This window comes from Neobacillus sp. SuZ13, assembly GCF_030123365.1.
Lineage (GTDB): Bacteria > Bacillota > Bacilli > Bacillales > Cytobacillaceae > Neobacillus.
Genome location: NZ_CP126107.1, coordinates 5,370,515 through 5,428,185 on the forward strand (window position 1 = coordinate 5,370,515; position 57,671 = coordinate 5,428,185).

The following is a 57,671-nucleotide window of genomic DNA, read 5'->3' on the forward strand; positions in this document are numbered from 1 at the left end:
TAAACATATCCATATCTTCACGATTCTCACACTTGGAAACTGCGATTCCATAGATGCGAATAAAAGAATTCAAGTATTCAAAGTCCTGTTTTACATAATGAATCAATTGCTCCTTTTTTAATTCCCCATTGGCTATTCCTTGGACAAAAGGATGCTCAAAAATCGCCCCGAAAATAGGATTGGCTTCTCTTCTTAATTCTGCTGAAAAACTCATTTATTTCTCCCCCTTATTGGTTTTATGGGAAGACACTACAAGGAGCGGCTAACTATTCAAACACGAAAAAGCCGCCCCAAAAATGGAGCGGCAGAATAATTGTATTTATCCATACACAGACTCCACTTTCCTACGCTAGTATGAACTAGATCAGGTTCAAAGGGTCCAAGATAATCTCGTCTCAGCCAAAAATGGCTCCCCTAGTGGTCTTCCTATAAATTTAATCTTCACTCTACACCCGCTGGTTAATGTTGTCAATTAGTTTCCATCTTAAGGATAAAAATAAACCAAACGTCCTACAGTGCAAGGAGAAACTCACCAATTTCCTATTATATTTGTTTAACAACACCCTCATGTTCTAAGCGACGGACCAATTTGTAGAATCCCAATAAGGTAAATAGGAGAAAGGGATTGATGATCACCGAGTGATACAACTTCCACCAACCGTAATGGAAATATCCCCAAGGCTCCGGTAATAACGTGATGATCTCATAGAGAACGATTCCAACATTCCATGCTAAAAAAAATGAAACTTGTTTCCAAAATGTGCTTTTTAAAGGATAGATATTTAAAAAAATAATATTAACGGATGGGACTAAACATAAATAAACAGGCAGAGATCCCCAATCTATACCTTTGTTGAAGTACCAGTACCCGTGATATTTCAAACTGATAAATAAATCAAACATCAGTTGGAATAACGATGTAAATAACCAAATCTGCAGCATCTCACTTCTGGTTAACCGTTTTTTTACTTTTAATGCAATGAGGTTAAAGAGGATGACTGCTATAATAATTCCGACCATTTTGTTGACTCCTTTGGTATGAATACATCTAAAATTTCCATTTTTAGTAAAAAACATACGTATTTAGACTAAAATTTCCAATTAATTTCCAATCAATGTCATTAGTTTCGTAAAACAGGTAATAAGAGTCCGAAAATATGTCATAAGTGTTGAAACATATGTTATAAGACTTAAAAAACATGTCATAAGTTCCGTAAAATATGTTACTAGTGACTGCATACGGCCTCGAATATAAAAAAATACCCTCAATTACCATTTAAAAACAGAAAGAACTTTCCCCTCTACCCCCAAAATCTTTACATGACAACCTAAGTTTTTGGAGATGGTCATTTTTTGTCGAAAATTCCTTCCGCTAATTGCAGGACATTATCTAAAATATCAATCTATTAATATAAAACAACACTACACCTATAGGAGGAATCTATGTGAATCGAATTTTCAGGTGGATTATTAGGTCCTTATTTGCTCCTGTCACTGGAAATGCTGGAGCGGTGGCAAGCACACTTGGTTTTTTCTTAGGGTTTTTGCCTTTAGATACTTTACGAATCCCACTATTGGTGGTTCTCTCACTTTTGTTACGTCTAAATATCATCGCCTTATTCCTGGGAACGTTGATTCCTATTTTCATTCCGAAAATGAATCATTTACCCATCCTTGATTTAAGTCGATTAGAAAATACCTGGCTAATTTCGACCATAAAATCGAAAATACAACTTTCACAATCTATTGCACCTGCAGTCCTAGGAGGATTGATTGGTCTTGTTTGCTACTTTTTCTTCCATTGGTTTTACAATTTAGGGTTGAAAAAAAGAGAGAGAAATCAAGACCATGTTTTTCTTGATCCAGCCAAAAGACGCTGGTCCATTATCAAACGAATGAGTGCAGGCTTTGCCGTTTTAATTATTTTAGTGTCGACTATTTTTATCGAAAGCCTTAATACGAACCCAGAGTTTCCAGAACTGCAACTAGATAACAGCGCAGCAAAGAGCGGAATTGAGCCAATTAATACAAGTTTCAGTGAGGCTCAGCTCGCCACTCAGGTTCAAAAAACGACACCTTCCCTTGCTACTCAAAAACAGATCGGGCAGCTGCATCAAAAACAAGAAGTTTATGGTTTTTACGTCGATTGGGACAAAAACAGCCGCACATCTTTTAAAAAGAATATTGATTCGATTACTACTTTAGTACCGGGGTGGCTGCAGCTTACGCATGGGCTTACCCTTAAAACCAGCACGGACAAGTCGATTGTTGACCAGGCCAAAGCACATAATATAAAGATTCTCCCATTAGTCCATAATTTTAATAATAATAAATGGGATGGCGAAGTTCTTCACCGCTTATTTACAACTCCCGGTGCGCAAGATCTTTTTATAAAAAAGATGTTGGACTATGTGAGAACTAACAACTTTGATGGAATCAATATCGACTTTGAGGAAATCAATCCAAATGACAAAGACAATTTCACAAAATTTATGGATAAAGTTTATGAGGCCTTTCATCAAAATGGTCTCATGGTTACACTGGATGTTCCGCCTAACAACAATAGTTTTAACTATGCTGCACTAGCAACAAATGTAGATCGGATGATTGTCATGATATATGACCAACACCATGCCATGAGTAAACCTGGGCCTGTGGCACCAACTGACTGGGTTGAAGAGAACTTAAAACAGCTCAATATTCCTTCCGAAAAATTGATTGTAAGTTTGGGAATCTACGGGTACGACTGGGAGGAAAACTCCAATCAGCCCGCCAAAACAATGACGTTTGACGATATCATGAATTTAGGAATAGGCAACAACCTCCAAATCCATTGGAACAAACAAACAGGAAACCCTTATTTACGATACAAATTAAATGGTAAAAACCATACGGTTTGGTTTTTAGATGGGGCTACCTTTTATAATCAAATGCAGACAGCGATTGATCACGGTTCAAAAGGAATAGCGGTTTGGCGCCTCGGTTCTGAAGATCCTTCCATCTGGAATTACCTGAATAAACCAAAGGAAATTAATGATCCGTCCAATGCCCTTAAAACCTTGGTCAGCCCTCAGCCTGTTCACTTTACAGGAGCTGGTGAGATTTTAAAAATTGCTGCTCAATCAAAAAATGGGAACAGAACGATTCACCTGGATGGACAAGGGATGATTCAAAATGAAACGTATGTTAAATTGCCAAGCCCTATTGTGGTAGAGCGGTATGGTAAACCGTCATCAAAGAAAATTGTCCTTTCCTTTGATGACGGTCCGGATCCAACTTATACACCACAAATATTAGATATCTTGGAAAAGAACCATATAAAAGCAACCTTTTTTATCCTCGGTGAGAACGCGACGCAGCATCCACGACTGGTGAAAAAGATGTTTGAAGATGGTCATGAAATTGGCAACCATACCTTTACCCATCCGAATATTGCAACGATCACACCAGATCAAACAAAGATCGAGCTCAATGCAAATCAGCGTTTGTATCAAGAAATTACAGGACATTCGATGACCCTTTTCCGTCCGCCGTATGCAGCAGATGGGGAACCAAACACAAAGAGTGAACTGGAGCCAATTTGGCGAGCTCAGAAAATGGGTTATACGACAGTCGGTGAATTAATTGACTCGGATGATTGGCAAGGACTTTCTAGCAATGAGATTCTCAAGCGGGTATTGAATCAGCTGCCTGAAGGTAATGTAATTTTAATGCACGATGCTGGCGGTGACCGAACTAACACGGTAAAAGCCTTGCCGATGATAATCAAAGAGCTCAAACAGCGCGGCTACACATTTACCACCATTGGTGATCTTATTGGAAAAAGTGATAGTCAGATTATGCCGGAAGCTAATCAGGACAACCCTTATTTGGTCTATGACAAGGCTGTTTTCAAGGTCCTCCAAGGCTGGCACCTAGGATTAAGCTTTCTTTTCTACTCTGCTATCGTGATCGGAATCCTGCGACTAGTTGTCTTTGTTTTCCTTTCGAGGAAGCAAGTCAAAAGGTATAAAGAGACTGAAATTGACCCTAACTTTACCCCTTATGTCAGTGTCGTGATAGCTGCCTATAACGAGGAAAAAGTTATTTGCAAAACCGTCGATTCAATTTTAGCGAGCGATTACCCAGCGTTTGAAATACTGATTGTTGACGATGGATCAAAGGATGATACCGCGGTTGTCGTGCAAGATACTTATTCAGACCATCCACTCGTCAGATTAATTAAAAAGACCAATGGAGGAAAATCTTCCGCTGTGAATCTTGGGTTTAAAGAAGCGAATGGGGAAATCGTGGTGGCACTTGATGCGGATACACTCATCGCTGACAATGCGATTTCATTGCTAGTGAACCATTTTAAAAATGAAAATGTCGCAGCTGTTTCAGGTAATGTAAAAGTCGGCAATAAGGGGAACCTCCTGACAAACTGGCAGCATATCGAATATGTTACCGGCTTTAACCTTGAGAGAAGAGCCTTCGCTGCCCTCAATTGCATTACCGTTGTCCCTGGTGCGATCGGCGCTTGGAGAAAGACAGCGGTAGAGGAAGCCGGATACTTTCAAGAAGATACCCTCGCAGAGGATACGGATATCACGCTTACTCTGTTACGCCAGGGGAAAACGATTGAATTTGAAGAAAAGGCGTATGCCTATACAGAAGTGCCGGAAGATCTTAAAAGTCTGGCAAAACAGCGTTACCGATGGGTTTATGGAACCTTACAATGCTTATGGAAACATCGCGGGGCTTTATTCAATAAAAAACATAACTCATTAGGTTTTGTCGCCCTTCCAAACATGTGGCTGTTCCAATATATTTATCAAACCATTTCGCCTATTGCAGATTTATTGTTCATTATTGCCCTTTTTAACCCGCATCCTGAAAAAGCGGCGATTGGATTTATCCTATTTTACTTGCTGGATTTCTGTACTTCTCTCTATGCGTTTCGATTGGAAAAAGAAAGTCCAAAGCCGCTCGGTTCATTGTTCCTACAACGAATCTTGTACAAACAGCTGATGACCTATGTGGTGATAAAATCGATCTTCTCAGCCATCAAGGGTGTAACCGTTGGCTGGGGTAAATTAAAGCGCAAAGGCAATGTAACGCAGGATACTTCTATTGTGAAGATGAATGAAAATATGTAAAGACCGGTCTTTCCCATTTGGGGGAAGGCCTTTTTTTTATAGGAAAGCGGCGCGTCTTGACTAGGGACAACCGACTGTTAAAAAAACAAACGGATCACCATCTGTTGGTGACCCGTGTGGGAGAATTACATTTTATTTACGTTGTTTTCTTTTTTATCCTTACGACTCGCTGCCCTTTCTTTTGCGGCTTGAGAAACTGCTTGTCCACGGTTGGTTTTTGTTGCGGTTGCGGTTTTTTTTGTAGTTGCAGTAGTTGCCTTAGAATTGGGCTTCGCAGCTGTAGTCGTAGGTGTTGTTGGTTTTATGCTTGCTGCTGGTTTCGTTGATGTAGCTGGCTTTGTGCTTGTCACCGGTTTTGTTGCTGTTGCAGGCTTTGTGCTTGTTGCCGGTTTTGTGGATGCTGAAGTCTTTGTGTTTGTACTTGTTGTATTCGTTCTAGGCTTTGTTACTGTGCTTGTTGTTGTAGTTCTCGGTTTAGTGGTTGTAGTCGTTGTTGTCGGTGCTTTTGCACTTTTCACTGATACGGTTGTTGCAACGGGTGTTGGTGTTTCACTGGTTGTAGTTTTATAGCTGAGTTTTTTCGTATTTGATTGAACGGCTGTTGCAGCCAGATTGCTATTTTTTAAAGATACTTGGGTAACGGCATTACCATGGTCTTTTACATTCGTTGTTGGTTTCGGAATGTTTTTTTCTACTTGTTTTATAACATCCGCTTTTTCCCTGTCCGCTGATATAGGTAAAGCAATCTCCTTGGCTAATCGTTTAAGAGGTTGCTCAGCCAACAAAGCGTTGGCGACAGAAAACGTAACAGCTCCCGCTACTACCATGGCAAGGGCACCCTTGGATATTTTTTTCATGTTATTCCCCTCGTGTACTTTTTTGTGAATTCATATCAATATTATTCGAACAAGCCCAAATGTCTTATGGGGGTAGCCAGAATTTTACGATTCTATTAAAATGGCTTTTACTTTTTAAAAAATAACCAAATTGAAAAAAGTGAAAGATTCTATTTGACAAAACAATAGGTTTTATATAATAATAGTTACTGAATTAGAATTAATCTAATTTAATAAATTATATAAAATAGATATCCATACTTAGGAGGAAACTGATTATGTCATTAATAGGAAAAGAAGTAAAACCATTCACAGCAAAAGCGTACCACAACGGAGATTTCATCACTGTAAGCGAAGAAAACTTTAAAGGTAAATGGAGTGTCGTTTGCTTTTACCCAGCAGATTTTACATTCGTATGCCCTACCGAACTAGAAGACTTGCAAAATGAATATGCAACGTTGAAAGATCTAGGTGTAGAAGTATATTCCGTTTCAACAGATACGCATTTTACACATAAAGCATGGCACGATAACTCAGAAACGATTAGCAAAATCGAATATATTATGATTGGCGATCCATCACAAAAGATCTCTCGCAACTTTGATGTACTAGACGAAGAAGAAGGTCTTGCACAACGCGGTACTTTTATCATCGATCCTGAAGGTGTAGTACAAGCTGTTGAAATTAATGCAGACGGAATCGGCCGTGATGCAAGCACTCTTGTTAATAAAATTAAGGCAGCACAGTATGTTCGCAGCAATCCAGGTGAAGTTTGCCCGGCTAAATGGCAAGAAGGTTCAGCAACACTTAAACCAAGCCTTGACCTTGTAGGAAAAATTTAAGGAGTACGATGTTCATGTTACTAGATGCAGATATTAAAGCACAGTTATCCCAATATCTTAATATGATGGAGGGTGACATCCTCGTCAAAGTTAGCGCTGGATCCGATGAAGTATCTCGGGACATGTTGCTTTTAGTAGAAGAATTGGCTGCGATGTCTTCTTACATTAAGGTTGAAAAAACAGAACTAGAGAGAACACCTAGCTTTAGTGTAAATCGTATCGGCGAAGATACAGGCATAACTTTTGCTGGTATTCCTCTAGGACACGAATTTACTTCGTTAGTGTTGGCTCTATTGCAAGTAAGCGGAAGAGCCCCGAAGGTTGATCAAAACGTCATTGATCAAATCAAAGCGATTAAAGGTGACTATTACTTTGAATCCTATATCAGTTTAACTTGCCACAATTGCCCTGACGTGGTTCAAGCATTGAACATTATGAGCATTTTAAATCCTGGCATTTCTCACACCATGATTGACGGCGCAGCCTACAAAGAAGAAGTGGAAAGCAAAAACATCATGGCGGTACCAACTGTTTTCCTTAATGGGGAATCATTCGGCAGCGGCCGTATGACACTTGAAGAAATCCTTGCCAAGATGGGCAACGGAACAGATGCAGCAGAGCTTTCCGATAAGGAACCATTTGATGTCCTTGTGATCGGGGGCGGCCCTGCTGGTGCCAGTGCGGCTATTTATGCAGCACGTAAAGGCATCCGCACAGGTATTGTGGCGGAAAGATTTGGCGGCCAGGTTATGGACACCATGGGTATTGAGAACTTTATCGGTACGAAATATACAGAAGGTCCTAAATTAGCGGCAAGTCTTGAAGAACATGTCAAAGAGTACAATGTTGATGTGATGAATTTACAGCGTGCAAAGCGTCTAGAGAAGAAGGATTTTATTGCCGTCGAACTCGAAAACGGGGCTATTTTAAGAAGTAAAACAGTCATTCTATCAACAGGTGCCCGCTGGCGTAATATTGGTGTTCCTGGCGAAACCGAGTTCAAGAACAAAGGTGTCGCCTACTGTCCGCATTGTGATGGTCCATTGTTTGCAGGAAAAGACGTCGCTGTTATTGGCGGTGGCAATTCTGGTATTGAAGCTGCCATTGACCTCGCAGGCATTGTCAATCATGTAACTGTTCTTGAGTTTGCGCCAGAGCTGAAAGCTGATTCTGTCCTGCAAGACCGTCTTTACAGCCTGCCTAATGTAACGGTTATAAAGAATGCTCAAACAAAAGAAATTACCGGTACTGACAAAGTAAACGGAATTTCTTATATTGACCGTGAAACAGGCTTAGTGCATCACGTTGAACTGCAAGGTGTGTTTGTACAGATTGGTCTTGTACCGAATACAGATTGGCTAGGCGAAACCGTTGAACGGACTCGCTTTGGTGAGATCATTGTTGATAAGCATGGAGCAACCACCATTCCTGGCGTGTTTGCGGCGGGCGATTGTACGGATAGTGCCTATAAACAAATCATCATTTCGATGGGATCAGGTGCTACTGCAGCTTTAGGTGCATTTGATTACCTTATCCGTAATTAATTTCTAAACGAAGGGAATTGGCTGAATCCAATTCCCTTTCCTTTTGAAAAATCTATCAAACTATCTTGTCGTATTCGGCAGTATATTTCTCGCTTTTTTAATAAAGACAAATGATAATAACCCGATAATTGCCATATATAACTCAATCACCCATAGGTTTTTAAAATGTCCTGTTTGGAAGAATGCGAGTGGGAAGTCAATTGTTGCATGAATGAGAATTGCATAAATTACATAGGAAAATTTCTTTTTGACGACTGCTATTAATACCAATAAACTAAAAGCAATTTGCAGGAATACAGCAAAAAATCGCTCCAAACTGCCTAATAAATAAAAGGAAACCCCTTGATTTACTATCGTTTCTTTCAAACCTGCCAACTGATCAGCTGGAATACTCCCTGCTAAGGTTGACTCAAAAGTCCCCGAATTAATCATAAAAGCGAAGATCATGTTTTGCACAACCGTCATTAGCACCAACAAAACCGCTTCAGTACCGCCCCAGCCAATTCCAAACGAGATTCCCCCTTTGTAATCATGGAACTTTTTCAGAAGCCAAATAAATAATAGAAACCGTCCCAGTTCTTCAAATAAGCCTGCTGCCATGCCGCCGTATAATCCAAATAACCATGGATAGTCCGCATAATTTGGAAAGTTTGTGATGACAACTACATGCAATACTTTTTCTAAAATCTGTGTTGCGACAACAAACCCAATCGCACCAATGATCACCGGCTTTACAGCAATCCCCGTTTTCTTTCTATAAACCACAATCAATCCGACAAATAAACTAATTGAAACCACAATAGGGATAAACATCGAAATAATCGTTGCCGTACTTACCATTTATATCTCCCCTTTTTTTATATCTGTTAACTTAATTATTATCATTCTTAATAATGATAATAATTTGGATGTCATTTACTGTCAATACTTTTTGAAAAATTCCGAAGTGAAAAAACAAAATCAAAAACTTTTAAAGGAAAAGGCGGCTTAAGTACTTGTGATGACCAAAACTCCTGAAGATAGAAGTAGAAATAGTCATCATGTAGCCCATGATGACCAAACTCCCGCAAGTTTGAAGAAGGAATGGTCATCATCATGGCAATGATGACCAATCCCCCGCAAAATTGAAGAAGCAATGGTCATCATCATGCCCATGATGACCAATCCCCTGCAAGATAAAAGTAGAAACGGTCATCATCAAGCCAATGATGACCAAACTCCCGCAAGATTGAAGCAAAAATGGTTATCATCATACACATAATGACAAAAACCCCGCAAAAATGATGCGGGGCGTGACAGTGTACGTTAGATTATAAGAACAAACCTACAATAGTTCCAGTTAAGACTGAACCCATTGTTGCAACTAACAAAACCTTTAAACCAACCTTAGCTAATTCACTTGCCTTTTCATTATTGATAGCCTGTACCGTTCCTAAGATAATTCCAATTGAAGAGAAGTTAGCAAACGATACCAAGAATGCTGAGACGATACCTACAGTCTTATGAGACATATGAGGGATCATTTTCATAAAGTCTAACATAGCTACAAATTCGTTAGCTGCTACCTTCGTACCCATGACTGAGCCAGCTCTAACAATCTCACTTGAAGGAATACCCATTATCCAAGCGATTGGAGCGAATACATATCCAAGTACGCCAGTGAAAGAAATACCGAAGATTGAAGTGAAAATCCAGTTAACAGCCGCGATCAATCCTACATAAGTAATCAGCATAGCGCCTACGATTAAGGCCGTCTTTCCACCAAGCAATGTCCAGTTACCGATTGCTTCAAAAAGAGACTTCTCAGGAATCATTCCCTTAATATCGATTTCTTCATCTTCCTCTTTCCTTACAGGACAGACAATCGTTGATAGGATAAGTCCAGAGAATACGTTAATTGGTAATGCAACCAATACATACTCCGCAGGAATCATTTGCATATAAGCACCCAGGATTGAACAACTTACCGCAACAAGTGAAGAAGTAACAACAACAAACAAGCGGTTTCCAGAAAGACTAGGTATGAATGACTTAACAGAAAGGATTGCGGAAGTATCACCAAATACCATAGAATTCACCGCAACAAATGATTCAACCTTTGGAAGACCAGTTATTTTACTTACTGCACCACCAATGTATTTAATCGCCAATGGCAATATTCTTGAATAAGTTAAGATACCTAGTAAAGCGGTTACGAATACAATCATCATTAGAACATTGACAAAGAATAAATTCTTTCCTGCAAGATCACCGAAAACAAATGAGATCCCGTCATTCCCGAAAGATAGAACTTTGTTAAAGCCATCTACGATCTTGTGCAGAACTTTTTGACCAATTGAAGTATTAAGCATAAACCAGGCAATTAACAACTGAACGACTGCCATGATACCAATTGCACGATAGTTGATGTTTTTCTTATCGTTTGACATGAACCATGCAATACCTAATAGAATAAGGATTCCAACAATTCCAATTATTATTGACATATTATTTTACCTCCAAAGCATTGATTACTTGAATTACTTGACTGTTATTCTCTTTTTTAGATGAAAGCTTCAATCTGAAAAAACTTATAATAAAATAGACGATAGCTAGAATTAATACATAGGTCCAGATTTGATTAACAATCGGTGTATTCCAAACACCTAAAAAATAAAGGAGCGCTGGTATGGTCAACGTTACCCATGACTGAACAAATGCTACCAATCCAATATAATGGTCAATTTTCTTATTAAGTGCACTTGATAAAAAAAACAGAAACCATAAGAATGCCCACATGGCCCATGTTAGTGCATTGACAACATTTTGAAAGTGAATAATCGATGTTAAGGTATAAACCACCCCAATAATAGCAACCCATAGACTAAACCAACCAAGTCCGCTTCCTTCAAGCCCCTTCCATGAGGTGAATCCAACATATAAATAAGTTAACCCAAATAAGAAAATAGATGCATAATTATAAAGCTCCCAATGGTCTTGGCCCGAAACGATGATTAAATAAAATGGGATAATTATTTGAAGGCTTCCTACAAAAATATTAAAGATACCAACACTCTTGGCGTCTGCTTTTCCTAATAGCATAAAACTGTTTAGAAATAAAACTGCACCTGAAAGAAATAAACCAACATTACTCATATTAATTGCTGTGAAAAATATTTTTCACAACATTCCCCTCCTTAACCTATTCACTGCATTTTCATCTCTAGTTTCTAACACGACTTATTCTCCGTGAGCGCTTTCACTGACAAAAATTACTTTACTAATATAACATATATTTTGAACAAATGTTAAACAACAATTGAACAAAATGTAAATTTATTATTTTCCAGTTTTCTTAAAAATGCCCAATAATTTATATTTAATGTTAATTTTGCAGAATTATTTTTTAAAATTGAAATTTTGTAAAAAATTATATGGAAAAATGTAAAAAATTTTATGACGATTCACTTAGTTTAAAATAGAAGAAGGTTCGGTCACCTAATATATTTTTGAAGTGTTGATTTCAAAGTAATTGATAAAATGTAAATGAAGATGGTAAATAAAGGTGTTATAATGATGTGGTCCGAAGGATAATCCTAAAAATAATTTGAATTTTCGTGGGTGATCAAATGAAAATTTCAATAGAAGAAATAAATAAAGAACTAGCAGAAGAAATCCTCATTAGGTGTCATGAGGTAGATGATGAAATACACGAAATCGTAAACAAGTTGAAAACCGAAGATCTGATTGTACTAGGATACCAAAATGATAGGGTTCACCGTATCAATCTTAGTGATATTTATTATTTCGAGGCCGTTGACGGTAAGGTTTTTAGTTACTGCAAGGATGATGTGTTTGAGGTAAAACAAAAGCTCTATGAGTTAGAGGAATTATGCAAAGAAAAGAACTGTTTTCGTCCGTCCAAGTCCACGATTTTAAACATAGCTAAAATTTCATCTATTTATCCTACCATAAGCGGCCGATTCGAAGCGGTGCTTGAAAACGGGGAACGTGCTGTTGTATCAAGGCAGTATGTGCCTGTCCTTAAAAATAAGCTTGGATTGTAAAGAGAGGGATAAATATGAAGATGTCCGAATTTATACAAAAGATTATGAAGGATTTCTTGATGATCTTCGCATCCATCATCATTATTATTACTATTTTGCGACAAATCTATTATCCCCATATGTCCTTTGATTTAAAGTCGATTTACATCATTATGGGTTTTTCATTTATAAGTACATTCATGGGATTTATTTTGTATTCTCCTCATGAACTAAGTGAGAAGAAACTGCGTATAAGAATGGCCATTCATTTTTTCACTTTGGAAATCGTATTGATTGCCCTGGGCAGCGCTTTTGGTTTTGTGAAAAGTGGATCAGATGGAATCATACTTGCACTGCAAATAGCCATAATCTATACCCTAGTCCGTTGGCTGTCGTGGAAAAAAGATAAAAAAGAAGCAGAAAATATCAATGAAAAACTAAAGGCATTAAAGAGTAGTCAGTAAAATCATAAGGCTGCAGTCGTCTACGACTGATTATTTGGCGGTAAGCTTTCTAGCTTACCGCTCTTTTTTGCATCTTATTTGCCTGTGGATACATCTTACTGTTTTTCTATATACTTCCTTTCAGCGATTTTTTATGATGAGTTCATAAAGAATGACTTTGAAGGAGATGGAGTAACCACATGGGAACTTTATTATTATTGATCGTTTTGATGTTGGAGATTGGTTTTGCAATCTACTGTATCGTAACTAAACAAAACCATAAAAAATTAAAAAATTGGATCAGGATCGCTATATTTATCGCATTTGTCCTGCTCACACTTTCATCGGTGATTGTTTGGAGCTTCCGCTGGATCATGCTTGCCATCCTGCTTTTCATACTAGCCGTAAAGGCAACGGTTTCTCTTATCCGCAACAAAACGAATAACCCAAAGTACAAAACTACTAAAATTGTGTGGAAATCCATTATGGTGATATTGGCATTGGTATTGGCCCTTGCACCTGCAGTAGTTTTCCCACAGCATAAATCACCAAAAGTAACAGGTAAATATGAAGTGGAAACTGCTTCGTACACTTATATTGATAAAAACAGGATAGAGGAATTTACCGACAACGGCGATAACAGATTTGTTAATGTGGAATTTTGGTATCCTAAAAATGTAAAGGAAACATGCCCTCTTTTGGTGTTCTCACATGGGGCATACGGTATTAAAGCAAGCAATAGCTCTACCTACACTGAGCTAGCAAGCCACGGCTATGTAGTCGTTTCTATCGACCATCCCTATCACTCCTTTTATACAGCTTCAGAGGATGGAACGCGAACTTTTATCAATTCAGATTATAACCATGAAATCGAAAATCTCAATAAAGAAGGCTTTTATACGAAGGAAGAAGAATATGGCCTCATTCAAAAATGGATGAGACTGCGAACAGACGACATGAATTTTGTCATTGATACAATCCTTAAAAAAGCCAAAAATGACAATAGCCCAGTTTATCAACAGATTAATACAAAGAAAATTGGTGTATTCGGGCACTCCATGGGCGGCGCAGCAAGTGTTTGGCTAGGCAGAGAACGTAAAGATATAGATGCCGTTGTAAATATTGATGCCCCGTTCTTTAGTGATCTTGTTTATAAAAACGAGATAGCTGATTATGTGGCTAGAGAGGAAGCCTTTACCACTCCACTCCTTAACATATATTCTGACGATGTTTGGGGGCTGCTCGACAGCAACTCTACTTATGTTGCGAACAAACATAATAATGAAAACTTCAAAGATGCCTATACTGTTCATTTCAAAGGGGCAAAACATTTAAGCTTGACCGATTTACCGCTTTTTTCTCCTCTACTTGCAAATATACTGCAAGGCGGAAAAGCCGACATTGATAACTATTACTCTATTGAAACGGAAAATAAACTCATTCTGCAGTTTTTTGACGATGAATTAAAGGGCATTGGTCATTTTACGCCCGAAGAGACATATTAATGACTAAAGGCTGAACTATATACATATAAAATGTATATAATTCAGCCTTTTCTATTTTACCTAGATATTTTTATTAATAAAATAATTTAAGTGGTTGTTAATTTGGCATAGATGATAAAGAACAGGGTTAATTCCCCTATTACCACAAGATATGGTACTACTACTATTAAATTAATAATAAAAAAGACTGCTAAAATCCCCAAAAATAACCCTAAATGATAAATTTTCAATCTGTGGTGTTTATGTCTATATTGGTGGAAAACAAAAGTAGTTGATATGAAATAGAGCAAAACAGAGCAAAAAACGAAATACAGAATAAATGAATAATGGACTTCTTGTAAAAACAATAGTCTAATCGACGCTGCTATCATGCTCAAAGACATTAAAATAAACAGGTGACCGTAAATAATGGTTTGGCCGATTGTTTGTATCGATTTGTCAACTTTCTTCTCCACATTATCGAAATACTGCCACCACATCGCGATTAGCAGGAAAAATGATATGGCCGAAAAGCCTATTGAATTCCAATTTCCTTGTTTAGGTTGAATAACCGCAAGGGTGCTGACAAGTGCTTCACCAAAGAGAATAATGGTAAAAAGACCAAATCGCTCTAATAAGTGCGCCGTATTTGTAGGTACCTTTACTAAATACTTCCGTCCAGATATTGGAACCATCATATCAATAATGATACCCGCATATAACACAGCATAACGAAGCCAAGAATCAAAAAAGAGGGAAAGTAGTGATATAATGATTCCAATCCAAAAATACCTTCCCAAATATCGGGCTGCTATTTTTCGAAATCCCTCTTCTATACGCTGGACAATAAGATATTGGGTCGCTGTCACTGCCCTTAAGCCAATATATCCAATTAAAAAAGAAAGATAATATTGATCAAAATCAACTGATAAGCTTGATGTCATTATTAGGACAAAGAACATCTGTATGATCAAAAATAATCGCTGATGAAATAAATCTTGTCCAAACCGGTTTACAAACAAGGTTTGCCCTACCCAAGCCCACCAGATAGGAATAAAAATTAACACAAACTTAAATAAAAACTCTGTATGGATATATCCATCTTCAACATGAAGTAAAACATGGGTTGCAGCCGCAACAGCCGCCACAAATAACAAATCATAAAAAAGCTCTAACCACGTAACCTTCTTTTCTTCCATGTTGTACTCCTTCCTGTCCCATAATAGATTTAAACTTCTCAAAAAAATTATGTTCTTCATATCCTATTGGTATTGTAACGAATAAAGACGATCATATTTATAAATTCAATGAGATTTAATTATTTCCTCTTAAAAATTAAAAGAGGTCATTCCATTATAAAAATAGCCCCTAACTTTTATAAGTTCGGAGCTAATTATAACAGCATGAAATTAAATTCAGCGTATTCCCACAAATCGTTTATGCTCCTTAATCACCAACTGAATAAATTTTTCCCGCTCCCATTCACTGCTTTTAAGAATCTTAACATTTTCAGGCTTTTTCAAAAAACGCTTTACTTTGTTGTTGTGCCAAATGATGTAATTATATCGAACATCTTTTTCCAAATCGGCAAACCATTCTTCTTCCTTTAACTCATCAATATTTTTTTCAAGCTTTGACTTCGGAGTAGGAATCACTGCTTCTATTAGACCGCCAATCAAATCACCAATTAAATCAACTATCAACATTCCCACTACTCCTTGTCATGAAGATGAATTCGTATAGCAATTAAATAATAGTACTCTAAAGATTGAAAGTAAATATTTAACCGGAACAGCATGCATCCTTGGAGGTTTTTCGATCTTTTTGTAGAATCAATTAAACTCCGAGTTTTATTGAAAGGGGGAATTGTGGATTGGTTACAACCACTGATGACATTGAGAGGTCGGAGCAAACTCCCTTGTCTAAAAAGTTAATCTTATTAATGTCGATCGCCTGTGGGATGGCGGTGGCAAATCTTTACTACAATCAGCCGCTCCTTGCCGACATGGGTCGGACATTCCATGCAACCGCTCATCAAGTCAGCAACATCGCAATGTTCACCCAAATTGGCTATGCTGTCGGGATGTTTATATTCGTACCTATGGGCGACATGCAGGAGCGACGGAAGTTGATTGTAATTTTATTGATCGCTGTAACGCTTTCCCTCATTGGGGTTGCCACGGCCCAAGATCTCCTCTGGATTAACATCGCAAGTTTGGCTGTAGGAGTGACAACGGTAGCCCCACAAATCATCCTTCCCCTCGCAGCCCAGCTAGCCGCTCCCATGGAACGAGGCAAAGTGATTGGCTCTATCATGAGCGGGTTATTCATTGGGATTCTATTAGCAAGAACCATCGCAGGGTTCATTGGCGGAATCCTCGGCTGGCGTACCATGTACTGGCTTGCTGCCGTAATGATGCTGGCATTAGCGGTCATTTTGCGGACATTTCTTCCGAAAAGCTACCCTGAGTTCCGTTTATCCTATCCGGAGCTCTATAAGTCAATCGGGAAATTAATTATGACCCAGCCGATTTTAAGAGAAGCCTCATTAATCGGTGCGATGCTGTTTGGCTGTTTTAGTTTATTTTGGACGTCCCTCTCGTTTTTTCTCGAAGGAGAACCGTATCATTATGGCAGTGAAGTAGCAGGGTTATTTGGATTAGTGGGAATCGTAGGTGTAATGGGCGCACCCATCGTCGGCCGTTTGGCAGACCGATTCAACGCCAAGGCAATGGTGGGTCTGTTAATTGGGATTAGCCTATTATCTTATTTATTCTTCGGTTTTTTTGGAACATCCTTATGGGCCTTGATCGTTGGTGTAGTTCTCTTAGACTTAGGTGTTCAAGGAGCCCAAGTCTCCAACCAAACAAGAATCTATAGTTTAATTCCGGAGGCACGGAGTCGGTTAAATACCGTGTACATGGTTAGTTATTTTCTCGGCGGTTCCCTCGGTTCAAGCCTTGGCGGTTATGCTTGGAACTGGTGGAAATGGCAGGGAGTTTGTTTAACAGGGGGCGTAATGATCCTCATTGCACTCATCATCTGGGCCACCCATCGGACAAAAGAATAAATCGGAAAAGCTTAAATGAACTGTCGTTTACATTTCTACGGTTCATTTAAGCTTTTTTCAACAGGCTTCCATATTGCTTTTTTAAAAGAGTAACAGTTTTTAAAGAGTCTACTGCTGGATCATAGGTAATTTTCCCTGTAAAATAGTTCTAATTTCAATAGGTCATTCTATGAAAAAGGTACTATTTTAGTGTACTTTACTAAAGATTAATACTCTATTAATTGCGACTTTACAATTCTCCTATACTTTTAAATTGAAATACATAATCTTATAGGAGATGAATTGAGAATGAAAAAGAGTTTGATTGCTGGATTAGCTTGTCTATCTCTTGCGGTAACTTCAGGAGCACCTTATGCTGTTTTAGCCCACCCTATTGAAACATCAGCTACTGACAATGGACAAACAACCTTACGTCCTCTTACCTCTGATGTAGCCGTAATCGCACATCGCGGTGCCTCTGCCTACGGCCCAGAACATACACTGACAGCCTATAAGCAGGCTATGACAATGAAGGCTGATTATGTGGAATTCGATTTACAAATGACCAAGGATGGCCAATTGATCGCTTTGCATGATGAAACGCTCGCACGAACAACGAATGCAAAGGAACTTTATCCGGACCGTGCACCTTGGCGGGTAAAGGATTTTACTCTCGAAGAAATCAGCCGTCTCGATGCAGGTTCATGGTTTAACAAAGCTTATCCAGATAAGGCAAAAACAGAATACATTGGACAGCATGTACCGACGCTCGAGGAAGCCATCGAATTTGTTAAAAAACATGGAAATGGCAAAGTCGGCCTTTACATGGAAACAAAAGCACCAAGCGTATATCCAGGAATGGAAGAGAAAGTAATTGAAATCTTGAAAAAAACCAATGTCTTGGATGACAAAAAACTATTTCTTGAATCATTTAGCGAGGAAAGCCTTCGTAAGTTGAAGACTCTTGCACCTAATGTAAAGCTGATTCAGCTTTATTCAGGAGGTATGCTTGCAGGTAAGGATGTATATCAGGAATTCAAGCGAATCTCTGACTATGCTTCTGGTGTAGGTCCTAGTAAGGAGCTTGTTGTTCCGAAGCTTATGGAAGCCGCTCATCAAAACCAGTTTCTCGTTCATCCTTGGACCGTAAATTCTCAGGATGATATGGTATCCTTGCTCTCTCTTGGTGTAGACGGAGAGTTCACAAACAATCCTGACCTGTTGGATGATTTATTGGACAAGCCGTTTATTTCACATGGAGTGGCCAGCGGAGATGTAACCGATTCTTCAGCGATTTTATGGGCACGTACAAACGGAAAAGCTAATGTTAAATTTGAATTATCTACTGACAGCAGTTTTAAAGACAATACGATCGTCAAAACAGGCCATGCTGATGTAGAGGATGATTATACAGTAAATGTAGAGGTCACCGGATTAAAGGCTGATACGAAATATTATTACCGGGCACATGCGGTTTCCAGCATGTATTCTGTGAACGGTTCATTTAAAACCGCACCAGAGGAAAACAGCTTAAAACCAATGACAGTGGTATGGGGCGGAGATACTGGCGGCCAAGGAGAAATTCCGCCATTTAAATCTTTCAAAGCGATGTCATCTTTAGATCCGGACTTCTTCCTGTTCAGCGGGGACACCATTTATGCTGATAATAAGACACCGGCTGTACCTAACCCTCCTTCTCAAACCGTTCAGGATTTCTGGGCAAAATATAAGGAGAACCGCACGGATGCGGGATTACGCGGCCTTTTACAGAAAACAGGAACGTTTGCTATATGGGATGATCATGAAGTGACCAATGACTTTTCAGGTCCTTCCCAGCCGTTGACGTCAAATGGGTTGCGTGCGTTTAAGGATTATTGGCCAATTTCCAGTGAACGCAGTTCAGCGGACAAACTTTATCACAAGTATTCTTGGGGTAATGCCATGGATATGATCATTCTTAACAACCGTGGCTACCGCTCTCCAAACACCATGGCAGATGGGCCTGATAAAACAATGCTCGGCGAAGAACAAGTAAAATGGCTGGAACAGCAGCTTCTCGAATCAGATGCCAAAGTGAAATTTGTAGCGACTTCAGTGCCAATCTCCGTTCCAACCGGAAAGGCAACTGCCAGGGATGGATGGGCAAATGGAAATCAAGTTAACCCTAATGATGTAACAGGATATGAGAACGAGTTCAAAAAAATCTCTGATTTTATTATCGAAAAAGGAATCAAAAACGTTTATTTTGTTACAACCGATGTCCATTTTGCCGAGGTCATCAAATATGATGCAAATCAGGACGGCAAAACAGATTATCACGAATTAATCAGCGGTCCAATCGGAGCAGTGAAAATCCAGCCTGGCACATTGGATCCTACCTTCGGCCCTGAACGCTTGTATGCGGAAGGTAACTTCTTCAACTTCGGTGTGTTCCATGTAGATCCGGCCAAAAATCAAGCAGGCGTGGAAATACGCGATGAAAACGGTAAGATCCATTTCAGCCAAACTTTCCAGCTTGAAGATTAATAAAACTAATGGTTAACCAGGAGACTGATCTCCCTGGTTGTATCATACTCATGAAAGGATCGGGCCACGCCCGGTCCTTTTTGTCGCTTTGTATGATTACTCAGGCATTCTTAATCGGTCTTTACTTTTTAAATAAACCAACCTTTTTTGTAAAAACTCATTCCTATCACGATGATAGTCATTATTTCACAAATGACGGGTTTGACTATGGGAATTAGTAGAACTAGCCCGTACATGATTCTATTAAATAATAGTCCGTTAATTTGAATTTTATAAATTATTAAAAAATTCACTTGTAATCTTCCACCAAAATTGTTACTATAACGTACATGATAAATTATTATTTAAAAATACTATTGGTGTGACAATATTACTATTTGAATATTGCTCAACAATGATCAAACAGGAGGTTCTTACATGGGCAGAAAATTCATGAAATCATTACTAATCATACTCCCATTAATTTCGCAGTTAGTGGTCCTTCCTTTCGTCAATCGAATCGACCCGATTATTTTAGGAATACCTTTTCTTCAATTTTGGCTGTTTTTATGGATCATCCTAACACCGTTATGCACATTAGGAATCTATCAACTCGATAAATCGGAAGGGAGTCTTGACTAATGCAACAGGGAAATTTAACAGCTTTGTTAATCACAGCATTCATTGTCTTAACCGTTGTTTTAATTGGATTTATAGCAGGGCGCAATAAAACAGCGCGAAGCTCAGTAGAGGAATGGTCCGTTGGCGGAAGACGCTTTGGCGGATTGCTAGTTTGGTTTCTAGTAGGTGCAGATTTATATACAGCTTATACCTTTTTAGGACTTACAAGTACCGCCTATGCAGGAGGAAGTCTTGCCTTCTTTGCGATTCCTTATTGTATCATTGCTTATTTTGTTTCTTACTTTTACCTTCCTAAACTATGGAAAGTAGCGAATAAATTCAAGCTGACCACATTAGCGGATTATGCGCGAGAACGTTTTGACAGTAAACTTCTTTCTTCTATTATTGCTATTACCGGCGTATTAATGCTGATCCCATATATTGATTTACAGCTAGCCGGCATTCAAGATACCCTTCAAGTAGCTGGAACAGGTTTTATCAATGTCAAGGTAGTCGTGATTACATCATTCCTGCTAGTTGCCCTGTTTACGTTTTTTAGCGGAATCAAAGGCCCGACCTATACAGCCATCATAAAAGATGTTCTGGTCTGGGCAATTATGTTATTCCTTGTCGTGTCTCTGCCAATTATTCATTTTGGCGGCTGGAGCCCGATGATTGATACCTTTGTCAAGGAATCACCACAACTACTGACGATTCCGACAACTGGCCCGAAAGGCATTCCATGGTTCATGACCGCATCACTTGTTTCAGCCTTGGCACTATTTATGTGGGCCCACGGGGCAACAGGCGTATTCACAGCGAAAAGTGCCGATGCTGTTCGAAAAAATGCGATATTCCTGCCTTTATATAATATCGTCCTAATCCTGGTTATTTTCCTTGGCTTTGTCGCATTCCATGTATTACCGGAAGGAAGCAATCCACGGTTTGCCTTTTTAAATCTGATTCAAGTTTCATACGGCGGGATTGGACAAGGCTTAGCGTATTCAACGATCGCCTTAGCATCGTTAATTCCATGTTCGATAATGGCGATCGGTGCGTCCAACTTATTTGCAAACAACATCTATCGTGATTTAATTAATCCGAATGTAAAGGGAGCCAAATTAACGCTCGTTACTCGTTCGATGGTATTCGTTGTTATTGGATTGGCTTTATTATTTGGCTTGTTATTCCCTACCGCACTCGTATCTTTGCAGCTTTTAGGGGTGTCAGGAATGGTTCAAATTTTCCCAGCCATTGTTGTCAGCTTATTCTGGAAAAATCAAACGAAACAGGCCACAACGATTGGATTGCTCGTCGGTTTGACAACAACCTTTACCGTCTACGCAACAAACAGCGCACATGGAATTTATGAAGGATTTTGGGGATTATCAGCAAACTTATTAACCATTATTCTATTAAATCCATTCTTTGCCGCAAAGGCGAAACATCAAACGAATTCTGTAAAAGAGTTTCTCTTTAATCGATCAAAGTATGTCCAAATAAACCAGAGAAAAGGGGCATAACTTAATAATTGCTTTTAATGTAGTTACACCGTTTGGACCAATACTAGTCCAAACGGTGTTTTTTTGCATGGTTGAAATATACTAACAATTATTTTGTATACTCATCCAGGAGTTTATTTATTGATTGGTTTATTTCCTCTATATTCACATCTTTCACTTGGGCATTATTTATTTCATATTTCTTTTTTAACTTCAAAATTCTACTGACACTTTCATTTATTCTTTGTTCAGTAATTTCCCCTTTTTGGACAGCAATTTTTAAAGAAGAAATGGCTTCCACTATATCGTTATAACCATGTCCAACTAGAATAATATCGCTGCCAGCCTTGACCGATTCAACTGCAGCCCTGCCAATTGTATAATGGTCGATAATCGCCTTCATTGTCATATCATCCGTTATTACAACACCGCTATAGTCCAACTGTTGCCTCAAGATCCCTGTTATTATATTTTTGGACATGGAAGATGGAAAAGTTGCATCCAGTTTGGGCAATAAGATATGGGCAACCATAACAACATCAGCACCGCTATTGATTGCCTGCTCAAACGGGATTAATTCGAGCTCTTTTAGTTGCTGAAGGCTTTTATTCACAATCGGCAGTTCCAGATGGGAGTCAACAGACGTATCTCCATGACCTGGAAAATGCTTAATCGTTGGGATAATGTTTTGCGACTGTATACCTTTAAAGGTTTGAATACCAAGCTTACTAACAATTTCTGAATTATTCCCGTATGATCGATCCCCTATAACCGGGTTATTTGGATTGCTGTTGATGTCCAGTACAGGAGCAAAATCAAGATTGAAACCAAATTCTTTTAACTCCTTCCCTAACATCGTCCCCACATGATAGGAAAACTGAGAATTATTAATTGCCCCAATTTCTTTATTGGTTGGAAAATTAATCAAACCACCCGGGAGCCTGGTAACACGCCCACCTTCTTGATCCACTCCTAATAGAAGCGGCACCTTCTGGTCATTTTCAGACTTGATTTGATTCAAAAGCTGCACGGCTTGTGTTGGGTTTATTAAATTGTCCTTGTAAAAAATAATCCCGCCGACCTTGTATTTCGTTAGTAAATTTTTTGTATTTGTATCCATATTGGTGCCAGTTATACCTGCGATGATCATTTGCCCAATTTTCTCATCTAAACTCATGTCAGCTATGGTCTTTTGCTGGTCAGGTGGGACAGGTTGCTCGGCTTGATTTTTTACTTGTGTATAGACTGAAATATGGTCCACTTTTGGATTCGGCTCCTGCTCGGTTGGTTTTGGTAAGATCCACTTTAACTCTGTTAAAGGGTTAACCTGATAAACAAGAATGATCTGGTCTTGTGTTTCATCTTTATAGTAGCGAATCTGATTAGGTTCGCCGCCTGCCTTCTTGATGTCATTTTGGCGGATTTTTTGTAACTCAGGATTATATGACCTGATATCAGAGACAATTTCACCCAAATATCCTATGACGACATGTCGATTCTTATATTCTTCGTATCTACCACTTGCAGTTTCTGTTGTTTGGTTCGGTTCTCCCCATTTATTATATACTTCCTGCTTCTTAGCCTTACCCGAATCGAAAGGGATACCGACCACTTTTCCTTCCTTTGCCAAGGAAAAAAGTTCATTAATATAGTCATGCAGTTTCTGATTTTTGCTTTCACCTAATTTTGCTGGAGTATTGGGTGAAGGTTCAACGGATTGTTGAGAGTTCTCCGTTGTGGATTGTTTCCCTTTCCTGTCCTTATCAAAAACATAAATAACAACAACTAGAATAATAAGGAAAGATAGGATTGACAAAATAAGTGGTCTCATGATGGATTTTTTACGTTTTGACATAAAAGGATCCCTTTCTTTGGCGAACTTGCCATTTATTTATTGCTAGTCTTTCACCATGGCTTGTTTATCCATTATACCTAAATGGAGCGTTAAAGACTTGCTGTAACATACAATTATGATTCACCTACGTATATTACAGCTTTTTAATGAATCCAGAAACAACGTTTTTACGGAATAGAATTCCAAGGAATGAAGGAGATTGAATCGTGTAATTTAAAGAAATATAAATAATAGGAATCTAATGGGCTATTGCTCCGAATGGGGCTATTATTAAACTATTATTTTCTGATTTTTCGTTTAGTTTAGAAATATTATTGCAATATAAATGCCACGGATGTAAACGATTTAACACCTCCCTGTTCTTTGTTTCAGAAAATTCTATGTTACTATTTAGAAAACTTAGCAACCAAAGAACATGGAGGGTAAAAGAATGCTTAAAAGAATTCTATCAATTTTAGCAGTTGCTGTACTCTCAGTAACTGTAAGTGCTAATGTACAAGCTGCAACGATTACTGTACAAAAAGGGGATACCCTTTGGGATCTATCACGCGCAAATAATACTTCTTTAGAAAATATCCAAAAGTTAAATCATCTAACTACGGACCTTATTTACCCTGGCGATGTACTAACCATTGCACCGGAAAAACATTATACTGTTAAAAAAGGTGACACATTATGGGACATCGCCATGGATTATCAAGTAACTGTTCCTCAACTTAAAGAATGGAACCAATTAACTACCGATCTCATCCATCCTGGATTAAATCTATTAATCTATGAAGGTTTAAATACTACTACTACTAAGGTTGTAACAGAAAGACCAATCAAGCAGGTGACACAAGCATCTGCAAAGCCTGCAGCGCAGGCACCAAAGGAAAGTGAACCTGAGGTAGAAGCTGCATCAACTAGTAATACAAGTTCAAGTGAAATTACTGTGAAAGCTACAGCCTATACAGCTTCGTGTGAGGGATGTTCAGGTACTACGGCTACTGGAATAGACCTTAAATCAAATCCAAATGCAAAAGTCATCGCAGTTGACCCAAATGTTATACCGCTTGGCAGTAAAGTTTATGTAGAAGGCTATGGTGAAGCAACTGCCGGAGATACGGGCGGAGCCATTAAAGGAAATCGAATTGATGTCTTTATTCCTTCAGAGCAAGATGCAATTAATTTTGGGGTAAAACAATTAAAAGTAAAAATATTAAACTAACATGGCCAAAACCCGGCTATCCTGAGGATCTCAATTTATGTACAAAAAACTGCAATCCCTTTAAGTACCAAGGGCTGCAGTTTTTTGTACATTAACTTTATTAAATTATTCGATTGCCCACCTATTTATGATATGGTTCCCCGTAACAACTTAAGAGGCGGTTTTTAATAATATTTCCTCTTGTAATGACATAAATGTCCGGTATTGATCATCTAGGATTTCCTCTATCTACTATCAAACATCCTTTTACGACTATTTTTTCTCTACATTTTCCTTCTACTCTTAAGTTATGCTCCGCTTGTTTGATAGTCAGAGTTACTAGATCCCCCACATAAACAGGGGCGATAAAGGTAAATTCATACTGACTCAAAAACTCATGAGGTTTGAGAATTTCATTTGAAAGCACACTTAACACTCTGGCCACAGTTAACATCCCATGGGCAATTTTATTCATGAATCCTTGTTGTTTCGCCGCTTCTTTATCTAAATGAATGGGATTACTATCACCTGAAATAACCGCATATTGTTCAACGTCCTTTTCCGTAATTTGATAGGTAATCGCATTCATGACAAACCACCCAAGGTCAAATCAGATATTCCTTCAAAGCAGAGTTTTCCATCCCTATTAAATAAAAATAGAGTTTGTTTCATAAAAGTAAGGTTGTGACGTTGGTATTGATCTGTAACTTCTACTACCGCTTTGTAGATCTCTTCAATATACATTCTTTGATGCTGGATACATTTCTGTTTTCGATGAATAATAGGCTGTTTGAGTTCCCAAGGGGTTTCAAGCCATTTATAAGCGATCATAGGCATTGTTGGAGGAAGAGGAATCGTTTCGAAACCGTAGTCTTTTGCCCTCTCCGAACTCTGATAGATAGGATTTCGATCACCTATCAATTGAACAAATTGTTGCACATCATCTTTATTAAAAATAATCTCATGTTCCTTCGTTTTCATGTTACCACCTCGAATAGGACCGCTACTCCAATTCCTCCACCACTTCCAATGGCAGCCAATACATATTTGATACCCTTTCGTCTTTGAACTTCATAGAAAAGCCTCGTGATTATGATACTTCCTGAAGCTCCATAAGGATGTCCTATCGTTAAAGCTCCACCGCAAACGTTCAACTTGTCATAAGCAATGGAAAGTTCTTTTATACAGGCGACAATCTTGGAAGAGAAAGCTTCGTTTATTTCAATTAGGTTTATGTCCGCAATGGTTAATTCGTTTCTTTTTAATAAATCTTGAATCGCTGGAATAGGGGCAGCCCCTGGATAATTAGGATGTACACCTGTGACTTCACTATCCAAAAATCGTAATATGGGTTGGAATCCATTATTTAATGCTATGTTTTCTTCCATGACAAGTACAGCCGATGCCCCGTCATGTATCCCACAACTGTTGGCTGCGGTAACGGTACCGATCTTTTTAAATATAGGCTTCGCCCTATTTAAAAGTACTTCCATCTTTCTTTTCCTAAAAAGTTCTTCATCTTGGTGAAAATCACCAATTTGAATGATCTCTTGATTAAAATATCCTTTATCATAAGCTTCCCAGCTACGTTTATAACTTAATAGAGCATATTCATCCTGCATTTCCTTTGAAATGGCGTATTTTTCTGCCACATATTCTGCTGCAACGCCCATATCTGGGTCGCCAATTTTTTCAGGAGAAAATCTCGCTCTAGATGGAAACGGAGAGGTACTCGTGCTTTCTACACCACCAGCAATGTAACAACGGCCAGCACCGCCTTGGACAAAGTAACATGCCATCCGAATTGCTTCCAACCCTGCACTGCATTGACGGTCAATGGTGATTCCCGTTAATGAAAGAGGAAGTCCTGCTTCTAAAGCAGCAACTCGAGCTACGTTTCCACCTGGTCCAACTACATTTCCCAAAATGATGTCATCTATCCTATCTTCCAATCCTTTCGCTAAATGTTGGAGGAGAGGAGCAGCAAGCTTATGTGGCTGAATGTCTCGTAACATTCCACCCATTTTTCCAATTGGTGTTCGTTTCGCTTTGACAATTACTGCCCTTTTAATCACTGCTCACCTTACTTTCCATTTGTTTTATAAGCTCAGCACGAGCTATCTTACCACTCGTTGTATATGGCATTTCAGATAGAAAAAACCATTTACGAGGAATTTTAAAGGAAGATAAATGCATCTTACAAACTTTTTTTAAATCTGATGGGCTAGCCTTTCCTTTTACTACTGCAGCCACAATTTGACCCCAGTATGAATCTGATAGGCCTATTACAGCAACTTCCTCGACATCTTGATGCAAGGCAATTACTTTTTCAATTTCTTCAGGAAAAATATTAATTCCCCCATATAAAATCATATTTTGTTCACGGCCGATAATATATAAAAAGCCATCCTCGTCAAAATAGCCCATATCATGGACCGTGGCCCACCCCTCTTCATCATGAATTGAATGAATGGTACTTCCCTCATAATCAAAGTACCCATTTATCACAAATTTGCTTCTTACATATATTTTTCCGGTCTCATTTAGCTTTGCTAATTTCTGATCTGGACGCCGTATTTGTACCTCAACTCCATAACAAGGCTTTCCGACAGATGTTGCTTTCTGAATACCTTCTCTATCAGAAAGTACCGTAATGAAGCTTAATTCACTAGCTCCATAAAACTCGTACATGGTCCTATTAGGAAACATATGACGGATTTCTAGTTTTGATCTTTCAGACCATTTTGCACCAGATGAAAGAATTTTTATAGTCTTATCGATTTGGATCCCTTCTTTCAGGAATGCTTCTACCATAGTCGGAACAACATAAATGGTTGTAATGGGTAAGGACTGTATCCATGTAAGTGCTTCAATAGAAGAAAACTTTTCTAAAAGAAAAACGGTACCACCTAAATTCAAGGTGCTAATAGCTCCATACAGAAAATGAGAATGAATTAAGGCACCAGGAATAAGAACTTGATCGGATTCATCTAATCCGAAATCAAAACGATTGCAATCAAAACTTGCCACCCATGAATCTTGAGAGCGAACAAAAGCTTTTGGGTTACCGGTCGTACCAGAAGTAAATCCAATGTAAAAAGGCAGATTTTCTTCCGTTTTTCTTACAGTTGTAGGATCAAATTGAGAGATTTCCTGTAAACAATCATCCAAAATCGTTACATTAGGAATGATTTGATTGATTTGAGAGTAAATTTCTCTAGTTGTAACAATGATAGAAGGGTGGGAAAGGATGACCCTTTTTTCCAATTCGGATATATTCCATTTCAAATCATATGGAACAGCAATCCAACCAGCCATAGATGCTCCCGCAAAGAGTTGAAGGAAAGGGATACCGTTTGGCAAAAGGATTCCTATTGTTTTATTTTCTGAATAAAGAGAGTGAAGCCAATTCGCAGTTTGATTAATCAATTTATACCAATATTGATAACTAATTTGCTGTTGATTTGTATGGATCGCTATTTGATTGGGGGATAATTTTGCGAAAGTCTTATATGAATCTGTAATATTTCCCATGATATATCACCTTTAAAAAAAAGACACATCAAGGTGTCTCTTAAGATTTAGATATTTTAGTTAAGTTATTGGAATAACTTGTTGCTAATGAGCGTGAAAAAAAAGGGTGCTTTCTTAGTCTGTAAACTAAAATAGAGGCTAAAATAGCTTTTAACACATCCCCTGGTATATAAACTAAACTTAATTTTGCAGCTTCTAAAACAGGAATGTCCATCATAAATGCTTGAGCAGGAATTCCAATTAAATAGATTAATAGAATTCCAACTGTCAAATTAATCATTAATACATATTTTAATTTTAAATTTTGAAAACGTGATAGTAAATACCCAATACAAAAAGCCGTAATAGGCCATGAAATTAAATAACCAACACTTGGTCCGACAAAAACACTTGGTCCACCACGTCCCCCAGATAGAAGAGGCATTCCAGCAGCGACAAGTAATAAAAAGATGATTTGGCTCATCGCCCCTAATCTTGCTCCCAATACTCCTCCTGTAAGAAGCACACCTAAAGTTTGTAATGTAATAGGAACCGGAGTAAAAGAAAGCATAATAGGCGGAACTACGCCTAGAGCGCCCATAACGGCAGCAAACACTGCAACGAAGGTCATTTCTTTAAGTTTCATTTTTAATTCTCCTAAATGATGAATTTGTAATATTTACAACCATCATAATAATGAATCTCATATTAATTGTCAACCATATTTTCAATATGGTTGACAATTAAATTTCATTATTCAAAGTATCAGTATTATCAAGACCTTTCGAATGTACAGCTTGCTTTAAGCAAGAATATAAAAAAGGCTCGGAAACATTCCAAGCCATATGTCGATTAGATGATTAATCTCATACTCTTATCACAAATTTCACCATAAATAATGTTAATTTATAAAAAACCATCACTATTCATGGTACGGTTCTCCGTAACGATCTAAATAATTAAGAAGTTCGCCACTTTTTTGAAATCTCTTCAATGTGATGAGGTGCTGTTCTGCAGCATCCTCCTATTAGTCGTGCCCCTGCAAGGTACCATTCTTCAGATTTAAAGTCGAGCCCATTACATAATTCTTGACCATGCCATGTTTTAGTTTCTGGATTATAGGTTTCACCAGAGTTCGGATAAACAATAATCGGTTTTTTGGTGTTTGTTCGCAACTCATTGATAGCTTCCGTCACGATTGTCACTGGTGCACAATTGAGACCAATGGCAACAATTTGTTCGTTGTCACCAAACACTCTCGCACACTCTGCCAGCGGCGTACTGTCACTTATCGCTTTCTCATTTTTCAAAGAAAAGGATAGCCAGGCATATGTATCTGGAAATTCCTTCAACAATGAAGCTAATACCTTCGCTTCCTGCAGGGAAGGAATCGTTTCAAATGCTAATAGATCAGCACCTGCTTCAATCAACGCTGACATTCTTGTGCGATGAAAGTCTATTAATATTTCATCTGTAACACCGTAGTTTCCCACATACTCTGAACCATCGGCTAGGTAAGCCCCATAAGGGCCAACGGATGCGGCAACCAATGGCTTAGGTCTATTGGTTTGTGAATTTTCCTGCCAAAAATCATCTCTTGCTTTTCTCGCAAGTAGCACCGTTTTCTTAATTAGTTCTAAAGCTTCTTTCTCCTGGATACCACGCTTGGAAAAACCATCAATGGTTGCTTGATAGCTTGACGTTATGGCACAGTCCGCTCCAGCACGAAAATACTCGGAATGAACCTGATATATCAATTCTGGATTTTCTAGTAATACACGTGCAGACCAGAGGGAATCGTCCAAATTACACCCATGCGATTCAAGCTCTGTGGCTAACGCTCCGTCCAGTAGCATAATGGAATGTTCGGATAAAATAGCCTTAATAGGGTTGATTTTGTTGGACATAACCTACTCCTCTTTTCTTTAATCTTTGGGTTAAATAATAACTTGCATAGCAAAACAATATAAATGGAATGCCACTATATAAGGCAATTCGTTGTGTAGGGTCAAATGCGATTCCAATACATGAAACAAGACAAAGGATAAAGGAAGCGATTGGTACCAAAGGATAGAATGGTGTACGATAAACCAAGTCCTTTACGGAATTTCCTTCTTTAATATATTGTCTGCGAAATAAAAACTGTGAAGCACTAATACTCATCCAAACTACCACCACAGCTAGGCCCGAAATGGATACAAGTACGATATACACTGTATCTGGTGCAATAATACTTGAGAACAAAGCTAAACCACCGCCAAACATGCTAAAAATGACTGCATATATTGGAACACCTTGTTTTGTTAATTTTGCAAAAATGGGTGATATCGTATTCTTATCTGCTAGTGACCAAAGCATTCTTGAAGAGGCATAAAGACCTGAGTTTGCAGCAGATAGAATGGCTGTTAATATGACAAAATTCATAATATCCGCTGCATATGGTACGCCAATTTGTTCAAGAACGGCAACAAAGGGGCTCTCTAATACTCCTGCATCTGAAGTAGGCAATAATGCAGATAATACAACAATCGTTCCTACAAAAAAGATAATCAATCTCCACAATGTAGTACGAATGGCCTTTGGTATCGTTTTTTCCGGATTTGCTGTTTCCCCCGCTGCAATTCCTATTAATTCCGTTCCTGAAAAGGCAAAGTTAACCGCAAGCATTGTCATGACAATCGCAAAAGCACCATTAGGAAATAAACCTGCACTTGTAAAATTAGAGAAGAACGGTGCCGATGGGAAATGAGTCATCGGAAGACTACCTACCATTGCCGCTGCTCCTACAACAATAAACAGAACAATCGCTATTACCTTTATAGACGCAAACCAGAATTCAGATTCAGCGAAAAACTTAACCGTCAGTATATTTAAGACAAAAACCAAAATAGCAAACAGCAAACTCCAAACCCAGACATTAATGGATGGAAACCATCGCTGCATTAATAATCCTGCAGCCGTAAATTCAGAACCTAAAGCAACAGTCCAAGTTAGCCAGTACAACCAAGCAACTGTATACCCAGTCCCTGGTCCAATATATTTAGTCGCATAACTGTGAAAGGCACCAGTTTCAGGCATATGTACGGAAAGCTCTCCTAAACATAGCATGACGAGATAAACAACTAGTGCACCAATCAGATAGGACAGAATAGTCCCAAACGGGCCAGCTTGTTGAATCGTGTAACCCGAACTTAAGAATAATCCGGTTCCAATCACTCCGCCGAGCGATAGCATAACTAAATGCCGTGTCTGCATTTTTCTTTGAAATTTTTGCTTGCTTTTCTTCTCCATCATAGTCCCCTTTTTCCTACATCCAGAAAAAACAAAAAACGCACTCAGATAAATGAGTGCGTTACTGACAAATAATAACGTAGCTCTTATCTATCTAGGCTTCACACCCGATGGAATTAGCACAGTGTCTTATTAGACCTGCTGCTGAGGTTTCATTGGGCCAGTCCCTCCACCTCTCTGGATAAGAAATATTTTTTTAAACTTTATCAATCTATTAAATAATTGTCAATATATTTCTGAGTTTTTTAAAATATTAAAACCTTATAAGCAAAAAATATTATAATTATGCTTATCTAATATAAATTCAAGTAAAAATTTCGCCGTTACTTATGGTAAGGTTCCCCGTGACATATCTAAATGAGTTTTTCAAATTAATAGAATAAACACCTATAACAGATAGTATCATCTAAATAATTGTTTTTGGCATTTTTAATGATGCTCTGTTTTATTTGCAAAAAACCCCCATGGTTATAACTCAATCGTTTTTTCAAAAATAAATACAGATACAGCCATATCCTCTTCAATCTTTGCATCCGAAAATAAATGAAGCAGTTTTGAACCTACGATCTCCTCCATTCCCTCAGGTATTTTCTGCTTATATATATCCCGAATCATTTCGGTTCGGGCACTATGAATTACTTTTTTACCCTCTTGAGATTGTGCAATAAATTTTTCTGTTGGAGTTAGAATACCATACATGGTTGTGATAGCCATATTATCTACAAAGTGAGTAAAAATTCGCTCTGGTCCCTTCCCAAAAATCTCTTTCCGCATTTTCCGTACAATATCATTAAACGCTGTTTCCTTTTTCCCCATGTCTCTCCTCCTAACAACTCGATACTATACAACAAAGTCTACAAAAAATTCAACCAGTCCTAAATTTGTCTTGTTTTTCTGTTTGAGAGGAGTATAATCAATGCCGTTGGACAAAATTTAGACAAATTTTATTGATGGAGCCCTAATAAAACTTTTTGTTAGAACTCTATTTATTATTTCCAATGGAATGATTTATTAGTAGGCAATGCTAATTGATTACTCCACCACAAACTGTCGTCTGATGAGACGATTTCTTGTGGTGGAGTTTTTTTTGTTTAAAAATGGAAAATAATGTTTTTCTCTCTTGCAAAGTATTTTCCTACGTTCGTATTTACGTTTGAAAAGATTAGGAAAATAAATTATTGATATCAGGAGGTTTTTAAAGGAATGTCTTGGATCGTCCTTCATTTTATCGGAATTATTTCATATGCAGCAAGCGGGGCTTTTGTAGCCCTTGAAGCAGAATATTCCTTTGTTGGGGTTTATGCATTGGGTTTAACCACAGCCTTTGGGGGAGGGATCGTACGAAATTTGATTATCGGTGTCCCTGTTTCAGAGCTTTGGGACCATTCCATCATTTTAACAGTTTTAATAACGCTGACATTCATCGTACTATTGCCGCTAAAGTGGATTAATCATTGGAAGCGGTGGAGTTTATTTTTTGATTCCATTGGTCTTGCTTCCTTCGCTCTTCAAGGAGCAATGTCAGCCCAAGAGGTTTTTTCTAATGATTTGGGCGTAATGGTCTTGGCGTCGATGTTTACCGGCGTTGGAGGGGGGATGATTCGTGACATCATCGCAGCCCGAAAACCCCTTGCTTTAAAGGAAGAAATCCATGCAATTTTAACAATTTTATGTGCCATATGTATTTGGCTGGGTTGGAACACCCCCATTCAGTTGACGCTGATTGTCCTTATTGTTATAGCGTTACGCATGTCTGCTATTCGCTATCAGTGGCGGCTCCACTTACCCTGCAATCATAAAAAGGGTAGGAAAACACAGATACGTATTTCTCTAGGTAGGAAATCTATAGAAAAGCCAATCTATGAAAAAGGCAAATAAAGATTTACTAGTCCAATTCTTATCGTTATCACTTTACTATTTAAGCTTTAAAAACCATAAAAAGATTAAGGCCCAGTAGTCAGCCTACTGGGCTATAACAACATACTAAAGAAAAATTTATAAATTTTTCGGGTTCCTCTTCACTGCATTTGAGAAGTTTTATATTTTCAGGCTTCTTTAGGATTTTTATTACTGGCAATTAGTGAACAAGATAGGATTTTAACAAAAATAATATAATCCCTCAACAAAGGCTTAATAATACTTTCCTATTATTAGTTTGGAAAATATTATTATTTTGGAGGAATAGAAAATGTTACATAAATTGAAACCACTAACCGCCCTGGCGCTCAGCTTTTCAATTTTATCTCAAGGTTTGTCAGTAGATGCTAATGAAAAAAGAGACAACAATGAGGGGAATTCAGGCGGCCGGTGGTTGAGCGGAGAATATCATGCGCATACCACTCAATCTGACGATTCGGAAGGATCTCAGACGCTTGAAAGAGTACTAGACAATACGTTTGATAAGTATGGGATGGATTGGATGGCCATTTCTGATCACTTGCGAATGTCTTCCCGGGATGATGTAGGAAACCCGATTCCGGGCGGTCCCATTCCGCTGTCTCAGGGAATCATTCAATATCAGGCTCCAAAGATAAAACAACTGCAGGAAGCAGGGAAATATAAAAATAAAATTATCTTTTCAGGATTCGAATGGGACATGCCTACTTATGAGCATGTCGGTATCGGCATTTTGGGAGACCACCCAGGAGCAGCGGAAAGTTTAAAAGCAGGAAATCAGTTTGAGTATTTATTTACAAACCGGGATGAAAAGATGTTTGATCCGGCCGATACAGCGGTCTGGAAAGCACAGCAGCAAAGAGCCTACACAACAGCTCAGGATGCTCGGACAGCTTTAACATGGCTTGAAAAAAAGTACAAGAATACTAGTTATGCCATCTTGAACCATCCTTCGAGAAAAAGGGTGTACACCATTTCGGATTTCCGTGACTTCAATAATATCGCACCAGATGTCGTGTTTGGTTTTGAAGGTATGCCCGGCAACCAGATGGAGCCCGACAGAGGCGGCTTAAATCTTACAACGCCAGAAAACCGGACATACGGCGGTTCTGATTATATGCTTGCGAAGGTTGGCGGCACTTGGGATGCACTCCTCGGAGAAGGACGACGGTTCTGGAACTTTTCCAATTCGGATTCCCATTTCGAAATCAGCAATAATCGCCTTTACTCTAGTGGATACTGGCCTGGCGAGTATTCCAAGAATTATACGTGGGTGAACGGATACACGATGCAGGATGTTCTTGATGGCATGAAGTCAGGGAAATCTTTCTCCGTATTTGGAGACTTAATTAACGAACTTGATTTCCATGCAGCAAGCCGAGGCAGCAAAGCAGAAATGGGCGGAAATCTGCCAGTAAAAGAGGGACAAATGGTTCAACTGACAATCCGATTCAAAAGCCCGGAAAAGAATAACAATGGCGACCCGGTTCAAGTGAATCATGTCGATCTTATTTCCGGTGACGTAACAGGAAAAGCCTTACCAGGCACACCTGCATACAGTAAAAACACCAACGATACGACTAAAGTCATTAAACGATTTACAAGCAAAGACTGGAAAACGGATAATCAAGGCTACCATGTGATTACCTATAAAGTGAAAGTGAGTAAGGACCAATACTTCCGTCTAAGAGGAACGAATTTAGGAGTAAATGTCTCTGGTGAAACAAGTAATGGTGAGCCATTGATCGATCCAATGACTAATATTGAGGACAATGAAACTCGTTTTGCCGAAATCAACAAACGAAACTATAAAGATCTTTGGTTTTACTCAAACCCCGTATTTGTCAGCGTCCATGATGAGAAACATAACTCTGTGAACAGACAATAATTGGTTGCTAGTTAAATGCGATTAAAACATCATGCAGGCAAAACAGGTTACACGAATTAAGCAGCAGTGAAAATCCAGCCTGGATCCTATCTTTTCAGAATTCGGTAGACGTCTTATAGCAAAAAGAGGGGCATCATCCTGATAAAGGAGGAAGCCCCTCTTATTTTATTGTCCTATTCCTTGCTATACGATAATCGGAAGGGCTAAACTCCATATATTTTTTAAACATGCGGCTAAAATAATTGGCATCATCGAATCCTATTCTTGCTGCAATCTCGCTTATTGGCAAATCTGTCATCTCTAAATATGATAAAGACATGTCAATTCTCATTCGATTTAAATAATCAATCAAACTACTCCCTACTTCTTTCTTAAACAAATGACTAAAATGATGCCGGCTCAAGCAACAATATTGTGCTACTTCATTTAGAGAAATACTCTTCTGATGGTTTTCTTTTATATAACGGATGGCTTGTTGAATTAAAGGAGTTACTTCATTTCGATTCGTGTTTTCTGATTGCTCCGTAAGCCAAACGGCATATTCACAAACCTGCTTGACACATTTGTCGTAACGAATAATATGATACAAGTTTTGAATAAAATTAGTATTATTGGAATGGATCGTTATTGCATTTGCACCTGAATCTATCACCCGTTTAGACAATAATAAGACGATGGACACTACTTCTGTTTTGAAAATATCCTCATTAAAATGACTAGCGACTGCTAATTTTTCCATGAGTTGTTTCAAATTAAGAATAATCCCTTCTATATCTCCAATTTTAACAAGTGCAAGCAATTCTGCCTTTTCTTCATTAAACGGATTTATTAGTGGTTCCTCATTATTTCGTTTCATTTCGTAATGGAAGATTAATTGATTCCCTTGGAAAAAGCGGCCTGACATCGATTTCCTTGCTTCTAAAAAGGATTGGTACAGCGCATAAGGATCTCGATAATATCTGCCAATACCTATGGATACAGAAAGATCAATACAATTGGTAGCAAGTTGAATTTCTTTCGCCATATGAACCATATTTCTATTAAACACATTTACGGAATCCTGTTCTTCCAATTCTAAGAGAAGAGCAAGAACACCCTCTTCGATCCAATTCCAAAGAAAAGGAATACTTACAGTTTCCTCAATTTTCCCCACTAGCTGCTGACCAACCTCTTTTTTCCACTCCAAAGAATTCCCGCTTGCCATATCTGGATAACGGTCGATTGAAATAACCATTACTAAATGTGGATGAATAGAAATTCCGAATTTTTGTTGTAATTCTGTAAATGTCCCTTCATGAACAAGCGTTCCAGAGAGTAGAAGATGGGAAAAAGCTGCGCTGTTTGAATCTTGCTTCATAATTATTCCCCTCGTCCGTCCTGTCTTCTAAGTTAAAGAAAAGGAAGAAGCTTTCAGCGGCTTCCCCCTTAAACAATCAATATTCTATTTCTCCAATTAACTCTTCGACTAATGTAACGATTTCTCCTTCTAGGATGTGGTGGAAAATGATTTCGATATCAGGATGGAAAAATCGGTCCTCTTTTACTGTTGGTACTTTCGCTCGGATAAACTGATGAACTTTTCCGGTTACCGGTGATGGACTCAATGATTCGTGGAAATCCAAAGCCTGCGTGCCTAGCATGAGTTCAATCGCTAAAATATATTGAAGCTTCTTGGATACTTGATAGGCTTTCTTAGCAGCAAAATAGGCAAAACTCACCACATCCTCTTGATTCGCACAAGTCGAGACATTATCAATGGTAGCAGGATGTGAAAGAACTCTGATTTCATTTAATAATCCCGCAGCTGTGTATTGTGGAATCATGTAGCCATTATTCAAGCCAGGATTGGCCACTAAGAAGCTGGGCAGTTCGCTTACATGATAATTCACTAGGCGATCAATCCGACGTTCCGCTATCTTGGCTAAGTTCGCCATCGCGATACACATCGAATCTGCATCCATTCCAACAAAAGAGCTATCGAAGTTTCCACCCATTAACGCAATTCCATCGTTCCCTTCCGGCCAGATGATTGGATTATCACTAGTGGACTGCATTTCATTCATCAAGTTTTCCAACGCATTTTTCATTACCTTTTTTACCGCACCATGAACTTGTGGAATACTTCGTAGACTCAGTGCATCTTGTAAACGATAATCCTGGTACTGTTCAACAATTTCACTGCCATGAAGAATTCTTGCTAGATTTCGAGCTGTTTTACTCTGTTCCTCATGTTTTTTTAAGGAATGAAGGCGAGTGTCGAATGCTTTTATAGTTCCTTTTAACGACTCAAACGACATAGCCCCCGAAATATCTGCGGTCTTCACAGATTGAATCGCATTGTATAAAGCGAGAGCGGCAAACGCAGTAACTGAAGTCGTACCACTTAAAAGGGCTAGTCCTTCTTTGCAGCCTAGTACCACTGGTTCCAGCCCTGCTCTTTCTAAGGCTTCACAGCCTGAAAGGAGTTCTCCATTATACCAAGCTGTCCCTTCACCCATTAATACTAAAGCAATGTGGGCTTCAGGAGCAAGATAGGCCACTGAGCCATCACCAGGTACAACCGGTAAGATGTCACGGTTCAATAATTCTGCCATTAATTCTAAAACCGCTAAACTGACTCCTGAAAATCCATGCCCTAACTGGTTTAGGATCATTAACTGAATAGCTCTAACCACTTCCTTTTCCAGCGGATCTCCGACCGAAACAGCATGCGATCGAACAATATTGCGTTGTAGGATTTCTGCATCGTTCTTCGAGATTACTTTTGTTACATTGCTGCCAAATCCGGTCGTCACTCCATAAATCGCGCGTTCTTCTTGTAAAAACTTTTCGATTAATTCACGTGAGGTTTTCACCCTGTTACAATAAGTTTCTGTAAATGTAACCTGAGCTGGATATCTTGCAACAGCTATCACCTCATGAATCGAAAGTTCCTGATCTCCAAGAATAACCTCTTTTATGTCCTTTGGGTGTAAGTTTTCATTCTTGGTCATCTAAAACACCTCTTGTCAATCTTATGATAAATTTCTTTTACTTGAAAGCGGAGAATCTATGATTGGAGAGCTCCCCGTTTCAAGGTCTGGGTTATCTACTTCACCCATTGACAGATACTTGGTTTCTGGTGCCCACGCAATTGAGACAATCGTTCCAATCAATAGAATCGCACTCATCGCAATCATAGATGGTCCCATTCCCCATGAACTAACACTTACAGGTAACAGAAAGGTTCCGATTGCAGAACCAATGCGGCTAACAGCAGTCGTAACGCCGACGCCTGTTCCACGAATTTCTGTAGGGAAAAGTTCTGCAGGATAGATTAACGTAAGGTTGGAAGCAGCAGACATCACAAATGTGAAGGTTGCAAATACAATAATTGCTATAGTATGTGATTCTTTAGGTAATACACTTAATATAAATAAAGAGACGGTAAGAATGATAAACGTATAAATGGTGAAGCCTCTTCGTGTAAGCTTTTCCGTACACCAAACACCAACGATGGATCCAACTAGTAGGAAAAGGTTCAGCTGCATATCAACACTAAACGTTTCTTCAAATCCCATTTTACTTAATATGGTAGGGAGAAAGGTATAGATGGCGAAATACGGAACAACCTGACATAAATAAAATAAAGATCCAAATGTTGTCCGCTTCCAAAGATGCTTACTAAAAAGATCGACCATACGGAAAGCTGTTTTGGAATTTTCTTTAATCGTTTCATCCATTATGGCATTGGGGCCAATATATTTTCTTACGATGGCACGCGCCTCTTCCGCACGTCCCATTTTAAGTAACCAGAGTGGCGATTCGGGAGTTCCAATACGCAAAATTAGTACAATAAAAGCGGGAATAGCAGCACTCACAAGCATCCATCGCCAAGAATCCGGCCCTGATTTTTGTAAATAAAAACCGACGATATTTGAAACTACATACCCGACAGTCCAGAGTACATTTAAAGAAGAAAGCAATAATCCTCGATACTTTCTAGGCGCAAACTCAGCTAGTAAAGTCGAACCAACGGCATAGTCTCCTCCTAAGGCAATTCCTATTAATAAACGTAAAATGAATAGCGTCCATGGGTCATGTACAAAAAACTGTAAAGCAGAGGCAATCGTTATAATCAGAAAATTTGCTAAGTAGATTTTTTGCCTGCCAATCCGATCAGATAATCCTCCTAGAAATAGGCTCCCAAAAAAGAGACCAATTAAAGCAGAGCTTCCGATTAAACCTTCCCAAATAGGTCCTAGTTTCATTTCTGGCCCTAATAAAGAAAGCGCCATTCCAATAATTCCTAAAGCAAAACCATCCGAAAAGTTAGAACCGAAAGTAAGGGCCGTAATACGAAGGTGAAATTTATTAAGTGGGGCATCATCCATTAAATATTTTTGATTGCTCATAAAAAACTCCTTTTCAATTTTTTTAATTTTTCTGAAAAATTTTTCCAAAAAAAATAACTTTCTTCCTTTCATCCTTTTTAAAGCGTTTACACTTTAGCTAACTAAATTATAATGTTTTGAAATAGAGAAGGCTCTAGATAATCATTCGAACTATTAGCACAATATTGCTATTGTAAAGTGAGTTCACCATCAAAAAAAGAAGGAGATCTCGTTAAGAGTCTCCCTCTCTGACTTAATATTTTTAAAATCGTTGAAGTGCAAACATCGAGATATCATAATTTGCTTGACCTTCTGTAACTAGATCACAAATAACTTTTCCTATGACGCTTGAAAATTTAAAGCCATGGCCGGAAAAGCCTGCAGCTATTATGATATTTGAAAATGCAGGGTGACGGTCAATGATAAAATGTTCATCTGGCGTCAGTGTATAAAGACATGTCTTTCCTTTAATAAGAGGGCCATTGGCTTTAGGCAGGTACTTCTTAATAAAATCTCGACACCCATTCTCGTCTGATGAACCCACTCCATATTCCCGATTGAAACTATCCGGCTCTACCATTTCGCCTCCATCATGTCTTCCAATCTTTAATCCACTTCCATTAATAGATGGAAAGCCATAAAAATGTTCATTTGATACTTCCATACTAAAAGCAGGAAAATGACTAGAGTCATAGAGACGCTCATCGCATTCAAACCAGGAGACGGTCTTACGTGTCGGTTGAAGAGGAAGTTCAACCCCTGTTCCCTCAAGGATTTTCCCTGTCCATGCTCCCGAAGAGACAATCACATAATCAGCCGTATATTGTTTATGTTTTGTATGTACGATGGAACCTTGGGCAAACTTCTCTATTTTCTCCACTTTTGTATGAGGTACTAAGGTCATCCCATTGTCTAAACCTTGCCGGCGATAAGCTCGAATACATTCTTCACTAAAAAGCACCCCAGATTTTTTTTCTAAACACCCAACTAGACCCTCTGGTAGAGAAATGCCTTTCCAGCGATCATTAATCGCATCACTTGTTAGGACTTCCTGTGGTAAAGAAAATTCCTTGGCACTTTTGATTACCTCTTCGATAAAGGGAGAGCCCTCTGCACCTACACACAAGACACCTGTAGGAGAGAACAACTCCATTCCTGATTCTTGTTCTAACTCCTGCCACAATTCTTGGGCCCCAAGCGCAAGCGGAACATATTGCCTTCCTTCTCCATATGCATGACGAATGATTCTCGTATCTCCATGATGACTTCCAAAGCTATGTGGAGGATCATTAGCATCTATTAATAAGGTCCTTTTCCCACGTTTTGATAAGTAATACCCCGCAGCCATGCCCATCGACCCTGCGCCTACAATTACAACATCATAGTGGTCCATCAAATGAATCACGCATCCTTCCATTCTCTTATTTTAAGTATGAAATAATAATATCAGAAAATTCTTTTAGATCGGAGGATTTTACTATCCTTAAAAATTAAGTCATGTATAAATGTGCTCTTTTTTATTCAATTCTTGCTCCTGATTGATTCTAAATCTATACATTCAAAAAAACCTACAAAGAACAAGCCTTTGTAGGTTAGTTGGAGATTATATTAGTTTTTTTAACTAAACTTATACTGCTTTTGTATCAATCTCTCTCTCTATTTGTACTGATGTTCTAGTAATAGAACTGACCGCGAACATGAAAACAATGTTAATGACAAGGGCCGCGATACCGACATCGAGATCTTTTATAAACGAAGGGGCCTTCGGAAAGAACGTCGCCATAGTCGAACTGGTTAGGGTCACATAAGCAACCATGATGACACCGGATATAATCCCTGCTGCTGCACCTGCTTTAGTAACGGGGTTTTTCTTCCATAAACTTAAAAACAGTGGTGGGAATAGTTGCAACACAAAGCTGTAAGCCATAATCAGTAAGGCAATAATACTGTTTCCTCCGAAAAAAGTGAAAAATAAGGCGATTAGAGCCACGATTGGGACACACATCCGCGTGTAGCGTCCAATTTGCTCGTCGGTGGTATTCGGTTTAATCGATTTATAAATGTTTTTCGTTAAAATCGTCGCTGCCGTTAGTAATAACATTGAACACGGGACCAATGCGGTTAAGATACCGGCGGCTCCTATGACTCCAACCACCCAAGGGTCGAATGTTGCTTTAGCGATTTTAAAGAGAGATAAATCTGTATCTGCGCCTTGTAAATTTGGAATTTGTAAAAGTGCCGTGAAGCCAATGAATAAAATGAATACCAATATAATTTGGTACAGAGGCAAAATTGCTGCGTTCTGTCGCAATGTTCTTTCATTTTTCGATGATAAACTGGCACCGAAACATTGAGGCCACATATATTGTCCTAATCCGATCGTTAAACAGGTTGAAATATACCAGGATATACTTAAGCCTTCGTCAGGCATTAATAAGAACTCCGGCTTTGCCGCATCCAATGTTTCAAACATCGGCTTAATGCCGCCATAATAATGATACGGTAAATAGAAACCTAAAAATAGAATAACACCGAGAAGGAGAATGTCTTTTAATATGGCTGTTGAGGCTGAACCATGAATACCGGACAATGACACAAAAATCGTGACGGCAACTACCCCAATACATACAGCTAAATTCGGTGAAATTGCGCCATAGGAAGCCTCTGACACAATGATTTTAAGACCTTTTAACTGTAAAACGATATAAGGAATCATTGAAACGACCCCGACAATAGCGACTAATAACCCAAGTGGTTTACTGTCATACTTCTTTGCAAAAAAGTCCGATTGAGTAATCACTCGATGCTTTTTGGCATAACGCCAAATCGGAGGCAAAATCCAGAACGGCACAATATAACAGAAGGCGTTAAAGATATAAATGATGGGACCTCCCATTCGGTAGGTTCCTCCTGTTCCTCCGAGAAATACATAGGTTGTAAAAATTTCACCGGCCATTAACACAAACATGACGATTGGACCAAAATTACGGCCACCGACGGCCCATTCTTCGAGTTGTTGTCCTTTGCGGGCACGAATCCCTAAATAGAAAGCCAGAAGAAAAGTACCTATGAGAATGATGATAGAGCTGATCATTTAGTTTCCTCCTGTCTATCTAATAAAATATTAGTAATCAATAAAAATACTGAAGTTAAAACTAGCCAGGCAGTCGCCCAAAAAACAATGAAGGGTAACCCAAATATATAAGGCTCGATCCGGTTTACAACCGTGAACGCACCAATGATAGGAATTATTGCAAGGATCCAAATTAAAACTTTCACTTAGAAATTCCCCCTCATGGATATTAGTATGAATTTTCAGACTTTATACTCTTTGCTTATTCCGAATTCTAATAGAGTAGATTATAGACTATTAAAAAACAAGTGATTTTAGCATCAAATTTGAAAACGCTTTACATTTTAAAAACAAAAATATAATGAGGATTACATAAAAGGCCGTTTGAGACCTTTTATGCAATACATAATACCGTAGATGAATCTATCAGTCTATCAACTTTTCACCTGTTGGGAATCAACGAAAGACTTAATCAGTTCAACGACACGGTTTCCTACATCGGCTGTAGAAGAAATGCCATTCATATCCGGTGTCAAAACCTCATTTTCTACCAAAAGTTGTTCGATTGCATCCAACACGAGTTTTCCGTATGCTTCATAGCCGAAAAAGTCGAGCATTTGGCTTGCGGACCAAATAGCGGCAAGCGGATTGGCAATCTGCTGTCCAGCTATATCCGGAGCCGATCCGTGAATCGGCTCAAACATCGAAGGAAAGTTTCTTTCCGGATTGATATTCGCTCCAGCAGCGAGTCCGATCCCTCCAGCGATTGCAGCACCCAAATCCGTTAATATATCACCGAACAAGTTCGAGGTCACAACGACTTCAAAGCGTTTTGGATCTTTAATCATAAGCATCGCCGCCGCGTCGACAAGGTAAGTTGCAGTTTTGACTTCCAGAAAATCTGCGCTCACTTCTTCAAATATCTGATCCCAAAAAACCATCGAGTAATTAAGGGCATTTGCTTTAGAAATGCTCGTCAGCGACCTGCCTTCTTTTTTCGCCGTTTCAAACGCGTATCGAATGATTCGCTCCGTGCCTTTACGGGAAAAAACACCGTTTTGCAGGACAACTTCGTGTTCCTGCCCTTTAAACAGCCAGTCACCTGCGCCTGAATATTCACCTTCAGTATTTTCACGAATGAATAGCATATCGATTTCCTCGCGTTTCACGTCGACAAGCGGTAAGTGCGCACCTTTTAACAGGGTTACAGGCCGAATATTCACATACTGATCAAAGCTTTTTCGGATTTTTAACAATAGATCCCACAGAGAAATATGGTCTGGGACTCCGGGAAACCCGACTGCTCCCAAATATATCGCATCAAACCCTTTCAGCTGCTCGATACCATCATCATCCATCATTTTTCCATTTTCTGCGTAAAATTCGCATCCCCATGGAAAATAAGTGAAATCAAATTGGAAACCCGAATCAAGTTCTGCCACTTTTTTTAATACTTTGATCCCTTCATTAATTACTTCAGGGCCAATGCCATCTCCAGCGATAACTGCTATTTTAAACTGCTTCACAATGATCTCCCTCGTTTTTTAGCCCTGGTTCCAAACAACCAATTTCAATTCAGTCATTTCTTCCACAGCGTATTTTATTCCTTCACGGCCGGTCCCACTTTCTTTTACACCACCGTATGGCATTTGGTCGACACGATAGGTCGGCACGTCATTAATAATGACGCCGCCCACATGCAATTCCTGTGATGCAAACAAAGCATTTTTCACATTGTTCGTATAAATGCCGGCCTGCAAACCGAAGCGAGAATCATTCACTTGCTCAATCGCTTCTTCAACCGAACGTACTTTGTTAACAACGACAACTGGAGCAAAGGCTTCCTGGCAAGAAATTTTTAATGAATGGTCCGCATCGGTAATTATCGTTGGCTCCAGAACGCCATCCTGCAGTTTGCCGCCCGCTGCTATCGTTGCATTGCTGCCTTTCGATTCTTCAATCCAGCCCAGTACACGTTCCGCTTCCCCTCTAGAGATTAAAGCTGAAATATACGTATCCGGATCAAGCGGATCACCGATTTTCAGCTTCTTCGCAGCTTCAGTGAATTTCGAAACAAATTCTTCATATACTTCTTCATGTGCATACACACGCTGCAAGGAAATACATACTTGCCCTTGGTTAGAGAAAGCGCCCATGATGCAGCGGTCAATAATCGAATCGATGTCAATATCCTTATCAATAATTAAGGCTGCGTTTGAACCAAGTTCAAGTGTAGTCTTTTTCAAGCCTGCCTTGTTCCGGATGCCGATGCCGACGCTCGGACTGCCTGTGAATGTAACCATGCTTACGCGGTCGTCTTCGACAATCGCATCCCCGACTGTGCCGCCGGGACCTGTTACTACATTCAAAGCACCTGCTGGAAGACCGGCTTCTTCAAAAATTTCCGCGATAAAGAGGGCAGACAGAGGTGTCTGCGATGCTGGCTTCAAGACAATCGTATTGCCAGCCGCAATCGCAGGCCCGACTTTATGAGCAACAAGGTTCATCGGGAAGTTGAAAGGGGTAATCGCCCCAATGACCCCAATCGGCTCTCTTAACGTGTAACCAATTCGGCCGACGCCTCCAGCAGCTGCGTCAAATGGAATTGTTTCTCCGTGGATTCTTTTTGCCTCTTCGGCTGCAAACTTATACGTTTCAATTGTTCTCGCCACTTCCGCTTTCGCGAACATGATTGGTTTCGCTGATTCACGAGAAATGACTTCAGCTGCTTCGGCCGCTTTCTCTTTTAAAAGCGCCACCACGTTTTCTAAAATCTCCGCACGCTGATACGCCGGCATTTTCACCATCACTCCGCGTGCTTCGTATGCCGCAGTAATCGCCTGGACAGTCAGGTGTTTATCCGCCATCGCAATTTGAGCGATCTCTTCTCCGGAATACGGGGAGTATAAAGGAGCATATTTTGTGGTTTCTACTTTTTCTCCATTAATCATTAGAAACTGCTTTGTCGGTTTTACTTCATTCGCTAAATTACTCATTGAGGGCCTCCAATACCATTTCATGAAATTGTACAATTGCTTTTTCTGAAGACGAATATCTTCCCTTGTTAAATGCACGGGAGCGGAAACCGATTTGTTCTAACTCGACAAGCTCCACATCTTCCAGGCGAACTTGTTCAGCAAAAGCAACTAAGTCTTTTTCTTCTTGAGTCAAATTCTCATCACGGAAATAATAAGTATAAAGAATCAAAGTTGTTTCATGATCAATCGGCACCAATTGAATCGTCGCCATATTGCCAGGACCCGGATATATGGTCAGCATAAGGTTTGGCCACAGCCAGAAGAAGGATCCACCTTTCATTTCCGCCTGATTTAAATCGACTGTCCCATAATTTTTATCCGGTTTAACAATGGATCCTTGTAGTGAATAATTTTCACATGTAATGATTTGATAATCATCCATATCAAGGGCTGCAACAAAGCTTGGATGGGCGACATGACAGTGGTCGCACTCTAAATAATTGTCAATAAACGCTTTCCAGTTCGCTTTAATCACCCGTGATGTTTGGTTTGTTCTTTTTAACTCACTTAAAAACGGATATTTGCTCAAGCGGTCGAAGAAATCGCCGTAAGATTCGCTAAGCGGCTTCGCGTTATCGTCCAAGTTGACAAAGATTAAAGATTCCAAGATTTCCATGCGGACTGAGCGTAAACAAGCATCTTTTACACAAGCTGCATCTTCCCCTTTAAAGTTAGGTGCTTTGTTTAATTGCCCATCTAATTTAAATGTCCAACCATGGTAGGCGCATTGTAAAATTTTCTTCTTACCTGACTCATTTTTTTCAAGCTTTGTCGCACGGTGCGGACAGACGTTATAAAAAGCGCGGATGACTTCATCCTGGCCGCGAGTCACGATAATCGGTTCGTTCGCTACTTCCGTCGTAAAGAAAGCACCTACTTTTTCTAACTGACTGACATGCCCCACAAGCTGCCAAGATTTAGAGAATACAAGATCCATTTCTTTTTCAAGTACTTTGGGATCTGTGTATTTGTCATACGTCAATGTTCTTTCAAATGTTCGATTTGTTGCATTTCCTACTGCGTTATAAGCCATAATTCATTCTCCTTCATAAATAATTGATTAGTGAGTACTTGCTGGCAAAGACTCTCATTGAATGCTTAAAATAGTAAAACAATTAATAACATTAACAACATACTCACCTTGCTATCTGACAATTTTATATATGCAATTAGTGTGCCAACTTTTCAAAACAGTGTAAACACACAAAAAATTTTGATTTTTATAAAAAATGCTTTCATATTGAGTTATAATTAACTCAATATGAAAGCGTTTTTGTCAAAATTAACTCATCACCTTTAGAAAAGAGAGGATCATTCTATGAAAAGTCCTGATGCAACAGGCAATATTGAGATGACGCTGCAAACTCTTTTAAAAATTCTCGATCATTCCAAAGATGAAATTTTCGTCCTCGACGGCGAAAAGCGGATTCTTTATGTGAACCAGGTCTGTGAGCGCCATTATGGGCTGAAGCCGAGTGATGTCATCGGCAAATACAATGTCGAATTATTTGAAAAAGGCTACTGGAAACCATCCATTGTGCCGGAAGTATATAAAAGAAAAAAGCCTTGCTACATGAGGCAGCAGACATATATCGGGGCTGAACTGATGACATCGGCGATTCCAATCTTAAATGACGAGGGTGAAATCGAGCTAGTCGTCATCACATCGACCGAATTACAGACATATAAAATGAGCAAAGCAATTGGAACGAGCAGTGAGGCAAAAACCACTCAAGAGGAAGAAGAAACAGGCCAGTTCATTACGAATAGCAGCAAGATCAATCGAATCCTGGCTTTTTGCGAAAAAGTGGCGCCAACAGATTCCACGATTTTAATCCAGGGAGAATCAGGAACAGGAAAAGGGGTACTCGCCCAGTACATCCACCGGATCAGCAAACGGAAAAGCGGCTCGTTCCTGACGATTAACTGTGCGGCCATTCCGGAAGAGCTGCTCGAATCGGAACTATTCGGCTATTCAAAAGGGGCATTTACTGGCGCAAATAAAACCGGAAAACCGGGGTTGATCGAAGCTGCAAACGGCGGTACAGTTTTTCTTGATGAAATCGGGGAAATGCCACTCGCCCTGCAGGCAAAACTTTTACAAGTCATCCAGGATAAACAGTTCATTCCCATCGGCAGCAGCGAAATGAAAAAAGTCGATATCCGTATCATCGCCGCAACAAACCGGGACCTAATTGAAATGGTCAATGACAAAAGATTCCGGGAAGATTTATTTTACCGGCTGAATGTGATCGACATCCACCTGCCGCCGCTGCGTGAGCGTAAAGAGGATATCATTCCGCTTACGTACAACTTTTTGCACCAATTCAATAAAAAATACCAGGACAACAAAGTCATCTCCGAAGAATGCTTGAATCTATTAATCCATTATTCGTGGCCGGGAAATGTACGCCAGCTTGAAAACTTGATTGAACGGTTAGTCGTCATTAGCGACTCAATCATCCAGGTAGCCGACTTGCCGGATATGATCACTGACAACGTTGAACAAGTCACACAGCTCGCTCTCCCCACTTCACTCGATAAAGCGATTGACGAAACGAAGCGGTACTTAATCAGAAGAGCTTACCAAACTCACAAATCGTCCAGGAAAGTCGCAAAAGACCTTGATATAAGCCAGACGAAAGCATCGAAATTAATCCGGGAGTACTGCGAGGATTTAATGAATAACTGAACGTCTTGGATTGAAGAATCGAAATAAGCAAATTAAAACTCATTTGCAATTCAAAATTGCAAATGAGTTTCCAATCAATCACTTTATTTTTATATTACAATACTCTCTGCCATCTCTGGAAAATCAATAAATGGGTTCCGATTGCCTTGAAGTTCATGGATTGCTAGGTTGCGATGCTTTTCATAGATCGAGACCGGAAAGGTTTGATGCCATTTTAGCAATAAAGAGACATTCACTAGTTCTTCTTTTATTGTGTTTGGATAGCGAATTAGGAAATAAAGTGTTGCTCTGGCAACGATTCCTTTGCCATATTCTGGTTCAAATTTACTTTCTTCCGCCTTGCCGCACCCATCTTTGATTCCTAGAATCCATCCTTCAGGGACATAATCATGGAAATCATAGTAAGGATGGTTGCTGCGACTGCTATTGCAGGTGGGTTCGCAGGCAAATAGATGATGCAAGTCTCCTCTCATCGGTTCTTTTTTATCGAACCATGATTGAGGAACTACATGTTCACAGTTTAATAGATTTTCCGAAAAGCTGCCGATTAACCCTTTTGCTTGCATTTCATTGAGCCGAAGGTCCTCCTCTATGACAGAAAGTGGATCCATCCCTTTTCCAGAATATAGGCTTTTTAATGAACCGTTTTCCTGCAAATCAACCCAAGGGTACACATAACGGTGCGGGCTGTAGTTTACCCGATTTGTATGTGTTTTTTCAAGCAATGCATGAAGGCTGTCTGACAGATTAGCATCCGTGAATGAAATGCTCTGATAGAATTGATTCCTAACTTCCTTATCTTTCTTTTCATCATAATAGGGTCTTTCTTTATAATATAAAAAGTCTGACTTGGCTGTTTCCCATTCACTGTAAAACAAATCTAGCTTTTCCATTATATTTTCAACGCTTGAGCAGATAATTTTTTGCTGAACACATCCGATAAGTAGTCCTCTGCAGTTAAGTACAGCAAACCGTTGCCTTCGAGTTTTGGCGAGTTTCCTAGAGGAACCGTTCTCTTGATTAATTGGGCATACAACTCAAATTCGGTTAGATTTCGCTCAAATTTTTTGTTGACCATATCTTTTATTAGGGCAAGTGCACCGGATATATGCGGTGTGGCCATCGAAGTTCCGCTCAAGATTGCATAACTACCGTTTAAATACGTGGATAGGATTTCTTCACCAGGACCTACTAAGTCGACTTCATTATTCGAATTTGAAAATTCAGAAGAACGGCGTTGCAGATTAATGGCTCCGACACTGATGACTTCATTGTAGCTGCCAGGATAGGCGAATTCATCTGAAGAATCCTGTCCATCTCCCTCATTACCAGCAGCACAAACGACAAGAATTTGCTTAGCGATTGCGTTTTGAATCGCTTGATGCAACTCAGGTACATCCTCAGAACCGCCGAGGCTCATCGAAATGATATCCGCCTTTTGTTCAACGGCATAGTTAATTCCATTTATGATCCAGTCGTATTGCCCTGATCCATTTTTATTAAGCACTTTTAATATCAATAAACTTGCTTCAGGGGCAACACCAATGACTCCTGTACCATTTTGGACGGCAGCAATGGTGCCAGCCACATGGGTTCCATGGCCATTATAGTCTGTGTATACATCAGGATTTCCATTATCATCATCCGTGAAATTCCGTCCGCCGATTATTTGCTCACTCAAATCAGGATGGGTGACATCGCAGCCTGTGTCCAAGATCGCAACCGTGATTCCCTTACCTTTCGATTTCTCCCAGATTTTTGGAGCTGCAATAAGCTCAATCCCTTTTGGCACCTCAGACACTACTTCGACCTTTTGATTCACTTGATACGGAATTAATTGTAATCTTCTCTCCATTCGTATCCCTCCTGACAGAATTATTTTCTGTATATTCTTGGGAGTTATCAATAGTTTAACAATTCAGAATCTATTAAAACAGTTACTTTAGTTGCATTTTTTCGAACTAACGTTCCTATTCTCGTTCTCTAAAAGCACAGTTATCTGTATCGAATATATGTAAATTTATTTAAAAACGACTCTCAAGGATAAAATAGAGAGTCGTTTTTTGCTATAGATATATATTTATTCCCGTCGATTTCACATAAATTCCGACTGAACGAACCAGAAATGAATCAGATGAAAAATGAACAGCTTAAATGAATTGCAAATAAAAAAGCCGCTGCACAATCATTGTAGGATGAGGAAGGTGGAGGTTCTTAGATTTTAATGTCAACTTTAGCATTTTTCTTAAGTTCTTCTACTAGTTTAGTGAGCTGTTTTTGTTGTTGTTGTTGTTCAAGTTGTTGCTTAATTTGCGATTTTACTTCTTCAAGCTTAGGAAGTTTCTGACCTCCGGCATCTCCTTGCTTGGCAGATTGATCATAATAGGCTTGAATTTCTTCATCCGTTACTTCTTTTACTGGTATTTCTTTCGCCATGTACTTCATGTATTGGATATTCTCAGCAGTTTTAGATTTTAGGGTCGTCATATCCAAACCAGCTAGTTTCATAGCATCTTCAAATTTGTTATCACCTTTATACGATTCTTTCATTTTGGCTAATTGTTTTTCAACTTCGTCATCTGATGCTTGGTACCCTTTTTTATCTGCTTCTTGAAGAATCAACGTTTGTCCAACTAAGCTATCGATAGTTTGTTCTTTCACTTGTTTGGCTGCTTCTTCAGAAGTAGGATCTTGTCCAATTTGTTGCATTTGCATTTGTAGAGAAGATAACACCATATTATAGTCACTACCTAAAACCTTTTCATCATTGATGATAGCAACGGTTTTCATGTCGTCTATTTTTTGCTTATCCAGCTTCTTCTGCAATTCTTTCATCTGTTTCTCTTGATCTTGTTGCTCGGTTTGAGCAGTTTTAGTTTGCTCCTTACTATTATTGGATTGTGCACCTTTATCATTTGAACCACAAGCTGTTAAAGTAATAGCCATGATTCCTGCAATAAGAGGAAATATAATTTTCTTCATGATCCTTCTCCTTTCGTTTTTCCTAAATCAAAAAATTTTATTTTATTAGTTTGCAATATCAACCTTTTTCATTAAGCAAAGAGGACGTCAATCTCATCAAGTAAGCGATTTAAGAAATCTTGCAACTTATGTAAAAATGACTGTCCCTCATCAGATTCCAAAAATGCCGAGACTTTTTCTGTCGTAACCCTTAATTGTTCTTTTACTTGGTTCCAGTCAATATCCATAGCGTTCAGTTTGTTGAAGAAGTCTACTAACATATCTAACTCTGCATCTGTTAAAGTAATCCCCTGCTCCGTGGCAACTTGTTCAATTAATGTACGCAAGTCAGCTTCTGTTTTCGGTTCATTCTTGGCGATTTCATCCTTAACTTTTCCCATAAGAGCAGCAGCATTGTCCGCTCCAATGGAATCACCTAACTGTGCAGTTTTTACCATTTCTTCATTCGCCGCTTTTTTGATTTCTTCAGGAATTTCTTCATTAGTTGTCGTTTCATAAGCTTTCATAATTCCTGTCAAAGCTGCTGTACCTGTAACAGAAAACGGAGCGGCAATTTTAATCGTTGCATCCTTTACACCCGCTGTAGTCAGGGCATTTCTATACATTTCATCCGTAACCCATGTAATATTATTCGTTTGAACATTTAACCCGGAATCTTTGGCACCAGTTGTGATGCTCGCTGATGAAATAGCAATGGAACCAATTTGTGCCTTAGGTATAGACTCCCCTAAATAATCATGCTCTTCTTTATTGGATACGGTAATAATTTGTGCGTTTTCCGATACTGCTAACTCTGCTAGCATTTCATTTTTTTGCTGTTTGGTTAGGTCTTCTCCTAATGTAACAATGACATCTCCTTCTGCTACGTCTGCAAAGCTGACAGATGGAACAGAGAAAAGCATCGTCATCGCAAGAAACATTGCTTGAAATTTTCGTTTCAAAAAAAAACCTCCTTTTATCCATTCAACCATTCCATATAAGAATGGGTAATGTTTTGCCACTTATATTTAATATCCAAAAAAATACTTTCTGAAAAGGTGGCTTTGCCTCATCTTAACATAGAGGTTTGGGATTACATTTAAAGAATGGGTAACATTCTTGCTAATTATATTAAGATTCTTACATGAGGGATAAAAATGTTACAAACCATTACAGTAAACCTCAAAAATCCAAATTCCAGTTGAACAGAATTCCGTTATCCATCTCTTAAGTAATCATTAAAAGAACTTTAAGCATGCCAAAAAGGCTTCACTAAGTGCGAAGCCTTTTTGTTAGCAGTATTAATGTTAATCAATTGTCTGATCGAAATTAGATATGGGCCTCTCTTCAAAAGAACATTCCTTTAGTGGAACGACCTTCGTTTTATGAACGAGTTTATACCCGAGCCATAATGCCAAAAAGATCGGTAAACCAATATAAGACACGGCTACTCCATACCAATCAATCTCACTAGTTATAAAAGCTTGATAATTTTGGCCAAAAATCACAAAGACACACATTGCAAAAGCGAGAATTGGACCGAACGGGAACCATTTCGCTTTAAATTTCAAATCGTTCAAGTCCCTGCCCTGGGCCATATATGCTTTTCTAAAACGGTAGTGGCTGACTGCAATTCCAACCCATGCAATAAATCCAGTTAAGCCTGACGCATTTAATAACCATGTATACACTTGATCTCCAAATATGGAAGTTAAAAAGGCCAAACCTCCGATAATCGTCGTCATGACTAGGGCATTCATCGGAATCCCGCGATCATTTATATTTTGTAAAAACTTAGGTGCCTGACCATCCTTTGCCATGGACCAAAGCATGCGTGTCGATGCATATAAACCGGAACTTCCTGCCGATAAGACCGATGTCAAAATAACTGCATTCATCACAGATGCCGCAAATGCAATGCCCACTTTATTAAATACAAGGGTAAAAGGGCTGACAGCGATGCTGTCGACATCCCTGCCTAACAGGTTTGGACTTGTATAAGGAATGATAAGACCAATGACAGCAATGGCAACGATATAGAATAGAAGAATCCGCCAAAATACTTGTCGAATCGCCTTTGGTACGTTTTTCTCCGGCTCTTCACTTTCTCCTGCAGCGATCCCCACGAGTTCCGTTCCTTGAAAGGAAAAACCTGCAATGAAAAAAATACTTAAAATGGACATAAGGCCGCCATGAACCGGAGCATCTCCTAAAGTAAAGTTTTTAAACCCGATAAACTGTCCACCCAGAATACCGAAAATGGTGAGCAAACCGACTCCAATGAAAACAATGACTGTCACTACTTTTATTAAGGAGAACCAATACTCTGATTCTCCGTAACTTTTAACCGACAATGCATTCAATAAAAAGATTAGTCCTAAAAACAGTGCACTCCACACGATGCTCGGTACATCCGGAAACCAGAACTTCATAATAATTGCTGATGCAGCGATTTCAACCGCCAGGGTAACCGCCCAGTTGAACCAATAATTCCAACCAAGTGCAAAACCAAAGGCCGGATCGACAAAACGGCTGCCATAGGTTGAAAACGATCCCGAAATCGGCATTAAGGTAGCCATTTCTCCAAGACTTGTCATCAAAAAGTAGACCATGATGCCGATGGCTCCATAAGCGATTAACGCTCCACCAGGTCCAGCTGTTTGAATGGACGCCCCTGTCGCTAAAAATAACCCTGTCCCGATTGATCCTCCAATAGCAATCATCGTCATGTGACGTGCCTTTAGTTTGCGTTGAATATGCCCTTTACTTTCTCTGCCATTCTGATATTTCTGATTATTTCGGTCATTAGTATAGCTTTTGATTGCTCCCATTCTTGTCCTCCCGACTCACGTCTTTAATTAATGTTTTCCATAGATCATCCAGGTGCTCTCTTGCTTCTGAAACTTTGGGATGGAATTGAATATCGGATAATTTTCTACTATGTTCCACAAAAGAGAGCGCTTCCTCCATATCTGCTATTTTAAGGTTGCCAATCCTCAATTTATTACAAATAGATTTACCTGCTAATGCTCCCTGTGCCATAGCTACTTTTGCCCCTTCTATTCCGGTAATATTGCCAGCAACGAAGAGATTAGGAACTGTTGTTTCGAGCTCTTTATTATGTAATGGTACCGTTCCTGATAATCCTTCCAACGTAACAAACTTACACCCAGCCGTAGCAGCTAGCTCATATAAAGGGCTAAGACCTCCTGAAATACAGACTGTATCTGCTTGGATAACCTTTTGTTCTCCAATTGGGTTACCATTAACGTCAATCTTAGTAATGGTCACACTTTCAACCTCATGTGTCCCATTGATCGAAAGGATGGTGCGCCTTAAGTGAATCGGAATGCCCCACATCTTTATTCCCATAGGAGGGTAAAATTGGGCAGCAAGCTTTCGCCCTGTTTTAGATTTTAATAACTTACCCGTAAGTCTAATCATTTTAGAAGAAGCAAAATCTGTCATCTCGTTTAAAGTTTCTAGATGTAAAAGCGGGGAAGCATAATTGGAGAATGGGCTATGCGGAAGCATGTAAATTCCTTCTACATCCGCCCCTGCTAGCTTCATAGAACGTGCAATCGATAGTGATAAAATATCAATCCCAGCAACAATTACTTTTTTTCCAGGCAATACCTGATATACATTCGTCATAACTTGGGCTGCACCAATAGCTAGCACACCTGGCAATGTCCAACCAGGGATAGGCATTGGCTTTTCAACCGCCCCAGTAGCTAGTAATACACAATCTGCTTGAATTTCCATTCCTGTATCATTCTGGACCAGATCAGAAATGTGCACCTTCCATCCTGGTTCCATGCCCCAAACCTGCTTCTCAGATAGAATGCAAACGTTGGCAGCTAGGGCCTTTTGTTTTAACTCTTGCGCCAATTCAAATCCCTTCCACCAGTTAGAATGGTTCCCCTCTTGATGCAGCTGACCTAGTAATTTTCCTCCAGGTGTTGGATGATCATCGATAACCACGACATTACCGCCTCTTGATCCAATCTCAATGGCCGCAGATAAACCAGCAGGACCTCCGCCTACAACTACCACATCAACCTTCATTTCCTCCCCCCTTTCTTGCTAAGTCCATTTCATTAAACGATTCTTTAGAAAAATAGTGATCCCCGTCTGTAACGCGCGTCGTACAGGCTTTGAGTAACCCTATTTTCGGATGATAGATTCTACATTCATAGCACTGGCCGATTCCACAATACATGCCTCTAGGTTCATGATTCTTTTCACTATTTCTTAACGTCTTAACTCCATTCGCCCATAGAGCAATAGCTATTGTTTCTCCCTCTCTAGCTTGATACAATTTATGATTAAAAGAAAACGAGATGGTTTTTGTCGAGCGGGAGGGAAGGATAGGATGCTGAATCCTCATATCGAATTCTCCTTTTTCACTATTTTGGCTAAGGAAACAGGACGAACTGGCTGATGAAAGGTTAGTTGACTTGGGCTATGAACACTTTCCTTATGATTGTCTGGCAGCAATGCCTTCAATAATGGTCTGCATAACCTGCCCTGGCATATTCCCATCCCCGCACGGGTGGACATTTTCACTTCCTGACTATTTGAGGGTCCGGCAGCGATGGCATCTTGAATATCTTCTATTGAAACTTCTTCACAACGACAGATGATGAAAGAATGGTTACACATTAAGTTTTCCTGCCTTCTTTTTCGACCGGGCTACTGAAAAACGAGAAAGAATGGGGTCGTGAATTGGATTTACTCTTCCATTAAGTTGATACGTTAAGCTATATGCCATGAGGTTGCCCATGACGGCAGACATACCATATCCATGACCGTTATAACCTCCAGAGATAAAGGCATTGTCGAATGTGTTTAATTTCCCAAAATACGGAAGATGATCCTCCGTCAGTTCGACTGTCCCAGCAAACGCCCGAATCAATTGTTTATGGCTGTAGGCAGGGAAAAGTTCTAGTAATCTGCTTGAAAGAAACTCCAATGCATAGTTCGTATTCGAAACATCGAACCCATTCGTTTCCCAAGAGCCTCCCCCGCCAAATAAAATATTGCCAGCATGAGTTTGCCGTAAATATAAAGAATTCCCTGTAACAAATGGGTGAATCCTCCTTTTATTAACAATCTCGGAGACTAGAATTTGAGAACGTCTTGGAATGACGATGACTTGTTCGTTTAACTTTTTACATACTTCCGTTGTCCAAGGCCCACAACAAAGCAGAAAGGCATCCGATTGAAACTTTCCTTTTTCCGTAATGACATACTCTATGGTTCGATTACTAGTCTGAAAGTCAAGGACCTCACAATGATTGATTACAGTAGCTCCATGTTCTTTTAAATACTTTAGTAAACTAGTCATCGTTGTAAAAGGATAGCTTTGCCCATCGGATTTGCTAAACAAACCCATTTTTGTTTCGGATGTTAGATCCGGAACCATGCCTTTCAACTCATCTGGAGAAAGAACCTTAACTTTTAACCCCGCTGTAGTGTATATTTCATGTGCCGCCAAGAGTTTTTCTTGTTCTACTTCATTTCTCGCGACCATTACATGACCAGATGAAACATATTTCGTGTCAATCTTTTTTTGTTGAAGCGAGCTCCAAATCTCAGTGGCCAACCTGGCGAAAGGAAGTTCGGATAACTCCCTGCCTAAAGACAGCACTCCGCCTCCATTTCTTCCAGAAGCTGCTGCACCAAATGACTTTTTTTCTAAAATAGTGATCGTAAATCCACTTTTTTGCAAAAAAAAGGCGGACATTAGACCAACAATTCCACCTCCAATAATGGTGATATGCCTATTTTTCTGGTTTAAATGGGGATGATCTGAAAGAAAATCTTTTAATTGATCATATGTGTCCCGAGCTTGAATAGCTAATTTACTAGTCTCCTTGTCTATGTGAAGATTTAATAAACTAAGACGAT

49 protein-coding genes and 2 riboswitches (2 of these 51 running past the window's edge) are annotated in these 57,671 nt (G+C 39.2%); of the genes, 14 read left to right on the forward strand and 35 right to left on the reverse strand.

All coding sequences use genetic code 11. The annotated features are described in order from the left end of the window. Together tenA and QNH17_RS26510 are read right to left on the reverse strand one after the other, a co-directional pair. On the reverse strand, positions 1-214 hold the start of the coding sequence (gene tenA / locus QNH17_RS26505; RefSeq protein ID WP_283876257.1) for a thiaminase II. 470 nt of this gene lie to the left of the window's left edge; 214 of the gene's 684 nt are visible here — the first part of the coding sequence; its start codon is at positions 212-214; the stop codon falls past the left edge of the window. A gap of 110 nt (positions 215-324) precedes the next feature. Beyond that, positions 325-426: riboswitch (TPP riboswitch) on the reverse strand. Positions 427-543: 117 nt separating this feature from the next. Next, positions 544-1,020, reverse strand: a complete 477-nt coding sequence (locus QNH17_RS26510) for a hypothetical protein (protein WP_283876258.1) — start codon at positions 1,018-1,020, stop codon at positions 544-546. 425 nt (positions 1,021-1,445) lie between these two features. Here QNH17_RS26510 and QNH17_RS26515 point away from each other — a divergent pair, with 425 nt between their 5' ends. Continuing rightward, positions 1,446-5,138 carry a polysaccharide deacetylase family protein gene (locus QNH17_RS26515; protein ID WP_283876260.1) on the forward strand — a complete coding sequence of 1,231 codons (3,693 nt, stop codon included), beginning with the start codon at positions 1,446-1,448 and terminating at the stop codon, positions 5,136-5,138. 125 nt (positions 5,139-5,263) lie between these two features. On the opposite strand, the gene QNH17_RS26520 is transcribed toward QNH17_RS26515, so the two are convergent. Continuing rightward, complete coding sequence (locus QNH17_RS26520; protein ID WP_283876263.1) at positions 5,264-5,995, reverse strand: hypothetical protein; 732 nt, start codon at positions 5,993-5,995, stop codon at positions 5,264-5,266. 257 nt (positions 5,996-6,252) lie between these two features. Between QNH17_RS26520 and ahpC the strand changes: the two genes are divergently transcribed. Together ahpC and ahpF are read left to right on the forward strand one after the other, a co-directional pair. Further along, on the forward strand, positions 6,253-6,816 hold the full coding sequence (gene ahpC, locus QNH17_RS26525) for an alkyl hydroperoxide reductase subunit C (protein ID WP_283876264.1): 564 nt from the start codon (positions 6,253-6,255) through the stop codon (positions 6,814-6,816). Positions 6,817-6,830: 14 nt separating this feature from the next. Then, entirely contained in the window at positions 6,831-8,360 is a 1,530-nt protein-coding gene (ahpF, locus tag QNH17_RS26530) for an alkyl hydroperoxide reductase subunit F (protein ID WP_283876266.1), read from the forward strand. Positions 8,361-8,420: 60 nt separating this feature from the next. On the opposite strand, the gene QNH17_RS26535 is transcribed toward ahpF, so the two are convergent. From QNH17_RS26535 to QNH17_RS26545, 3 genes are all read right to left on the reverse strand, one after another. Beyond that, on the reverse strand, positions 8,421-9,200 hold the full coding sequence (locus QNH17_RS26535; RefSeq protein ID WP_283876268.1) for a YhfC family intramembrane metalloprotease: 780 nt from the start codon (positions 9,198-9,200) through the stop codon (positions 8,421-8,423). Between the two features lie 470 nt (positions 9,201-9,670). After that, a complete protein-coding gene (locus QNH17_RS26540) occupies positions 9,671-10,846 on the reverse strand; it encodes a NupC/NupG family nucleoside CNT transporter (protein WP_283876271.1) in 1,176 nt (391 codons plus the stop codon). Position 10,847: 1 nt separating this feature from the next. Further along, entirely contained in the window at positions 10,848-11,495 is a 648-nt protein-coding gene (locus tag QNH17_RS26545; protein ID WP_283876273.1) for an AmiS/UreI family transporter, read from the reverse strand. Between the two features lie 473 nt (positions 11,496-11,968). Here QNH17_RS26545 and QNH17_RS26550 point away from each other — a divergent pair, with 473 nt between their 5' ends. From QNH17_RS26550 to QNH17_RS26560, 3 genes are all read left to right on the forward strand, one after another. After that, positions 11,969-12,406 carry a LytTR family DNA-binding domain-containing protein gene (locus QNH17_RS26550; protein WP_283876275.1) on the forward strand — a complete coding sequence of 146 codons (438 nt, stop codon included), beginning with the start codon at positions 11,969-11,971 and terminating at the stop codon, positions 12,404-12,406. Positions 12,407-12,420: 14 nt separating this feature from the next. Beyond that, the gene (locus tag QNH17_RS26555; RefSeq protein ID WP_283876278.1) at positions 12,421-12,849 is read left to right on the forward strand and encodes a DUF3021 family protein; all 429 of its coding nucleotides are present in this window, start codon (positions 12,421-12,423) and stop codon (positions 12,847-12,849) included. 179 nt (positions 12,850-13,028) lie between these two features. After that, the gene (locus QNH17_RS26560; RefSeq protein ID WP_283876281.1) at positions 13,029-14,333 is read left to right on the forward strand and encodes an alpha/beta hydrolase family protein; all 1,305 of its coding nucleotides are present in this window, start codon (positions 13,029-13,031) and stop codon (positions 14,331-14,333) included. Between the two features lie 86 nt (positions 14,334-14,419). Here the strand turns inward: QNH17_RS26560 and QNH17_RS26565 are convergent, their stop codons facing one another. Together QNH17_RS26565 and QNH17_RS26570 are read right to left on the reverse strand one after the other, a co-directional pair. Beyond that, positions 14,420-15,511 carry a low temperature requirement protein A gene (locus QNH17_RS26565; protein ID WP_283876285.1) on the reverse strand — a complete coding sequence of 364 codons (1,092 nt, stop codon included), beginning with the start codon at positions 15,509-15,511 and terminating at the stop codon, positions 14,420-14,422. A 216-nt stretch (positions 15,512-15,727) separates the two neighbouring features. Then, complete coding sequence (locus tag QNH17_RS26570; protein WP_283876288.1) at positions 15,728-16,018, reverse strand: hypothetical protein; 291 nt, start codon at positions 16,016-16,018, stop codon at positions 15,728-15,730. Positions 16,019-16,185: 167 nt separating this feature from the next. Here QNH17_RS26570 and QNH17_RS26575 point away from each other — a divergent pair, with 167 nt between their 5' ends. The 4 genes from QNH17_RS26575 to QNH17_RS26590 all read left to right on the forward strand — a co-directional run bounded on the left by QNH17_RS26575 (position 16,186) and on the right by QNH17_RS26590 (position 22,010). Beyond that, a complete protein-coding gene (locus QNH17_RS26575) occupies positions 16,186-17,382 on the forward strand; it encodes an MFS transporter (RefSeq protein ID WP_283876292.1) in 1,197 nt (398 codons plus the stop codon). 288 nt (positions 17,383-17,670) lie between these two features. Next, entirely contained in the window at positions 17,671-19,887 is a 2,217-nt protein-coding gene (locus QNH17_RS26580) for a glycerophosphodiester phosphodiesterase family protein (RefSeq protein WP_283876296.1), read from the forward strand. Positions 19,888-20,304: 417 nt separating this feature from the next. Continuing rightward, positions 20,305-20,508 carry a DUF3311 domain-containing protein gene (locus QNH17_RS26585; protein ID WP_283876299.1) on the forward strand — a complete coding sequence of 68 codons (204 nt, stop codon included), beginning with the start codon at positions 20,305-20,307 and terminating at the stop codon, positions 20,506-20,508. Next, positions 20,508-22,010: a sodium:solute symporter family protein gene (locus QNH17_RS26590; protein ID WP_283876300.1), complete on the forward strand. Its 1,503-nt coding sequence runs from the start codon at positions 20,508-20,510 to the stop codon at positions 22,008-22,010. The genes QNH17_RS26585 and QNH17_RS26590 overlap by 1 nt, the downstream gene beginning before the upstream one ends. Before the next feature lie 88 nt (positions 22,011-22,098). Here QNH17_RS26590 and nagZ read toward each other — a convergent pair whose 3' ends face one another. Further along, the gene (gene nagZ, locus QNH17_RS26595; protein WP_283876303.1) at positions 22,099-23,844 is read right to left on the reverse strand and encodes a beta-N-acetylhexosaminidase; all 1,746 of its coding nucleotides are present in this window, start codon (positions 23,842-23,844) and stop codon (positions 22,099-22,101) included. 430 nt (positions 23,845-24,274) lie between these two features. On the opposite strand from nagZ, the gene QNH17_RS26600 reads away from it, so the two are divergent. After that, positions 24,275-25,054, forward strand: a complete 780-nt coding sequence (locus QNH17_RS26600; RefSeq protein WP_283876304.1) for a LysM peptidoglycan-binding and 3D domain-containing protein — start codon at positions 24,275-24,277, stop codon at positions 25,052-25,054. A gap of 208 nt (positions 25,055-25,262) precedes the next feature. On the opposite strand, the gene QNH17_RS26605 is transcribed toward QNH17_RS26600, so the two are convergent. The 8 genes from QNH17_RS26605 to QNH17_RS26640 form a co-directional block, all read right to left on the reverse strand. Beyond that, positions 25,263-25,622 (reverse strand): MaoC/PaaZ C-terminal domain-containing protein, encoded by a 360-nt coding sequence (locus QNH17_RS26605; protein WP_283876306.1) that lies wholly within the window; start codon positions 25,620-25,622, stop codon positions 25,263-25,265. Further along, positions 25,619-26,014: a MaoC family dehydratase gene (locus tag QNH17_RS26610; protein ID WP_283876307.1), complete on the reverse strand. Its 396-nt coding sequence runs from the start codon at positions 26,012-26,014 to the stop codon at positions 25,619-25,621. Before QNH17_RS26610 ends, QNH17_RS26605 begins: the two co-directional genes overlap by 4 nt. Continuing rightward, positions 26,011-27,105, reverse strand: coding sequence for an acetyl-CoA C-acyltransferase (locus tag QNH17_RS26615; RefSeq protein WP_283879605.1), 1,095 nt, complete (start codon positions 27,103-27,105; stop codon positions 26,011-26,013). Before QNH17_RS26615 ends, QNH17_RS26610 begins: the two co-directional genes overlap by 4 nt. Beyond that, positions 27,101-28,567 carry an AMP-binding protein gene (locus QNH17_RS26620; protein ID WP_283876308.1) on the reverse strand — a complete coding sequence of 489 codons (1,467 nt, stop codon included), beginning with the start codon at positions 28,565-28,567 and terminating at the stop codon, positions 27,101-27,103. Before QNH17_RS26620 ends, QNH17_RS26615 begins: the two co-directional genes overlap by 5 nt. 40 nt (positions 28,568-28,607) lie before the next feature. Further along, complete coding sequence (locus QNH17_RS26625) at positions 28,608-29,192, reverse strand: biotin transporter BioY (protein ID WP_283876309.1); 585 nt, start codon at positions 29,190-29,192, stop codon at positions 28,608-28,610. A gap of 313 nt (positions 29,193-29,505) precedes the next feature. Then, positions 29,506-30,453: a homocysteine S-methyltransferase gene (gene mmuM, locus QNH17_RS26630; protein ID WP_283876311.1), complete on the reverse strand. Its 948-nt coding sequence runs from the start codon at positions 30,451-30,453 to the stop codon at positions 29,506-29,508. Then, positions 30,428-31,837 carry an S-methylmethionine permease gene (mmuP, locus tag QNH17_RS26635; RefSeq protein WP_283876313.1) on the reverse strand — a complete coding sequence of 470 codons (1,410 nt, stop codon included), beginning with the start codon at positions 31,835-31,837 and terminating at the stop codon, positions 30,428-30,430. The genes mmuM and mmuP overlap by 26 nt, the downstream gene beginning before the upstream one ends. A gap of 83 nt (positions 31,838-31,920) precedes the next feature. Continuing rightward, positions 31,921-32,025, reverse strand: a riboswitch (SAM riboswitch). Positions 32,026-32,305: 280 nt separating this feature from the next. After that, entirely contained in the window at positions 32,306-32,653 is a 348-nt protein-coding gene (locus QNH17_RS26640) for a Na-translocating system protein MpsC family protein (protein WP_283876314.1), read from the reverse strand. Between the two features lie 387 nt (positions 32,654-33,040). Here QNH17_RS26640 and QNH17_RS26645 point away from each other — a divergent pair, with 387 nt between their 5' ends. Both QNH17_RS26645 and QNH17_RS26650 read left to right on the forward strand, forming a co-directional pair. After that, complete coding sequence (locus tag QNH17_RS26645; RefSeq protein ID WP_283876315.1) at positions 33,041-33,715, forward strand: trimeric intracellular cation channel family protein; 675 nt, start codon at positions 33,041-33,043, stop codon at positions 33,713-33,715. 310 nt (positions 33,716-34,025) lie between these two features. After that, the gene (locus tag QNH17_RS26650) at positions 34,026-35,621 is read left to right on the forward strand and encodes an S-layer protein (protein WP_283876317.1); all 1,596 of its coding nucleotides are present in this window, start codon (positions 34,026-34,028) and stop codon (positions 35,619-35,621) included. Positions 35,622-35,781: 160 nt separating this feature from the next. Here QNH17_RS26650 and QNH17_RS26655 read toward each other — a convergent pair whose 3' ends face one another. The 9 genes from QNH17_RS26655 to QNH17_RS26695 all read right to left on the reverse strand — a co-directional run bounded on the left by QNH17_RS26655 (position 35,782) and on the right by QNH17_RS26695 (position 47,138). Next, positions 35,782-36,978: a helix-turn-helix domain-containing protein gene (locus QNH17_RS26655; protein ID WP_283876320.1), complete on the reverse strand. Its 1,197-nt coding sequence runs from the start codon at positions 36,976-36,978 to the stop codon at positions 35,782-35,784. A gap of 76 nt (positions 36,979-37,054) precedes the next feature. Then, positions 37,055-38,614 (reverse strand): HAL/PAL/TAL family ammonia-lyase, encoded by a 1,560-nt coding sequence (locus QNH17_RS26660; protein ID WP_283876321.1) that lies wholly within the window; start codon positions 38,612-38,614, stop codon positions 37,055-37,057. 21 nt (positions 38,615-38,635) lie between these two features. Further along, positions 38,636-40,015, reverse strand: coding sequence for an MFS transporter (locus QNH17_RS26665; RefSeq protein WP_283876324.1), 1,380 nt, complete (start codon positions 40,013-40,015; stop codon positions 38,636-38,638). Positions 40,016-40,256: 241 nt separating this feature from the next. Then, positions 40,257-41,390, reverse strand: coding sequence for an N-methyl-L-tryptophan oxidase (solA, locus tag QNH17_RS26670; protein WP_481858638.1), 1,134 nt, complete (start codon positions 41,388-41,390; stop codon positions 40,257-40,259). A 231-nt stretch (positions 41,391-41,621) separates the two neighbouring features. Beyond that, complete coding sequence (locus QNH17_RS26675) at positions 41,622-43,088, reverse strand: sodium:solute symporter family protein (protein ID WP_283876326.1); 1,467 nt, start codon at positions 43,086-43,088, stop codon at positions 41,622-41,624. Continuing rightward, a complete protein-coding gene (locus QNH17_RS26680) occupies positions 43,085-43,273 on the reverse strand; it encodes a DUF3311 domain-containing protein (protein WP_026564295.1) in 189 nt (62 codons plus the stop codon). The genes QNH17_RS26675 and QNH17_RS26680 overlap by 4 nt, the downstream gene beginning before the upstream one ends. A gap of 228 nt (positions 43,274-43,501) precedes the next feature. Continuing rightward, positions 43,502-44,593: a tartrate dehydrogenase gene (locus tag QNH17_RS26685; protein ID WP_283876328.1), complete on the reverse strand. Its 1,092-nt coding sequence runs from the start codon at positions 44,591-44,593 to the stop codon at positions 43,502-43,504. A gap of 18 nt (positions 44,594-44,611) precedes the next feature. Then, positions 44,612-46,063, reverse strand: coding sequence for an aldehyde dehydrogenase family protein (locus QNH17_RS26690; RefSeq protein WP_283876329.1), 1,452 nt, complete (start codon positions 46,061-46,063; stop codon positions 44,612-44,614). Further along, positions 46,056-47,138, reverse strand: coding sequence for an aromatic ring-hydroxylating oxygenase subunit alpha (locus tag QNH17_RS26695; RefSeq protein WP_283876332.1), 1,083 nt, complete (start codon positions 47,136-47,138; stop codon positions 46,056-46,058). Before QNH17_RS26695 ends, QNH17_RS26690 begins: the two co-directional genes overlap by 8 nt. A 285-nt stretch (positions 47,139-47,423) precedes the next feature. On the opposite strand from QNH17_RS26695, the gene QNH17_RS26700 reads away from it, so the two are divergent. Beyond that, positions 47,424-48,797: a sigma-54 interaction domain-containing protein gene (locus tag QNH17_RS26700; protein ID WP_283876333.1), complete on the forward strand. Its 1,374-nt coding sequence runs from the start codon at positions 47,424-47,426 to the stop codon at positions 48,795-48,797. An 89-nt stretch (positions 48,798-48,886) separates the two neighbouring features. Here QNH17_RS26700 and QNH17_RS26705 read toward each other — a convergent pair whose 3' ends face one another. The 9 genes from QNH17_RS26705 to QNH17_RS26745 all read right to left on the reverse strand — a co-directional run. Further along, positions 48,887-49,690, reverse strand: a complete 804-nt coding sequence (locus QNH17_RS26705) for an endonuclease I family protein (RefSeq protein ID WP_283876334.1) — start codon at positions 49,688-49,690, stop codon at positions 48,887-48,889. After that, positions 49,690-50,652 (reverse strand): S8 family peptidase, encoded by a 963-nt coding sequence (locus tag QNH17_RS26710; RefSeq protein ID WP_283876336.1) that lies wholly within the window; start codon positions 50,650-50,652, stop codon positions 49,690-49,692. Before QNH17_RS26710 ends, QNH17_RS26705 begins: the two co-directional genes overlap by 1 nt. A gap of 359 nt (positions 50,653-51,011) precedes the next feature. After that, entirely contained in the window at positions 51,012-51,779 is a 768-nt protein-coding gene (locus QNH17_RS26715) for a SurA N-terminal domain-containing protein (protein WP_283876337.1), read from the reverse strand. A gap of 71 nt (positions 51,780-51,850) precedes the next feature. Continuing rightward, a complete protein-coding gene (locus QNH17_RS26720; RefSeq protein WP_481858552.1) occupies positions 51,851-52,720 on the reverse strand; it encodes a DUF1002 domain-containing protein in 870 nt (289 codons plus the stop codon). Positions 52,721-53,065: 345 nt separating this feature from the next. Further along, positions 53,066-54,589, reverse strand: a complete 1,524-nt coding sequence (locus QNH17_RS26725; protein WP_283876338.1) for an amino acid permease — start codon at positions 54,587-54,589, stop codon at positions 53,066-53,068. Further along, positions 54,564-55,826 carry an NAD(P)/FAD-dependent oxidoreductase gene (locus QNH17_RS26730; protein WP_283876340.1) on the reverse strand — a complete coding sequence of 421 codons (1,263 nt, stop codon included), beginning with the start codon at positions 55,824-55,826 and terminating at the stop codon, positions 54,564-54,566. Before QNH17_RS26730 ends, QNH17_RS26725 begins: the two co-directional genes overlap by 26 nt. Then, a complete protein-coding gene (locus QNH17_RS26735; protein ID WP_283876343.1) occupies positions 55,816-56,148 on the reverse strand; it encodes a (2Fe-2S)-binding protein in 333 nt (110 codons plus the stop codon). The genes QNH17_RS26730 and QNH17_RS26735 overlap by 11 nt, the downstream gene beginning before the upstream one ends. Beyond that, positions 56,145-56,423: a (2Fe-2S)-binding protein gene (locus QNH17_RS26740; RefSeq protein WP_283876345.1), complete on the reverse strand. Its 279-nt coding sequence runs from the start codon at positions 56,421-56,423 to the stop codon at positions 56,145-56,147. The genes QNH17_RS26735 and QNH17_RS26740 overlap by 4 nt, the downstream gene beginning before the upstream one ends. Further along, positions 56,416-57,671: the 3' portion of an NAD(P)/FAD-dependent oxidoreductase gene (locus tag QNH17_RS26745; protein WP_283876346.1), read on the reverse strand. 16 nt of this gene lie beyond the right edge of the window; only the last 1,256 of its 1,272 coding nucleotides appear in the window; its start codon lies beyond the right edge, outside the window; it ends in the stop codon at positions 56,416-56,418. Before QNH17_RS26745 ends, QNH17_RS26740 begins: the two co-directional genes overlap by 8 nt.

Excerpts from the sequence above, each read along its gene's own strand:
- QNH17_RS26510 (WP_283876258.1), bottom strand. The coding sequence starts at position 1,020 with ATGGTCGGAATTATTATAGCAGTCATCCTCTTTAACCTCATTGCATTA.
- QNH17_RS26520 (WP_283876263.1), bottom strand. The coding sequence starts at position 5,995 with ATGAAAAAAATATCCAAGGGTGCCCTTGCCATGGTAGTAGCGGGAGCT.
- ahpC (WP_283876264.1), top strand. The coding sequence starts at position 6,253 with ATGTCATTAATAGGAAAAGAAGTAAAACCATTCACAGCAAAAGCGTAC.
- ahpF (WP_283876266.1), top strand. The coding sequence starts at position 6,831 with ATGTTACTAGATGCAGATATTAAAGCACAGTTATCCCAATATCTTAAT.
- QNH17_RS26535 (WP_283876268.1), bottom strand. The coding sequence starts at position 9,200 with ATGGTAAGTACGGCAACGATTATTTCGATGTTTATCCCTATTGTGGTT.
- QNH17_RS26540 (WP_283876271.1), bottom strand. The coding sequence starts at position 10,846 with ATGTCAATAATAATTGGAATTGTTGGAATCCTTATTCTATTAGGTATT.
- QNH17_RS26545 (WP_283876273.1), bottom strand. The coding sequence starts at position 11,495 with ATGAGTAATGTTGGTTTATTTCTTTCAGGTGCAGTTTTATTTCTAAAC.
- QNH17_RS26550 (WP_283876275.1), top strand. The coding sequence starts at position 11,969 with ATGAAAATTTCAATAGAAGAAATAAATAAAGAACTAGCAGAAGAAATC.
- QNH17_RS26555 (WP_283876278.1), top strand. The coding sequence starts at position 12,421 with ATGAAGATGTCCGAATTTATACAAAAGATTATGAAGGATTTCTTGATG.
- QNH17_RS26560 (WP_283876281.1), top strand. The coding sequence starts at position 13,029 with ATGGGAACTTTATTATTATTGATCGTTTTGATGTTGGAGATTGGTTTT.
- QNH17_RS26565 (WP_283876285.1), bottom strand. The coding sequence starts at position 15,511 with ATGGAAGAAAAGAAGGTTACGTGGTTAGAGCTTTTTTATGATTTGTTA.
- QNH17_RS26570 (WP_283876288.1), bottom strand. The coding sequence starts at position 16,018 with ATGTTGATAGTTGATTTAATTGGTGATTTGATTGGCGGTCTAATAGAA.
- QNH17_RS26580 (WP_283876296.1), top strand. The coding sequence starts at position 17,671 with ATGAAAAAGAGTTTGATTGCTGGATTAGCTTGTCTATCTCTTGCGGTA.
- QNH17_RS26585 (WP_283876299.1), top strand. The coding sequence starts at position 20,305 with ATGGGCAGAAAATTCATGAAATCATTACTAATCATACTCCCATTAATT.
- QNH17_RS26590 (WP_283876300.1), top strand. The coding sequence starts at position 20,508 with ATGCAACAGGGAAATTTAACAGCTTTGTTAATCACAGCATTCATTGTC.
- nagZ (WP_283876303.1), bottom strand. The coding sequence starts at position 23,844 with ATGTCAAAACGTAAAAAATCCATCATGAGACCACTTATTTTGTCAATC.
- QNH17_RS26600 (WP_283876304.1), top strand. The coding sequence starts at position 24,275 with ATGCTTAAAAGAATTCTATCAATTTTAGCAGTTGCTGTACTCTCAGTA.
- QNH17_RS26605 (WP_283876306.1), bottom strand. The coding sequence starts at position 25,622 with ATGAATGCGATTACCTATCAAATTACGGAAAAGGACGTTGAACAATAT.
- QNH17_RS26610 (WP_283876307.1), bottom strand. The coding sequence starts at position 26,014 with ATGAAAACGAAGGAACATGAGATTATTTTTAATAAAGATGATGTGCAA.
- QNH17_RS26620 (WP_283876308.1), bottom strand. The coding sequence starts at position 28,567 with ATGGGAAATATTACAGATTCATATAAGACTTTCGCAAAATTATCCCCC.
- QNH17_RS26625 (WP_283876309.1), bottom strand. The coding sequence starts at position 29,192 with ATGAAACTTAAAGAAATGACCTTCGTTGCAGTGTTTGCTGCCGTTATG.
- mmuM (WP_283876311.1), bottom strand. The coding sequence starts at position 30,453 with ATGTCCAACAAAATCAACCCTATTAAGGCTATTTTATCCGAACATTCC.
- mmuP (WP_283876313.1), bottom strand. The coding sequence starts at position 31,837 with ATGGAGAAGAAAAGCAAGCAAAAATTTCAAAGAAAAATGCAGACACGG.
- QNH17_RS26640 (WP_283876314.1), bottom strand. The coding sequence starts at position 32,653 with ATGGGGAAAAAGGAAACAGCGTTTAATGATATTGTACGGAAAATGCGG.
- QNH17_RS26645 (WP_283876315.1), top strand. The coding sequence starts at position 33,041 with ATGTCTTGGATCGTCCTTCATTTTATCGGAATTATTTCATATGCAGCA.
- QNH17_RS26650 (WP_283876317.1), top strand. The coding sequence starts at position 34,026 with ATGTTACATAAATTGAAACCACTAACCGCCCTGGCGCTCAGCTTTTCA.
- QNH17_RS26655 (WP_283876320.1), bottom strand. The coding sequence starts at position 36,978 with ATGAAGCAAGATTCAAACAGCGCAGCTTTTTCCCATCTTCTACTCTCT.
- QNH17_RS26660 (WP_283876321.1), bottom strand. The coding sequence starts at position 38,614 with ATGACCAAGAATGAAAACTTACACCCAAAGGACATAAAAGAGGTTATT.
- QNH17_RS26665 (WP_283876324.1), bottom strand. The coding sequence starts at position 40,015 with ATGAGCAATCAAAAATATTTAATGGATGATGCCCCACTTAATAAATTT.
- QNH17_RS26675 (WP_283876326.1), bottom strand. The coding sequence starts at position 43,088 with ATGATCAGCTCTATCATCATTCTCATAGGTACTTTTCTTCTGGCTTTC.
- QNH17_RS26690 (WP_283876329.1), bottom strand. The coding sequence starts at position 46,063 with ATGAGTAATTTAGCGAATGAAGTAAAACCGACAAAGCAGTTTCTAATG.
- QNH17_RS26695 (WP_283876332.1), bottom strand. The coding sequence starts at position 47,138 with ATGGCTTATAACGCAGTAGGAAATGCAACAAATCGAACATTTGAAAGA.
- QNH17_RS26700 (WP_283876333.1), top strand. The coding sequence starts at position 47,424 with ATGAAAAGTCCTGATGCAACAGGCAATATTGAGATGACGCTGCAAACT.
- QNH17_RS26705 (WP_283876334.1), bottom strand. The coding sequence starts at position 49,690 with ATGGAAAAGCTAGATTTGTTTTACAGTGAATGGGAAACAGCCAAGTCA.
- QNH17_RS26710 (WP_283876336.1), bottom strand. The coding sequence starts at position 50,652 with ATGGAGAGAAGATTACAATTAATTCCGTATCAAGTGAATCAAAAGGTC.
- QNH17_RS26715 (WP_283876337.1), bottom strand. The coding sequence starts at position 51,779 with ATGAAGAAAATTATATTTCCTCTTATTGCAGGAATCATGGCTATTACT.
- QNH17_RS26725 (WP_283876338.1), bottom strand. The coding sequence starts at position 54,589 with ATGGGAGCAATCAAAAGCTATACTAATGACCGAAATAATCAGAAATAT.
- QNH17_RS26730 (WP_283876340.1), bottom strand. The coding sequence starts at position 55,826 with ATGAAGGTTGATGTGGTAGTTGTAGGCGGAGGTCCTGCTGGTTTATCT.
- QNH17_RS26735 (WP_283876343.1), bottom strand. The coding sequence starts at position 56,148 with ATGAGGATTCAGCATCCTATCCTTCCCTCCCGCTCGACAAAAACCATC.
- QNH17_RS26740 (WP_283876345.1), bottom strand. The coding sequence starts at position 56,423 with ATGTGTAACCATTCTTTCATCATCTGTCGTTGTGAAGAAGTTTCAATA.